Source organism: Trueperaceae bacterium, assembly GCA_036381035.1.
Lineage (GTDB): Bacteria > Deinococcota > Deinococci > Deinococcales > Trueperaceae > DASRWD01.
The window spans coordinates 1-56,506 of record DASVDQ010000050.1 but is presented as its reverse complement, the minus strand read 5'-3'; the positions used below and the strand labels follow the sequence as shown (position 1 = coordinate 56,506).

The window sequence follows — 56,506 nt, the reverse complement described above, 5'->3', positions numbered from 1 at the left end:
ACCACGACCACGGCGATCATCACGAATAGAATCGTGGCGGCAGTCGAAGCCTCGTCCCAGGCGAGACGATTGACCGCCAGATTGTAGACCTCCGGCGCCAGGAGACGCGTACGCGACCCGCCCAACATCGCCGACGTCGCGTAGGTGCTCGCGCTCATCGTGAAAACCAGCACGAAGCCGGCAAGTATGCCCGGCAGGCTGAGCGGCAGAATGATCTTCCAGAAGATGACCAGCTTGCTGGCGCCCAGATTGGCTGCCGCATAGAGCAGGTTGTCGTCGATCTTCAGGACCGAAGTCATCAGCGACAGGATCATGTAGCCGAAAAGCACGTGGACCAGGCCGATGACCACGCCGCTCTCATTGTAGATGAGTTGAACTGGCGGCAGACCGAGCTGGCCGAGAAACGTGTTGAGGACGCCTTTCGAGCCCAGCAGGTAAACCCATGCCAGCGTGCGCACCACAACGCTGGTGAGCAGCGGCGACAGCACCAGAAACGCCAAAAGGCCACGCGTGCGTGGCGGCAGCTGCCGCATGTAGAGCGCCACCGGAAATGCCAGCACGAGCGAAATGAACGTCGTGATGAAGCTGATCTTGCAAGTCACCCAGAGCTGCTTCAGCGTATACGGGTCGGTGAAGAAGACCACGTAGTTGTGCAGGGTGAAACGATAGCCGTCAGGGGTTTCGATGAACAGGCTCAGCACCATCAGGCGAAGCACCGGCAGCATGAAGAGCACCGCGAGCAAGATGAGCGCTGGCAGGCTCAACAGCCAAGGCGTGATTGCGCGTTTGTCGTTCAAGCCCCATCCTCCCTTGGCGGTCGTCGCTCAATGGTAAGCGCCTGCGTCCGCAAACTGCCGGCTGGTCACTGTTCCTCCGGCAGCGGCACGATCTCGTCGGCGTTCCAGCCGAGAAAGACTTCCGCTCCCTTTCCGAGCGCATGAACCGTCGGATTGACCGGCAGTTCCGCCTGTATGGTCTGTCCTCCGGCATCGACCGTGATCTGCATGCGGGCGCCGAGAAACATGATCTGCGAGATCGTTCCCTTCAGCGCGGTGTCTGTGTGCAACGGCGTTGTCGACACGTGAACCGACTGTGCTGGAACCGCAAAGCGCCCTGAACTTGGCGTAGCCTCGCCTTCGCCGATGCGGACCGCATCGGCGGCGTCTCCGAACGGACGGTTGCGTTCGAAGATGTTCGAATAGCCGATAAAATTCGCCACGAAAGTGGTCTTGGGGTGATGGTAGATATCGATCGGTGCACCGACCTGCTCGATCCTGCCGGCATTCATTACCGCAACCACGTCGGACAGAGAGAATGCCTCCTCCAGGTCGTGGGTTACGAAGATCGTGGTGATGTTGGCCAGGCGGTGGAGGTCCAGTATCTCCTTGCGCAGCTCCTTGCGCAGCTTTGCGTCGAGATTGCTCAGCGGTTCGTCCAGGAGGAGAACCTTGGGATTGAGCACAATCGCACGCGCCAGCGCCACACGCTGCTGCTGGCCGCCGGACAGCTCACGTGGATACCGTTCAGCCAGTTCGACCAGCCGCATAAGGCTCAGCGCGTCGGTAACCCGGCGCCTGATCTCGTCGCGTTCGACTTTGCGCATCCGCAGCCCGAACGCGACGTTGTCGAAAACGGTCATGTGGGGGAACAGCGCATAGTTCTGGAAGACCATCGCCGTCCCGCGCTGGTGGGTCGGTTTGGTGTCGATCCTGTCGCCGTCGAGCTCGATTCGACCCTCGTCCGGACGGATGAACCCGGCAATCATGCGCAGCGTCGTCGTCTTGCCGCAGCCGGAGGGCCCCAGCAGGGCGAAGAACTCGCCCTCGCCGACGTCGAGGCTGACGCCGTCGACGGCGCGGACGCGCTGGCCGGACCTGCGCTCCCCGAACTCCTTGACCAGCCCCTGGAGCCGCACGGCCGGCGCCCCCGTGGTGGCGGGAGCCGCCGGCCGCGTGGTGGCGCTCTCGGTCAAGGCCCTGCCCGGCCCCCTACTGGCCGACGAGGATGCGGATCTCGTCCCAGGCCTCGTTCAGCAGCGCCTCGCGCTCCTCGTCCTGCACGGCGAAGAAGAGCCGCTCCTGGGTCTCGGCGCTGGGGTAGATGCCCGGGTCGGCGACGAGCTCCTCGTCGATGAGCCCCTGGTCGAGGGCGGCCCGGTTCGGCGTGCCGTAGGCGGTGTAGTTCGAGATGTCGGCCCCGACCTGGGGGTCGAGGACGTAGTCGATGAACACCTCGGCGAGGGCCTTGTTCGGGGCGCCGCGCGGGATCGCCAGGTTGTCGACCCAGAAGTTCGTCCCCTCCGCGGGGATCACGTAGCCGTAGGTGTCGCACTCGCACTCGTCCATGACCTGGAAGACGTCGCCCGAGTACTCGACGACCATGTCGACCTCGCCGCGCGCCAGCATCTCCTGGCCGTCGTCGGCGGCTATGTAGACGACGTTGTCGCCGTTGTCGATGAGGAACCGCTTGGCCTCCTCGATCTCCTCGGGGTCGGAGCTGTTGGGGTCGTGCCCGGTCATGATCAGCGCCACGCCGAGCATCTGCGTGGTGTCGGCGAGCCAGGCCACGGGGCCGTCGTGGGAGAACATGTCCTCCCAGCTCGTGACCTCGCCCACGCGCTCGGCGTTGTAGCCGATGCCCGTCGTGCCCCACTGGTACGGGACCGTGTAGCGGTTGCCCGGGTCGAAGGGCAGGTCGAGGAACTTGGGGTCGACGTTCGCGAGGTTCGGGATGGCGTCGTGGTCGAGCTCCTCGAGCAGGCCCTCGGAGATCATCAGCGTGGCCACGACGTCGGACGGCACGACGACGTCGAAGCCGGGGTTGCCCTGGCGCAGGCGCACGAGCATGTCGTCGTCGGTGGGGTAGGTGTCGTAGATCACGGTCACGCCGCAGAGCTCCTCGAAGTTCGAGATCGTGTCCTCGGCGATGTACGTGCTCCAGTTGTAGACGGAGAGGGTCTGGCCCTCGAAGCCCTCCGGGCAGGTCCAGCCCGTCTGGGCGTACGCCGCGCCCAGGAGTGCGGCGGCCAGCGCGGTCAGCAGCAACGTCACGGTTCTCCGCATCGCTCCACCTCTTCGGCAAGTCACTCCGTGCGCGAGCGTGCTGTCTCGCCCACGTCGAACGCGTCCTGGAACGATATCACCCGCGCCGCGCGCGCCGCCGTCCGGGGGCGCCGCGGCCTTCATCCCCCCTTCAGCGCCGCGTGGCCCTGATGAGCCTGTCGAACATCGGGTCGGTGAGCACGCGCCTGAGGGCGTTGACGATGTGCGCGTCGAGGCCGACGAAGTAGCGCGTGCGCGGCCGGCGGTCCGTGAGGGCGCGGTAGACCGCGCGGGCGACCGCCGCGGCCGGCGTGCCGTTGACCTCGGCCTGCTTGGCCCCCTCCCTCACCTCGTCGATCATGCCCTCGTAGTACCGCAGGGCCTCGGGAGGCATGCGCTCGAGCCGCTCGAGGGCGTCGCCCACCGACTTCGACCAGATGGGCGTCGCGATGCGGCCGGGCTCGACCACCGAGACCGGTATGCCCCAGTCGGCGAGCTCGCGGCGGAGCGCGTCGGAGATGGCCTCGAGCGCGAACTTCGAGGCGGCGTAGGCGCCCAGCACGCGCGAGGAGACGAGGCCGGAGATCGAGCCGATCATGACCAGGCGTCCGCGCGACGCCCTCACCTGGGGCATCAGGGCCTGGATCGTGGCCACGGCGCCGACCACGTTGACCTCGAACTGGCGCCTGAGGTCCTCGAGGGGAACGAACTCCATGGGGGCGGCCACGGCGATGCCGGCGTTGCTCACGACCCCGGCGAGCGGCGTGCCGTGCTCCCCCACGGTCTCGGCGACGGCGCAGACCTGCTCCTCGACCGTGACGTCGAGGGTCACCGGCCTGACGAGCGCGCCGTCCGCGCCCGCCGCCGACGTGAGCGCCGCCTCGTCCTCCGGCCTGCGCACGCCGGCGAACACGAGGAAGCCTCGCTGGGCCAGGTGAAGGGCGATCGCCTTGCCGATGCCGCTCGATGCGCCGGTCACGACGACCGCGCGCTCGCCTCGGCGCCCCTCGCTCGACCGCACCCTTGAATCCTACAGAATCCTTGAACCGGCCGCCCGACGGGTCTCAGGCGGCGCGCGCGCCGCGGCGGCGGGCCCTCCGCGGGGCCGGCTGGCAGACGGGGCAGTGGACGGTCCCGCGTCCGCCGACGACGCTCCTGACCATCACGGCGCCGCAGCGCGGGCAGGGCTCGCCGGCCTTGCCGTACACCGCGAGCCGCTCGTAGAACGACCCGGCCTCGCCGCCCACGCGGCGGTAGTCGCGCAGGGTCGTGCCGTTCGCGGCGATGCTCTCCGCCAGCACGGCGCGCAGCGCGGCGAGCAGGTCCGCCGCCTGGTCGAGGCTCACCGCGTCCGCCGGCGTGAGCGGGTTGATCCGGGCGCGCCACAACGCCTCGTCGGCGTAGATGTTCCCCACGCCGGCCACGGGCCGCTGGCTCAGCAGGTAGGCCTTCACGGCCGTGGCGGAGCGCCGCAGGTTCGCGGCGAAGCCCTCGGCCGTCAGGGACGGGTCGAAGGGCTCGGGGCCGAGGTCGCGCAGCGTGGGCAGGGCGGCGTAGTCGCCGGCGGGCACGACTAGGAAGCGGCCGAAGCGGCGCGGGTCCCTGAAGTAGATCGTCGGCGGGCCGTCGCCCAGCAGGTGCAGCCGCACGCGCACGTGGTCGGCCGGCTCCTCGGGCCCCAGTGAGCCCGTCATGCCCAGGTGCATCACCAGCTCGTCGTTCCCCGAGAGCGGCGCGATGAGGAACTTGCCCCTTCGCCCCACCGCCAGCACGCGCTGACCGGACGCCCGCTCGAGCCCGGCGTACTTCGGCCCCGGCGGCGCCAGCAGCTCGGCCGCCGCGACCTCGCGCCCGATGAGCCAGGGCTCGAGCTCACGCCGCACGGTCTCCACCTCAGGCAGTTCTGGGATAGCTGACCTTCCCCTCGTAGAGGGCGCGACCCACGATCGCGCCGTCAAGGCCCAGGCGCTCGTAGAGGTCGAGGTCGGCGTCGGAGGCCACGCCGCCGCCGGCGTGCAGGGTCCCGCCGAAGGCCTCCCGCACCGCCGCCACGGGCGCGGGGTCGACGCCCCGCAGCGTGCCGTCGCGCGTCGTGTCGGTGAAGATCAGCCGCCTCACGCCCCTGGCCTCCATGTCGCGGGCCAGCGCGGCGGCGCTCACGCCGCCGCCGGTGGTCCAGCCGCGCACGACGACCTCGCCGCCGGCGGCGTCCACCGACACGATCACCCTCTCGGGGCCGAACCGCGCCAGCAGCGACTCCACGAGCTCGGGCTGCGTCACCGCGGCCGTGCCGACGACGACGGCGGACGCGAAGTCGAGCCGCCGCGCGGCGTCCTCCAGGCTCCTCACGCCGCCGGCGACCTGCACGCTCGAGGGCACGCCGCGGCACAGCCTCTCGATCGCGGACAGGTTCTCGCCGTCGCCGAGCGCGGCGTCGAGGTCCACCACGTGGAGGCGCGCGGCCCCGAGCGCGGCGAAGCGCGCGCCGGCCTCGAGCGGGTGAGCGTGGTAGACGGTCTCCCGCTCCGGGTCGCCCTCGTAGAGGCGCACGGCCCGGCCGCGCCTGACGTCGACGCAGGGCACGACCTCGAACATCGGCAAGGAGCCTACCCCGCGGCGCGCGCCTGGGCGGCCACGAAGGCGTCGTCGCCGCGACGCTCTATCAGCTCCCTCACTGGGCGCCCCAGCGCGAACAGCTCCGGCACCGTCACGAACCTGAGCTCGCCCTCCCGCTCGGCCAGCGCGCGGTCGAGGGCCGCGAGCAGCGCGGACCTGTCGCGCTCGTCGGCGGGCCCGTTGGTGTGGAGCGCCTCGTGCAGCAGCACGATCGCCCCCGGACGCAGCGCCGCCCGGAGGCGGCGGGCCAGCTCGTCCTCGCCCAGCGGCAGCCAGTCCTCGACGTGGGCGGTCCAGGCCACGCAGGTGAGGCCCGCTCGCCAGACGGCGCGGGCGACGTCGAGGTCGTAGTGCCCGTAAGGAGGACGGAAGAGCGGGGCGGCCAGGCCCCCCACCGCGGCGTGGCCCGCGGCGACCTCGCGCGCCGCCGCGGCGGGCGGCAGGCGCACGAGCGAGGGGTGAGAGTAGGTGTGCGAGCCGACGGCGTCGCCGGCGCCCACGACCGCCGCCGCGAGGTCGGGGTGCCGCTCCGCCGCCTCCCCGACGAAGAAGTGCGTGGCCCTCGCCCCGTGGCGCGCCAGCACCTCGAGGAGGGCGGGCGTCCAGCGCGGGTGCGGCCCGTCGTCGAAGGTGAGGGCGACGCAGGGCTCGTCGGTGGCGACGCCGACCACGGCGCCGAACAGGGGCGTCAACACCGCCGCGCGCGCCCGCCTCGCCGCCCGCGCGACCGGCGAGCGCCTCACACGCCCCACACCCCGTAGCGCAGGGAGCCCGCCAGGCGGCCGAGCCGGTGGCCGAGCGTCCGCAGGTACCGCGGCCTGGTCTCGCGGGAGAAGAGCTCGGGCAGCATGCGCACGAGGCCCCACAGGCGCGCCAGCGACTCGCTCGGGCGGATGCGCCGCATGCCGCGCGGCAGGTACTCCTTGTAGAGCCTGACGTTGTGGAAGCCGAAGCCGTAGGCCTGCTTGAAGCTGGCCAGGCCGGAGGAGCGGAAGCGGACGTGGACGACGGCGTCCGGCGCGAACCCCAGGTCGTGGCCGGCGAGCTGCAGCCGCCAGGTGAGGTCGGTGTCCTCGAGTAGGGCCCAGCTCTCGTCGAAGCCCCCAACGGCCTCGAACGCGGCGCGGCGCACCCCCAGGCCGCAGCCGCCGGCGTGGTCGAGGAACGGCGGCCGCTTGAAGCGCTGCGGACCGTTCACCTGCGCCGGCGCGCGCCCGGCCAGCACCTCGGGGGAGTTGAGGCGCTCGAACTCCCAGCGCGAGGCGACGACGGCGTGGCGGTCCAGGGCGTCCGCCATCGCCGCCACCCAGCCGGGGGCGGCGACGTCGTCGGCGTCGAGGAAGGCGAGCTTGTCGCCGGAGGCGGCGGACGCCCCCACGTTGCGGGCGTGCGCGGCCCCCTGCGCGCCGGCCGGCACGCGGCGCAGGCCGGGCAGCCTGCCCTCGAACCTCGCGACCACCTCCGCGACCCTGGCGTCCCCCGGGTCCGAGTCGTCGGCGACGACCACCTCCCAGGGCTCCTCGGAGGACTGTCCGGCCAGTGCCTCGAGCTGCTCGGCCAGCAGCTCCGGACCGCCCCTCACGGGGATGACGACGGTGAGCACCCTGCTGCCCTCTCCTTCCGGAGCGGCGCCCGCGGCCGCCGCGGCTCGCTCGACGCGATAGTACGCGCCCCCCGGGAGCGCGGCGGGGCGAGGCGCACGACCAGCCCGCACGGCATCGCGTCTTGTTGACTTGTATCCGACCCGACCTATACTCTAGCGAGATGCAGTCTCGCAGGGATGCGACACTAAACCTAGCCTCCCTGCTTCACCACGCTCCCGGAAGCGAACTAGAGGTAGAAGCCGAGGGCCTGCTCGAGCCCGCGCAGGAGCTGCTCGAGGCCGACGGCCTCAGGCTGGCCGGGCCCATCGCCTGGCAGGTGCGGGTGGTGAACACGGGCGGCGACGACGACTTCGTCGCCGACGGCGATGTCAGCGCGACGGCGGTGCTCGAGTGCCGGCGCTGCCTCACCGACGTGGCCGTGGAGGTCGAGGCGGAGTTCGTCTTCCCCATGTCCTACCGCCCCTCCGACCGGCCGCTGCGGCTCGAGGAGCTCGAGGAGGAAGAGGAGGAGCTGCTCGTCTTCGGGCGGCCCGAGGTCGACTTCGCCCCCCTGCTGACCGAGCTCATCGCGATCGAGGTCCCCCTCACGGCGCTGTGCCGCGAGGACTGCCGCGGCCTCAACCTCGACGGCGTGAACCTCAACGAGCATCCCGAGCTGGCCGACGACAGGCCGCCGGACGTGGAGGGCCTAAACGGCGCCGTGCGGATCAAGGGCCTGGCCGAGGCGCTGCGCGACCTCGAGCGAGAGTCGTAAGCTAACCGATGGGCCTCTCACGGGCCCCGCTTAGGAGAGTCAACAGAGATGGCGAAGCACCCAGTACCCAAGAAGCGCACGTCGCGCGCCAGCCGCGACGCCCGCCGCAGCCACCACGCGCTGAAGGAGCCGACGCTCGTCGCCTGCCCCCAGTGCAAGGAGCTGCGGCCGCCGCACGTCGTCTGCCCCGAGTGCGGCTACTACGACGGCCGTCAGGTCTTCGCGGAGGCCTAGCGTCATAGCCGTCCCAGGCGCCAACGGGCGCGAGGGTACGAGGGCCGGCATCACGCTCCTCGGCGCCTACGCCCCGCCGCACGTCCTCTCGAACCACGACCTCGAGCGGATGATGGACACGTCCGACGAGTGGATCACCTCGCGGACGGGCATCAAGCGCCGGCACGTGGCCGGCGAGGAGGAGTACACCAGCGACCTGGCCTTCAGGGCGGTCGAGGACCTGCTCGCCCGCCACGGCGACGACGCCCTCGCCGGCGTCGACATGGTCATCGTCGCCACGAACACGCCCGACGCGCTGTTCCCCGCCACGGCCGCGCTGGTCCAGGACCGCTTCAAGCTGGCGGCCGGCGCGTTCGACCTGCTGGCGGCCTGCCCCGGCTGGCTCTACGGCCTGGGCGTGGCCCGCGGCCTCGTCGAGTCCGGCCAGTGCCGGCGCGTGCTCACGATAGGCAGCGAGGCGCTGACGAAGATCGTCGACTGGAACGACCGCTCCACGGCCGTGCTCTTCGGCGACGGGGCGGGCGCCGCCGTCGTCGAGGCCGTGCCGGACGAGTACGGCATCAGGTCGATGGTCATGGGCGCGGACGGCTCGGGCAGCGTGCACCTGCACAAGCGGTCCGTCGGGCGCTGCCTGCCCGGCGGCGAGCCGCTGTCAGAGCACGTCTACATGAACGGCCGCGAGGTCTTCAAGTTCGCGGTCAGGGTCATGACGACGTCGACCTTCGAGGCGATCGAGAAGGCCGGACTGCAGCCCGCCGACATCAGCCTCTTCGTCCCGCACCAGGCGAACCTGCGCATCATCGACGCCGCGCGCGAGCGCCTCGGCCTCGATCGCGAGCGCGTGATCGTCACCGTCGACGAGTACGGCAACAACTCCACGGCCAGCATCCCGCTCGCCCTGCTCCACGCCCACGACGAGGGCCGCGTGGCGGCGGGGGACCACCTGCTACTCGTGTCGTTCGGCGCCGGCCTGACCTGGGCCTCCTCGGTCGTCACCTGGGCGCCCGCGGCGGCGTGAGCCCCGTCGTCGCGCTCTTCCCCGGCCAGGGGTCGCAGCGCGTCGGCATGGGTCGCGAGCTCTACGAGACGTCGCCGGCGGCGCGGGAGGTCCTCGACGCCGCCGACGCCGCGCTACCCGGCCTGCTCGACCTGATGTGGGAGGGGCCGGAGGACGACCTCAGGCTCACGGCCAACCAGCAGCCGGCCCTCGTGGCCGCCGGCGCGGCAGCCTACGCCGCCTACCTGGAGGCGGGCGGCGAGCGACCCGCCTACGCGGCCGGCCACAGCCTGGGCGAGTACACGGCGCTGGTGGCGGCGGGCAGCCTCGACCTCGCCGACGCCGTGAGGCTCGTGCGCGCCCGCGGGACCTACATGCAGGAGGCGGTGCCGCCGGGCGAGGGCGCCATGGCGGCCGTCCTCAAGGTCGAGGCCGGCGTCGTCGAGGAGGCGCTGCGCGAGGCGAGCGCCGCCGGGGTCGTGGAGGTCGCGAACTACAACTCTCCGGGCCAGACGGTGATCTCGGGCGAGGCCGCCGCCGTCGACGCCGCCGCGGCGCTCCTCAAGGGCAAGGGCGCCCGCGCCGTGCCCCTGCCGGTCTCGGCGCCGTTCCACTGCAGCCTGATGGCGCCGGCCGCCGAGCGGCTGGCGGCCGACCTGGCCGCGGTGGCGTTCCGCGAACCGGCCTTCCCGGTCGTCTGCAACGTCACGGCGCGGCCCCTCCCCTCGGCCGCCGAGGCGCCGCGTATGCTCACCGACCAGGTGACGCGCAGCGTGAGGTGGGTCGAGACGCTCAGGTGGCTTTCCGCCACGGCCGGCGAGGGCGCGAGGTTCGTGGAGTTCGGCTCCGGCGAGGTGCTCGCGGGCCTGGTGCGGCGCACGCTGCCCGGCGCCTGGGCCGCGTCGGTGACGGACCCCGCGGGCCTCGAGGAGGTGGTGGGCGCGCATGCAGGGTGACGGTCGCGTCGTTCTCGTCACGGGCTCGAGCCGCGGCATCGGCCGCGAGACCGCCGCCTACCTGGGCGAGCGCGGCTACCGCGTGGCCGTGCACTACGCCAGCTCGGCGGGGCCGGCCGAGGAGCTCGTCGCCCGGCTCCAGGCCGCGGGCGGCGAGGCCGCCGCCTTCGGGGCCGACGTCGCCGACCCCGATGCCTGCGCCGCGCTGGTGAGGGAGGTGTCCGAGCGCTTCGGCGGCCTCGACGTCCTCGTGAACAACGCCGGCATCACGCGCGACGGGCTGGCGCTGCGCATGAAGGACGACGACTGGCGCAGCGTCATCGACACCGACCTCTCGGCGGCCTTCTACCTCTCGCGCGCCGCGCTCAGGCACCTGCTGAGGAGCGAGGCGGGGCGCATCGTGAACGTCAGCTCGGTCGTCGCGCTGCGCGGCAACGTCGGACAGGCGAACTACGTCGCGGCGAAGGCGGGCCTCATCGGCCTGACTAAGGCGCTGGCCCGGGAGTACGGCGGACGCGGCGTGACCGTGAACGCCGTCGCGCCGGGCTTCATCGAGTCGGACATGACGGACGCGCTGCCCGAGGAGCTGAGGCAGCGCTACCTGCAGGAGATCCCCGCGGGGCGCTTCGGCTCGCCTCGCGACGTGGCGCACGCCGTGGCGTACCTCGTCAGCCGGGAGGCTGGCTACGTCAACGGCCAGACCCTGGCTGTTGACGGTGGCATGGTCATGCCGTAATGATTCGGGGGCCTTGAAAGGCCCCACGCGCATGCGGGCCGCCGCCCACCAGGTCGTCCGTGTGGCGGCGCCATGGGGAGAGTCCGTCAGGACCTGGCAGGCCTCCCGACGTGCGCCACTAGGATGGGCTCAGGAGGAAGGGCACAGTGGACGAGCAAGAGATCCTCGAGAAGATCCGAGACATCATCGCCGACAAGCTTGACGCCGACGCCAGCGAGGTCACGACGGAGTCCCGCTTCCAGGAGGACCTCGGCGCCGACTCGCTCGACGTCGTCGAGCTGATCATGGGCCTGGAGGACGAGTTCGGCGTGGAGATCTCGGACGAGGAAGCCGAGGGCATCCGCACCGTCGGAGACGCCGTCAAGTTCATCGCCGAGAAGCAGTAAGGTAGACGGCCCGGGTACAGCCCGGAGGGGTCCGGTCTAGTACCCTTACACCCGACATGAGACGTGTCGTCGTCACCGGGGTCGGCCCCGTAACACCGATAGGGGTCGGCGCCGCCGAGTTCCTCGCCGGCCAGCACGAGGCCAGGAACGGCATCCGCCGCATCACGCGCTTCGACGCCTCCGACCTGAGCGTCCAGATCGCCGGGGAGGTGGACGTCGACGTGTCGGCCTACATCGAGCGGCGCGAGGCCAGGAAGCTCGACCGCTTCGTGCAGCTCGCGCTCATCGGCGCCGCGCTGGCCCTCGAGGACGCCGGCCTCAGCGAGGACGACGTCGCGGGCGAGCACGCGGGCACCTGCATCGGGTCCGGCATCGGCGGGCTCGAGACCTGGGAGGCGCAGTCGGCGGTCGTGCACGAGCGCGGCGTCATGCGCATGAGCCCGTTCTTCATCCCCATGCTGATCGCGAACATGGCCAGCGGTCACGTGGCCATGCGCTACGGGCTGACCGGGCCCAGCTCCACGGTCGTCACGGCCTGCGCCACCGGCTCCGGCAACATCGGCGACGCGTACCGGATGATCCAGCGCGGCGACGCCGACATCGTGTTCGCCGGCGGCACCGAGGCCTGCGTCACGCCCATGGGCATCGGCGGCTTCGCGGTCATGAAGGCGCTCTCGACGCGCAACGACTCCCCCGAGACGGCGAGCCGGCCCTTCACCGCCTCGCGCGACGGCTTCGTCGCGGGCGAGGGGGCCGGCATCCTGATCCTCGAGGAGTACGAGCGGGCCGTGAGCCGCGGCGCGCGCATCTACGCCGAGATCGTCGGCTACGCCACCAGCGCCGACGCCCACCACATCACGGCGCCCGCCCCCGGCGGCACCGGCGCCGCCAGGGCCGTGCGCTGGGCGCTGCGCGACGCCGGCATCGGCCCGGAGGACGTGGGCTACATCAACGCGCACGGCACGAGCACCCCGGCCAACGACCTGGCCGAGACCCAGGCGTTCAAGGCCGTGTGGGAGGGCCATGGGCCGGTGCCGCCGGTGAGCAGCACGAAGTCGATGACGGGCCACATGCTCGGCGCCGCCGGCGGCGTCGAGGCCATCGCCACGGTGCAGGCGATCTACTGCGGGGTCCTGCCGCCGACCCGCAACTACATCGACCCCGACCCCGAGCTCGACCTCGACTACGTGCCGAACGTGGCCCGCCGGCAGCAGGTGGACGTCGCGATCTCGACGAACTTCGCCTTCGGCGGGCAGAACGCCTGCCTGGTGTTCAGGCGCGTGTGAGCCGCGGGCCGGGGCGGCGCGCCTCGCTCGTCGAGTACGCGTACGCCGCGGCCCTGGCCGTCCTGGCGGCGGCCGGCGCGCTGGCGCCGGCGCCCACGCCGCCGGAGGCCGCCCCCTGGAGGGGACCGTTCCCCGTCGTCAGGCTCGGCGAGGGCGCGCCGCCCGCGCCTCCCACCGTGCGCGTGAACGAGACCCTCGACCTCGAGGTCGCGGTGCCAGCGCCGCGCGGTGACCCGTACGACGCCGTGGCCGAGGCGACGTTCACGAACGACGCCACGGGGGACGCCTACCGGGTCCAGGCGTTCTACGCGGGCGGCGAGTCCGGCAGGGCCCTCTACCGCTTCCGCTTCACCCCGACCAGCGCCGGCGAGTGGCGCTTCGACACGGCCTCCGAGGTGCCCGGCTTGGACGGACGCTCCGGCGCGGTCACGGCCGCGCCCGCCGCGCTGGCCGGGCCGCTCGTCGCGGGCGGCGGGCGCTTCCTGCTCACCACCGCCGCGGGTGACCTGGCGCCGACGACCTACAACGTCCTCTCGGGACCGGGAGGGCCGCTCGAGGACCTCGGCGACCTGCCGCGCGACGAGGACCGCCTCGCCGCCGTCCTCGAGGAGCGCGTGGCCGCCGCCGCGCGCCTGGGCTTCGACGCCGTCCACGTCGTCGTGGCCCACGAGTGGTTCTCGCTGGGCACGCGGCGCTCGGACCTGCTCGGCTCGGTGCAGCCAGACCCGCGCACCTTCCGCGTCCTCGAGACGCTGGCCGCCGTCGCGCACCGTCACGGGCTCTTCCTGCACCTCTGGCAGTGGGGAGACGAGACGCGCCGGCTCTCGCCGCTCGGGATCCCCGCCGACCCCACGGTCCCAGGGGACCCCGGCGGCCAGGGCGGGGCGGCCTTCGACAGGCTGCAGCGCTACATCGCGGCCAGGCTGGGCCCGCTGCCGAACTGGACGATGTCGTACGGGGTCGACCTCGACGAGTGGTCCGACGAGGACGCCGTGCGCGCCTGGGCCGCGCGCTTGGGTGAGCTCCTGCCTCTTCCCCACCTCCTGGCGGCGGTCGAGGAGGGCAGCGGTCCGCGCGCCTTCGACCTCGGCGACGACAAGCTCGCCCTGGTGTCGCGCGACCTCGAAGGGGACGCCCTGGTCACCGACACGTTCGGCACCGCCCTGGCGGAGCTGGCGCGAGCCCGCGGCAGGCCGCTGCTCCTCGAGGCCGACCTGCTCGTCTCCTCCGACGGTCCGTGGGACGAGGACGGCCTGCGCCGCGGGCTGTGGCGGCTCGCGCTGGCCGGCGGGGTGGGCGCCGTCTGGGGGCTGAACGACGAGCCCGTCCCCGACCCCGAGCAGCTGAGGACGTTCGCCAGGTTCTGGGAGGGCCGCCTGCCCGCGGCGAGCGCGTCGTCGCGCCTGCCGGGCGGCGGGCTCGCCCTCGTGGCCGAGGACGGGCGCAGCGGCGTCGTCTACGTGGAGGACGCGGGCGCGGTGCCCCTGGACGCGCTGCCGGCAGGCGCCGGCGCCTTCGCCGTCGACGCGGCGGCGCCCTACGACGAGCTCCCCGTCGACACGTCGGCCGGCGCCTGGACGGCGCCCCGCCGCTCCGACTGGGCGGTGGCCTTCACGGCGCCGTGAGGGTACCGCGGCGCGTCCTCTGAGGGCCGCCGTGGGCCATGGGCGGCGGCGCGGGCGTCCCCGGCGAGCGATCCCGCCCGCCCGCCGTGCCGTCCCCGGACCCGGCCTCAGCGCCTGAGCAACCGCCTGACGGCGGCCAGCTCGGGGAGGCCGAGCAGCGCCGCGGCGCCGGCGTAGACGGCGACGAAGGCGAGCCCGCCGGCGACGAGCTCCAGCAGGCTGCCGGCCCAGGTGGGCGGCGCCGGCAGCGCCAGCACCGCCCCGTACGAGGCGGCGGCCGCCAGCGCCGCGGCGGCCAGGGCGCGCGCGGCGTGGCCCGCGAACGCGGCCAGCGAGAAGCCCTCGGCGCGGGACACCAACCCCGCCGTGAGCAGCAGCTGCACCCAGCCGGCCACGGCCACGGCGGCCGCCACGCCGCCGACCCCGAACGGCCCGGCCAGGACGTAGTAGAGGGTGCCCTGGAGGGTCAGCGACGCCAGCGCGATCGCCACGGGCGGACCCACGCGCCCCCGCACGTAGAACGTGCGGACCAGCAGCGCGTGGGCGGCGAGGGGGAACACGGCCAGGGCGAGGGGAGAGGTCGCCTGCACCGTGTAGGCGCGCAGGACGGCGTCCAGCGGCTGGCCCAGCAGCGAGCGCCAGCCGTAGACGACGTCGACGACCTGCGGCGCAAGCACCGCCAGCGCGGCGCCGGCCGGCGCGGCGAGGAAGGCGATCAGCCGCGCCCCCTCCGCCAGGGACGAGGCGAAGGACGCGTCGTCGCCCCGCGCGGCATGGGCGGAGAGCCGGGAGTAGTAGGCCAGGGCCGGCGAGGTCCCGAACAGGCCGAGGCAGAGGCTGAGGAACAGGTCGGCCAGGTAGAAGGCGCCCTGGGCGCCGGCGTCGATGCCGGTGACGACGTTCGAGGCCACGACGTTGACGACCTGCCTGCCGCTCGTCGTCACCGCGAAGGGGACCATCAGTACGGCGACGCCGGTGAGCGCCGGGTGCCAGGGCAGCCGCGGGCGGGGCAGCAGCCCGGCGCGCGCCAGCGCCGGCACCTGGACCGCCAGCTGCGCGGCGGCCCCCAGGACGTGGGCGAGCGCCAGCGTCACGGCCTGGCCCGGGAACGCGGCCATGAGCGCGGCCGTGACGAGGTTCAGCGCGACCGGCGCCCAGGCCGGCGCGGCGAACCGCTCCTCGGCGTTGAGCAGGCCCATCGCCAGGGCCGAGAGCGAGATGGCCGGCAGGAACGGGAAGACGACCCGGATCAGCCGCGTCGTCAGCTCGACGTCGACGTGGCCGCCGTCGGCGATCAGCAGCCGGGCCAGCAGGGGCGCCGCGAGGTACGCCGCCAGGAGCAGCGCGCCGTTGAGCAGGGCGAGGAGCGAGAGCAGGGCGCCGGAGAGCCGCCTGGCGTCCGCGGGCTCGAGCCGCTTGTACACCGGCACGAACGAGTTGATGAGGGCCCCTTCGGCGAGCAGCTCGCGGAAGAGGTTCGGCACCTTGAAGGCGGTGACGAACGCGTCGACCGCGGCGGTGGGGAAGAACTGGGCGAGGAGCGAGTTGCGGACCAGGCCGGTGACCCGGCTCGCCAGCGTGCCGCCCATCAGCGTCAGGGCGCCGCGACGCGACGACCGCTCGGCAGCGGCGACGCGCCCGTTCGCCTCCGCCGACGCGTCCACGCGGCCATAATCGCACGGTGGGGGAGTATCATCTGCCGCACAGGGGGAGGAGCCAGATGGAGACCACCGTCACCGCCAGCTTCGAGGACCCGGCCGCCGCCGAGGACGCGGCCGCGACGCTAGCGCAGGCCGGCGTGGGGGAGGACGACGTCCTCGTCTTCCCCGCCGACTCCGACGAGGTCATGAGGGCGCTGCGCATGGCCTCGCCGAACCAGGTGGAGCGCGCCCTCGTCGCGCCGGAGCTCGGCACGGCGCTGGGCTTCACGCTCGGCTTCCTCGGCGGCGGGTTCTTCGGCCTGCTGCTCGGCTCCGGCGTACTGCCGATCATGGGCCGCGAGCCCGCCATGGCGGCCGGACCGTTCTGGTCCGCCGCGGTGGGCGCGCTGGTGCTGGGTGCCGCCGGCGCCCTCTGCGGCTTCCTCTTCAACGCCCCCCTGCCGGCGCTCGACCCCGCCCCGGCCAGGGAGCCGGAGCCGCGGCTGACGGTCCTCTCCGTGAGCGTCCCGGACGACAGGGCCGCCGCCGTCGCCGAGGCGCTGCGGGCCAAGGGGCCCCGCCAGCTCGGCGTCTGGCGACGCACGCCGGCCGGCTGGCTCCCCGCTTGAGGCTCAGACCGCTCTCCGGCCTTCGCTCGCTCCTCGCCGGCACCAGCTCGCCGGCCACGCTCCCGCAGAGGCTCAGGGCCTGGCGCGCCGGCTTCAGCGGCACGACCTGGCTGCTCTTCGACCTCGACAACCGCTCCCCCGCCGACTACGTCTCCGACGCGAGGGCCGGGGCCATGGCGGCCATCGACGGGCCCGTGGCCCGCGCCGTGCTGCGGAACAAGCTGCTCTTCGAGCGCGTCGTGGGCGAGCTGGTGAGGGTGCCGCGGGTGCTGGCCGTGCACGAGCGCGGCGTCGTCACCGCCCTCCGGCCCGGCTGGGAGGCGAAGGACGCCCTCGGCCTCGTGGACAGGGTGCTGGCGTCGGGGCAGCCCGTCGTGATCAAGCCCCTGGACAGCAGCGAGGGGCGCGGCGTGCACACCCTCGAGCCGGAGGCGGGCCGCCTGCTGCTCGACAAGCGCGAGGCGAGCCGCGAGGAGGCCGCCCGGGCCGTGGCGGCCGGCGACGGTTCCCTGGTCACGGAGATGATCAGGCAAGGGGGCTTCTCCGGGCGCGTGTTCCCCGGCTCCGTCAACACGCTGCGCGTGATCACGATGGTCGACCCGGACGACGGCGAGCCCTTCGTGGTCTCGGCGCTGCACCGCTTCGGGACGAGTCGCTCGGCCCCCACCGACAACACCTCCCGCGGCGCCATCCGCTGCGTCGTCGACGTCGCGACCGGCCGCCTGTCGGCGGGCGGCTCCGCCTGGCTCTGGGACAAGGGCAGGCTCGCCGTCTTCCCCGCCCACCCCGACACGGGCGTGCAGCTCGAGGGCGCGGTGCTGGAGCGCTGGCCCGAGGTCGTCGCGACCCTCCTCGGCCTGGTGCGGCGCCTGCCGTTCCTGATCTACGTGGGCTGGGACGTGGCGATCGTCGAGGACGGCATCGTGGTCATCGAGGGCAACCACTCGCCGAACATCACGCAGCAGGTGGCCGGCCCCTACCTCGCCGACCCGCGCGTGAGGCGCGTGCTGCAGCGCCACGGCGTCGTCCCCTGACCGCGGCGGGGCGGCTGCCCCGGTCGCCGTGTCGGATATCCCACTCCTAGGGGTGTTCACATCTAGGACACAGGATTCTCACATCCGCCTTGTTAGCTTGCCTGTCGGCATGTGCCCGGGTTCACTAGCCCGGCGCCGCCGACAGCAACGACCTCGGCCCCGGCTGGGCCGAGGGGGAAGGACTGGGTAGAGGAAGGCGAGGACCGTGTGGCGCCCGCCACACGACGCGCGTGGTGCTCCCTCTCGTGCGCTTTCAGACGAACCGAGCGCGGTAAGCGGTCCTAGGATCACCGGTAACGAGGAGCCAGTTCTCCTCAGAGGCGAAGAAGCTCGTTCCCTTAACTGGGCGCCTGGGACGAGCCGAGCCAGTGGCGCAACCGGCTGAAGAGAGCGGCGCTCCCTGCGGAGCCCCTCTCGAAGACCTGGAAGCGGCGTGCCCGGCACGCCGGAACCGAGAGGGGCACCTTGATGCAACACCCCCGTCAGCGCTTCGCGCGCACGGGTCTAGCGCAGCCCCGGCTGCGCGCTCTCACGCTCACAGTCATCTCCGCGGCGGTCCTCCTGCTCCTGGGCGCCTGCGGCACCAACGTCGGCACCGCCGGCCTGAACGGGCCCTTGCGCCTGCAGGCCGTGGAGGCCGAGGACGCCGCCGTCGTCGGCGACGGCCTCGTCGTGCTCGAGGACGAGGCCGCCTCGGGCGGCCGGGCGCTCGCCGTGTCCGAGGAGATCTCTTCGGCCTCCACCGCGGAGGAGGACGCCACCGTCGCCTTCACGGTCCCCGCTGCCGGCAGGTACGTGCTCTGGGCCCGCGTCAAGGGCGCCTCCGACGGGGAGGGCGCCGTCTACCTCGGCATCGACGGCGCCCTCGAGCGCATCGAGGCCCCCGGCGCCGGCGAGTACGGCTGGGCGGCCGTCACCTCGACCGAGCTGAGCGCCGGCCAGCACGTCGTCTCCATCGGCGCCGCCGAGCCGGGGACCAGCGTCGACGCCGTGGTCGTGTCGAACCGGCGCGACCTGCGCGGCGCGGACCTCGAGGCGTTCGTGATGGACGGCGTCACGCCGCCCGCGACGCCGCGACCGGACAGCGGCGGACCGCGGACGGGCGGCAACGGCCCCGAGGACGTGCCGATCGCGGGTCCCGTGACGCCGCCCGGCGGAGAGCCCGGCGAGGAGCCCGGCGCGGGCCCCGACGAGGGGCCGAGCGAGGACCCCGTCCAGGACGAGCCGGCTCCCGTGACCGGCAGGCCTTTCGACCTCAGGGGCGACCCAGACTTCGACGTCTCCGACCTCCCCGCCGAGGCGCAGATCTGGTACCGCCGGCTGTGGCACTCCATCGAGGACTCGATCTACGACGTCTACGACTGGGCCAGGAGCGACAACCTCTACAAGTACGCCCGCGACCTCCACACCCACGTCGAGTTCCTGCTGCACGCCTTCCGCGCCACCGGCGACCTGAAGCTCCTGGACGAGATCGACTACATCGTCGAGATCATGCGCGACCAGCTGCACGACTCCTGGCGCGACGTGAAGGAGGGCTCAGCCGAGCCCGGCACCGACGGCTACCTGAACTGGGTGTGGCGCGCCGGCACCGCCGACCAGTACTACGGCAAGGACACCCACCAGCTCGACGAGATGAAGACGCACGCGCTCATCGCCAGCGTGGCGTGGGCCCTGGAGGTCAACCGCGACCTCGCGAGCCCCGGCGGGCACGACTACGCCGCCCACGCCGACTTCTGGAAGGACTACCTGGTCAACGACTTCGAGGCGAAGTGGCGCGAGCGCATGGGCAAGCCCACGGGCTTCCCGATCATGATCCGGCCGCACACGCACACGTACTACTCGTGGATGAAGTGGCACTACTACATGTCCAAGCTCACCGGCGACCAGGCCTACCTGAAGGAGGCCGAGCGCATGGCCGGCATGCTGCGGCAGGACATCGTGGAGGTGGACACCGGCTCGGGACCCGCCTACGTCTGGACCCGCTCGGTCCTCAGCGAGGGCGGTCACGAGGACTACCTCCACCCGACCGTGTACGCGCGGTACGTCTACCACGACGCCATCGAGTTCTACTTCGAGGGCTTCGGCTGGTGGGACGATGACGCGCTCGAGGCCATGGCGCGCACGTTCGCGACCTGGGTGATCGACCCCGAGCACGCCGAGGGCAGCCGCGACTGGTTCACGGGCGACATCGGCGGCGACCACGAGCGCGGCGGCATCCGCAGCGACGACTGGAACCGCATGGACTACTACCGCTACGAGGCCAGCGCCTACGCCGAGATCGCCGCCTGGGACCCCAGCGGCAAGATCGACGAGTGGACCGACATCGTGCTCGACAAGGTGACGGACCCGGCGGCGCCGCGCTACCTCGCGCTGCCGACGGCCAAGCTCGTCTCGGCGCTGGCCGACTGAGCGCGCGGGACAGCGCCGCGCGCGGCGCCGGCGGCGGGGAGCCCCGAGGGGCTCCCCGCTCGCTCTCCCGGTCCGCCGCGCGCCACGGGCGCGCGCCGCCTCACGGGGCCGGGCCGAGAGGACGGCGCACGAGCGCGGCTCGCGTGACGCGAGCGCCGCCGGCGCCTGTGACCTCGGGGCGGCCCGCGGACGAGCGGCCCGACTAGACTTGGCGCCGAGATGGGGCATGGGGGACAGGCCTGCTGACCATGACCCGACCCTCGTTCACGGTAGTGATACCCACCCACAGGCGCCCGGCGCTCCTGCGCCAGGCGCTGGCGAGCGTCGCGGCCCAGACGCTGCCGCCCGAGCAGGTCGTCGTCGTCGACGACGTGGGCGACGAGGAGACCCGCGCGGTCGTCATGGACTTCCCCGGCTGCGAGTACGCCGTCGGCGACAGGGGGCGCGGCGGCGCGGGCGCCCGCAACGCCGGCGCCGCGCTCGCCCGCGGCGAGTGGCTGGCGTTCCTCGACGACGACGACCTGTGGCTGCCGCACAAGCTCGAGGCGGTCGCCGCGGTCATCGCGGCCGGGCCGCCCGACCTCGGCCTCGTCTACAGCGCCGCCGAGCAGTTCGACGGCGCCACGGGCGCTACGCTGTCGCGCTCGCGCCCGACGGCGCGCGGACGCGTCCTCGACGAGGCCCTCTACCGCAACGTCGTGGGCGGGATGTCCGTGGCCGTGATCAGGCGGGACGTCTTCGAGGCCGCCGGCGGCTTCGACGAGGCCTTCCCCTCCCTGCAGGACATGGAGCTCTACGTCCGGCTGGCGGAGCGCTGCGCCTTCGACTTCGTCGACGACGTCCTCGTCCGCTTCCGCGTCGCGTCCCACGGGCGCATCACCTTCGACGCGCGCAAGAAGCTGGAGGGCGCCAAGCTGTTCGCGGCCAAGTACCGCCGCCTCATCGCGGCCAGCCCGCGGCAGCGCCACAGGGCGGCGGCGCGCGTCTTCCTCTTCGCCCTCTCGGCCGGCGCCCACGGCGAGGCGCTGAGGAGCCTCCCCTGGACCGCGGCCGGCCTCCTCGTGGACCCGGCCAACGTCGGCTACGTGGTGCGGGGCGTCGCCAGCCGCGCGAGGACGGCCGTCGCCGGGCGCGCGCCGAGGCCCGCCGCCAGCCCATGATCACGTTCCTGGGCGACGTCTTCCCGGCCCGTCCCGTCGAGGTCGCCGTCGACCTGCCGGGGACGCTGGTCCTCAACCTCGAGGCCCCGCTCACGGACGGCCAGCTCGCCTACCCCGGGAAGATCAACCTCAGGGGACGCGTCGACGCCTTCGCCGCGACCTTCGCGGGCCGCGGCGTCGTCGCCACCCTCGCGAACAACCACTGCATGGACTTCCAGGAGGCCGGGCTGCGCGACACGTTCGCGTCCCTCGAGGACCTCGGCGTGCCGTGCTGCGGGGCCGGCACGGCCGCGGACGGCTGGCGCAACCCGGCCGTCGTGACCGTGCAGGGCCTGAAGGTCGCCGTGCTCGCCTACGCCGACCCGAGCTGCTCGCCCGTCTACGCCGAGGGCGACCGCCCCGGCGCGGCGCCGCTCAGCCTGGAGCGCGCCCGCGCGGAGATCGCCGCCGCGCGCGAGGCCGGCGCCGACCGCGTGGTCGTGTCCGCGCACTGGGGCGAGGAGCAGGTCCACCTGCCCACGTCGCGCTGCGTGGCCCTGGCGCGGTCGTTCGTCGACCTCGGCGCCGACGTCGTGGTCGGGCACCACGCGCACTGCATCCAGTCGTACGAGACCTACCGCGGCCGGCCCATCATGTACGGGCTCGGCAACTGCGTCTTCCCCGCGCACGCCAGCCCCTCCTTCTACGACGCCGAGGGTCGCCCCACGCGGGTGCAGCACACGCGCCCCTCGGCGCGCAACCGCCGGTCGCTGGCGCTGGTCTGGGACCCCGTGACGCGCGCGTTCGAGGTCAGGCCGCTGTTCTTCGACGGCTCCCGGCTGCTGCCCGGCCGCTTCCCCCACCGGCGCTTCCGCCTGCGCTACCGCGGCGCCGAGCGGCACGACGCCGACTACCTCAGCGCCTACCGCTGGGGCAAGGTCGTGCACGCGCTCGAGAGCTTCGCCGCGCGGCCCAAGGTGCCGCGCCTCGCGCACCTGAAGAACGTCTCGCGGCTGCTGCGCGCCTCCCTCAGGCCATGAGGCCGCGCCGCGCGGCCGCGGCCCTCAGGCCGCTGCGCGCCGCCCTGTGGCGCGGGCGCCTGGCGGCCTCGGGAGCCCTGGCGCGCCTGGCCGAGGCCGAGGCCTGGCTGGCGGCGTCGCCGGAGGACGTCGAGCGCGAGCAGCGCTCCCGCCTCGCGGCGCTCCTGAGGCACGCCTGGGCCAAGGTGCCGTACTACCGCGAGGCGCTGGCTGACGCAGGGGTCGTGGTCGCGGGGCCGGGCGGAGCCCCTGAGGTGCGCCTCGAGCGCTTCACGGCGCTGCCGCCGCTCTCGAAGCGGGACCTGCGCGAGCGCTTCGCCGACCTGACCTCGGCGGACAGCGTCGAGCGCGGCGCCTACGCGACAGCCACCGGCGGCTCGACGGGCGAGCCGGTGCGCTTCCTCCACGACCGCGGTATGCAGGCCTGGAAGGTCGCGAACAAGGCCCTGTTCGACTCGTGGACGGGCTTCAGGCCCGGCGAGCCGTTCGCGCTGCTGTGGGGGGCCGTGGGCGACCTCGCCGACGCCGGCCTGCGGGCCCGCGTCGGCATGTGGCTGCGCGACGAGCTGAGGCTCGAGGCCTACCAGCTCACGCCCGCGCTCATGGACGACTACGTGGCGCGGCTCAACGCCTTCCGCCCGCGCCTGCTCCTCGCCTACGCGCAGAGCGCCTACCAGCTCGCGCGCCACGCGGAGGAGCGCGGCCTCGCCCTGGAGCCCATCCCCGCCGTCATGACGTCGGCGACGAACCTCGAGCCGGAGATGCGGTCTACGATCGAGCGCGTGTTCGGCGCCCGCGTCTACGACCGCTACGGCTCCCGCGAGGTCGGCGACGTCGCCTGCGAGAACGGCGACGGACGCGGGCTCGTCGTCAACCCCCTGACGCACGTCGTGGAGGCGGTGGACGAGGCGGGCAGGCCGGTGCCGCCCGGTCAGCAGGGGGAGCTGCTCGTGACGGCGCTGGCGAACCTGTCGATGCCGCTGATCCGCTACCGCATCGGCGACGCCGGGGCCCTGGGCGAGGCCGGCGCCGGCGGCGTCCCGTGGCCGCGCCTGGCCGCGATCGGCGGGCGCGTGACCGACGTCTTCCACACCCGAGACGGGCGCCAGGTCTACGGCGGCTACTTCACGCGCCAGTTCTACTCCCGCGACTGGGTGTCCCAGTTCCAGGTCGTCCAGGAGGACTACGACAGGCTGCGCGTGCGGCTGGTCCCGCGGCCGGGCACCGACGCGGCGCTGGTCGAGGTCGAGAAGCGCGCGCTCGCCGACTCGTTCCGCCGGGCCATGGGAGAGGGCTGCGCCGTCGAGTTCGAGGTCGTCGACGACATCCCGGTCGGCCCGACGGGCAAGCGGCGCTACACGGTGTCACGGGTGGGTCCCCCGGCATGACGACGGAGGCTCGCGCCGCCCTCCAGGGCCCCTACGCCGCGTCGTCGCGGGCGGAGCTCACGACGCGGCTCCTGGGCGGCACGGTGGCCGTCTACGTCGCCTGGACGATGGTCCTCGGCAACGTGCCGGGCCTGTCGCGCGTGCCGCACGCGGCGATACTCGTGGCCTTCGCCCTGCTGCTGGCGAAGAGCACGCAGACGCCGCTGCGCCTGCGCCTCGACGCGGCGCTGCCCCTCGGCGCCGTCTTCGTGGCCTACGCCTGCGCCAGCGTGCTGTGGTCCTTCGAGCAGAACGCCGCGCTCGTCTCCGCCGTGGGCCTGGCGTTCGACTTCTTCGGCGCCGTGGTCGTGTGGGCGGCCCTGCAGAACGGCGTGACCCTGCGCCTCGTCGCGCTGTCCTCGGCCGCGGCGGCCGCGGTGCAGGGGGGCATCGCGCTCTACCAGTACGCGACGCTGGGCGTGGAGCGGGCAGTGGGCCTCACCGGGAACGCCAACTCCCTGGCGATCCAGCTCTCGCTGGCCGCCTTCCTGCTGCTCCTGACCCTGCCGCGCGACCGCTGGGCCGGTCTCCTGGCCGCCGCGCTGGTGATCGTGGCCACGCTCACGACGGGCACGCGCAAGCTGGTGTTCGTCTGGTTCGCCTACTTCCTGGTGTTGGCGCGCGACCTCGTGCCGGCGTTCCGGCGGCCCTCGATAGGCACCGCCTTCGCCCTGCTCGTGGCCCCGCTGGCGGTCTGGGCGTCGCTGACCTACGGCGGCACGATCACGGGGCCCCTCGAGGACGTCGCCTTCGTCCAGCGCCTCGAGCTGACGCTCGAGGGCAGGGAGACGGCCAAGCGCAGCGCCCTCATCGAGGACGGCCTCGAGGTCTTCGAGCGCGCGCCCGTCTTCGGGCACGGCATCGACCAGTACCGCTACGTCGGCTCGTTCACGACCTACACGCACAACAACTACGTCGAGCTGCTGTCGAACCTGGGCGTGCTCGGCCTCGTCCTCTACTACGCGCTCTTCGTCCTGCTCGGCTACCGGTCCGTGGCCGGCGTGGTGGCGGGCCGGCGCTCGTCCTGGGTGGTGCTGGCGATCCTCGTCCTCTACCTGCTCATGGACGTGGCGCGCGTCTCCTACTCGGGCCGCATCACCTGGCTCTACCTGCTCGTCCTCGCGCTCGTCACCTCCGGCCACGTCGAGGAGCGCCGGGGCGCCGATGCCGCCTGAGGGGGCCGGGGTCGCGATGCCGCCCGACGACGGCCGTGGCGCCCTGGCGCCCGGAACGGGCCTCGGCGTCGGAGGGCCGCCGGCTCCCGAGGGTCCGCGGCGTACGCGCCTGACCGTCTTCCTCGCCGACCTGGGCGGCGGCGGCGCCGAGCGGATGACCGTGGCCGTCGCGAACGGCATGGCGGCGCGCGGCATGGCCGTGGACCTCGTGCTCGCGAGCGCGAGCGGGCCCTACCTCGCCGAGGTCGCGAGCGCCGTCAGCGTCGTCGACCTCGGCGCCGGCTCCGTGAGCCGCGCGGTCCTGCCCCTGGCGCGCTACCTGCGACGGGCGTCACCGGACGTGATGCTCACGACGCTCGCGCACACGAGCCTCGTGGCCGTCCTCGCGCGCGCCCTCTCCCTGACGCGGGTCCCCACGGTGGTGAGGGAGGCGAACACGCCGCGCCGCAGCTACCCGGGCTGGGTCGACGCCAGGTCGCGCCTGTCGCACCGCCTGGCGCCTCTCACCTACCGCGCCGCCGACGGCGTCATCGCCGTGTCTGACGGCGTCAAGGACGCCCTGGTCGAGGTCCTCGGCGTGCCCGAGGCGAAGGTCACGACGCTCTACAACCCCGTCGTCTCCCCCCAGCTGGGCGCGCTGGCCGCCGAGGACCCCTGCCACCCGTGGTTCGCGCCCGGCGAGCCGCCCGTCGTGCTCGGCGTCGGCAGCCTCACGCCGCGCAAGGACTTCGCGACCCTCCTGCGCTCGTTCGCGCGCCTGCGGCGGCGCGACGCCAGGCTCGTGGTCCTGGGCGAGGGCCCCGAGCGCCCCGCGCTCGAGGCGCTGGCCGCCGAGCTGGGCGTGGCGGGACGGGTCGACCTCCCCGGCTTCGTGGGCAACCCGTTCGCCTTCATGGCGCGGGCCGCCGTCTTCGTGCTCTCCTCCACCCTCGAGGGCCTGCCCGGGGCCCTGGTGCAGGCGCTGGCCTGCGGCTGCCCCGCCGTCGCCACCGACTGCCCCAGCGGACCCCGCGAGGTGCTGCAGGGCGGCGCGCTGGGACCGCTCGTGCCCGTCGGCGACGACGCGGCCATGGCGTCGGCGATCGAGGCCGTGCTGGCGGACCCTCCCGAACGGGAGGCACTGCGCCGCGCGGTGGCGCGCTACGACGCCGACGCGGTCCTCGACGCCACCCACGCCTACCTCACGGCGGTGGCTAGTCGCGGTCCGCGGCGACGGCCTCGCTACCCAGCGCCGCCCGCAGCAGCAGGCCGCTGGGGATGAAGACGTTCTTCTCGCGCTCGCCGCGGTGCTCGTGCACGGCCGCCGACACGTCGGCGACCTCCCCGCTGTCGTCCCACGCCGCCAGCAGGGCGAAGGCGCTGATGTTGTAGACCGAGGGCGAGATCCGGCTCCAGTTGCCCTCGCCAGAGGGCTCCAGGCCGGCGCGCTCGACGCCGCCCCCGACGTCGCGGGCGAAGCCGTCGCCCTCGCCGTCGAGGATGAACTCGCTCAGGGTCCTGGCCAGCATCGCCATGACCTCGTCGTCCGACCACGGCTCCACGCCCTCGAGGCGCAGGTCGACGACGGTGGCGACGACGTGCCTGAAGTAGATCGAGGGCAGCAGGTAGTCGAGGCTGCCGCCCATGGAGAGCACGCTGCGCGGCGTGACGAGCGCGGGGCCGCTCTCCGTGTCGGCCTCCCTGAAGTTCTCGAACGTCACGCGGCTCAGCCGCTCGGCCTCAGCGGCGTAGGGCTCCTCGCCGGTGAGCAGGTACATGTAGTGGTGGTAGCGCACGAACTCCAGCGTCTCGTGCAGGTGCGGCCGCTCCAGGAACGGGAACTCGGGCCACGGCACGCGGTGGCGCTCGCGCCACTTGGCCTCGAAGTGGTTCCGTAGGTAGTCGGTCCAGAACGCCGCCCGCTCGGCGTAGTCCACGCCGTTGGGGCTCTCCAGGTCGGCGTTCGCGGCGTAGGCGTAGGCGAGCTGCGCGATCATCGAGTGCGTGCGCATCTCGTCGATCTCGTGCAGGTCGCGCCCCTTGTGCTCGTCGCTCTCGTCCTGGTCCCACACCCAGTTCAGGTAGCCGTCGACGGCGCCCCGCTCCAGGCTGGCCACGCCGTGCCAGGCGTCCTCGAGCTCGGCCCGCATGTGCTGGGCCAGCCTGTCGATCTCGTCGAGCAGGGCCAGGTCGCCCGTGACGCGGAACGCCGTGAAGAGCGCGACGAGGTGGTTGTTCACCTCGCGCGAGTACGTGTAGAGGTCGTCGCGCTCGGCGCGCCGCGTGAAGTACGCGGCGCGGTCGGGGTCGTCGACCACGCCCCACAGGGCCTCGTACCAGCACAGCACGTCGGGCGGCAGGGACGCGGGGTCGAACGAGGGGTCGCCGCGCAGGTCGAGGTCGGGGCTCCAGGCCCCGCCGCCGCTCGGCACGTCGCCCTCCAGCTCGCAGCCGTCGTCGGTGACGCGCGCCGCGGCGAGCTGCTCGCGCGGGTAGGGCTCGGCGCGCGGGGGCTGGTCCAGCACGGGCCTGGACGCCCGCGCGACGCCGGGAGGGGCGCAGGCGCACGCGAGGAGCGCGAGCAGGGACGCGGCCGCCAGGAGCCGCCAGTCGCGGGGCGTGGGCATGGCGGGAGTATAGTCAGGCCTCTCCCGGGCCCCCGTAGACGGCTCACTTCGGCGGCTTCCGCCTCCCCTCATCGCGCTCATGACCCGGGCGTAGAGAGTGCTGGCGGAAGGGGCCACAGGTGGAGCCAGTCACCATCCCACGCCGCGTCAGAGCGACGGCCAGGACGACGCCCGTCAAGGAGCGTGTCGCCGTGCTGGGCCAGGGCTACGTCGGCCTGCCCGTGACCCTCGCCTTCGCCCGCGAGTTCCCCGGCACCGTGGGCTTCGACGTCGACCGCGCCAAGGTCGCCAGGCTCTCCGCCGGCCTCGACACGACCGGGGAGACCTCGCCGCAGGAGCTGGCGTCGACGCGCGTGCGCTTCACCGCCGACGAGACCGACCTGCGCGGCGCCACGTTCTTCGTCGTGGCCGTCCCCACGCCGATAACCCCCGACAGGCGGCCCGACCTCTCGCACCTGCGCGCCGCCTCCGAGACCGTGGGGCGCGCCCTCGCGCCGGGCGCCGTCGTCGTCTACGAGTCCACCGTCTACCCCGGCGTGACCGAGGAGGTGTGCGGCCCGATCCTGGAGCGCGCCTCGGGCCTGCGCCGCGGGGTCGACTTCAAGCTCGGCTACTCGCCGGAGCGCATCAACCCCGGCGACGGCGAGCACACCCTGGACAAGGTCGTGAAGGTCGTGGCGGCCGAGGACGAGGCGGCCCTCGAGCGCGTCGCCGCGGCCTACGAGCGCATCGTCCCGGCCGGCGTCTACAGGGCGAAGAGCATCAAGGTCGCCGAGGCGGCCAAGGTCATCGAGAACACCCAGCGCGACCTCAACATCGCGCTGATGAACGAGCTGGCCATGATCTTCGACAGGCTGGGCATCGACACCCACGACGTCCTGGAGGCCGCCGGCACCAAGTGGAACTTCCTGCCGTTCCGGCCCGGCCTGGTGGGCGGACACTGCATCGGCGTCGACCCCTACTACCTCACGGCCAAGGCCGAGGAGGTGGGCTACGCCCCGCGCGTGATCCTCGCGGGACGGCGCATCAACGACGGCATGGGCGCCTTCGTGGCGCAGAAGCTGGTGCGTCTGCTGGCCGCGGGCGACAAGCCCCTCAAGCAGAACCGCGTGGGCGTGCTGGGGCTGACGTTCAAGGAGAACGTGCCCGACCTGCGCAACAGCCGCGTGCCAGACATCGTCGCGGAGCTGGCGTCCTACGGGATCCGCGCGCTGGTCCACGACCCGCTGGCCAGCGCCGAGGACGCCAGGTGCGTCTACGGCATCGAGCTGCAGCCGCTGTCCGCGCTCGCCGACCTCGACGCCCTCGTGCTGGCCGTGCCCCACCGCGAGCTGGTGGCGGAGGCCGCCCGGCCGGCCCGCTTCCTGCGGCCGGGCGGAGCGCTCATCGACGTCAAGGGGGCCCTGCGCGGCGCCGACCTCGGCGACGTGCTGTACTGGAGCCTATGAGCGAACGCGGGCTCGAGGGCGCCCCGCCCGCCGCGGGGGCGCCCGGTGCGCGCACCGTGCTCGTCACCGGGGCCGCGGGGTTCATTGGCTTCCACCTCGCCCAGCGCCTGCTGGAGCGGGGCGACGTGGTCGTGGGCGTCGACAACCTCAACGACTACTACGACGTCTCGCTCAAGGAGGCGCGTCTGGGGCTCCTGCTGCGCCACCCCGCCTTCTCGTTCCACCGCGTCGACCTGGCGGACGAGGCCGCGCTGACGAGCGTGTTCGCCGCGGCGCGGCCCGCCGTCGTCGTGAACCTGGCGGCCCAGGCGGGCGTGCGCTACTCGCTGGTGAACCCGCGCGCCTACGTGAGCAGCAACCTGGTCGGGTTCGCGAACGTGCTCGAGGGCTGCCGTCACCACGGCGTGGGGCACCTCGTCTACGCCTCGACCTCGTCCGTCTACGGGGCGAACACCAGGGTGCCGTTCTCGGTGCACGACAACGTCGACCACCCCCTGAGCCTCTACGCCGCCACCAAGAAGGCCAACGAGCTCATGGCGCACACCTACGCCCACCTCTACGGCCTGCCGTGCACCGGCCTGCGCTTCTTCACCGTCTACGGTCCGTGGGGCCGGCCCGACATGGCGCTGTTCCTGTTCACGAAGGCGATCCTCGAGGGACGACCCATAGACGTCTTCAACCACGGGCGCATGAGCCGCGACCTCACCTACGTCGACGACATCGTCGAGGGCGTCGTGCGCGTCATGGCCTGCCCGCCCTCGCCCGATCCCACCTGGAGCGGGGAGCGGCCCGATCCGGGCACGAGCCGGGCGCCCTACCGCGTCTACAACATCGGCAACTCCGAGCCCGTGGAGCTGCCGCGGCTCATCGCCACGCTCGAGCGCGAGCTCGGGCGCGAGGCCGAGAAGAACTACCTGCCCATGCAGCCGGGCGACGTGCCGGCGACCTACGCCGACGTCTCCGACCTCGAGCGGGACTTCGGCTTCCGCCCCTCCACGCCCCTGGAGGAAGGGGTGAGGCGCTTCGTGCGCTGGTACCGGGAGTTCTACGGCAGCGGGCCCGCCCAGGGCGCGTGATGGTCAGGTCGGCTGACGGCCGCCTGGCCGTCGACAGGAGCCAGGTCGTGGAGGTCACGGCCCAGTCGCGGTCGCGCGTGCTGCTGGCCGGCGACCTCGCCGCGGCCGGCCTCGGCAGGCCGACCCTCCTCGAGCGCCTGGCCGGACGCCTGCGGCGCTCCGGCGACGTCGTCGTGACGACCTCCTCGCGCCCCGGACGCCTCTGGCGCGTCGCCGACATGCTGATCACGGCGTGGAGCGCGCGCTGGCGCGTGGACGTGGCCGTGGTCGAGGTCCACGGGCAGGGCGGTCTGCGGCGCGCCGAGGTCCTGACGGGCATGCTCGCCCGCGCCGGCGTGCCCGTCGTCCACCTGCTGCGCGGCGCGGGGCTCGCCGACGTCGCCGCCGAGGAGCCCGCCAGGCTGCGGCGCCTCCTGTCCTCGGGGTCCGCCTCGGTCGCCCTGACCGGCCACCTCTACGAGGCGCTGGCCCACCTGGGCGGCGTCACCGAGGTCATCGCCGACCCCGTCGAGGCCGGCGCCTACCAGTTCCGCGCGCGGCGCGCCCTGCGCCCGCGGGTGCTGTGGGTGTGCGGCGACGGCCCGCTGGGCGAGCCGGCCGACGCGGCCGCGGCCCTGCAGGCCCTGTGCGAGGCGCGCGCCGACGCGACCATGACGCTGGTGACGCCGCCCGGCGCGCTGGCCGCCGGCGGCGCCCGCGAGGCCGCGCGCCGCCGCGGCGTGGAGGGCGGTCTGCACGTCGCCGACCCGCTGCGCCCTCCGCCCACCAGCGAGCTGCTGGCGGCGCACGACGTGCTGGTCAACGCCGTCGACGTCGACGACGCGCCCATCGGCCTGGGCGAGGCGATGGCCGCGGGCCTCTGCGTCGTCAGCGTCGACTGGGGCGGGGCCCAGTACCTGGTGGCGGACGGCGTGGACGGCCTGCTGGTGCGCCCGCGCGACCCCGCCGGCGCGGCGGGCGCCGTGGCGCGGCTGCTCTCCGACCCCGACCTCGCCGAGGGCCTCTCCCGCGCCGCCCGCAGCAAGGCCGAGACGCTCGATTGGTCGCGGGCGCTGCCGCGCTGGCGCGGGCTCCTCGCTAGGGTCGTGACCCGAGGGGGCGAGGCCCGATGAACCTGAAGACGCTGCTCATGCCGGTGTACCGACGCGCCCCCGCCCGCCTGCGGGAGCTGGCCGGCACCGTCTACGGACGCTACCTCTCCTCCTGGCGCTACGGCCCGGAGACCGAGGAGCTGGTGGCCGAGGCGCACGCCAGGGAGGGTTGGGACGCCGAGCGCTGGCGCGCCTACGCCGCCGAGCGGCTGGCCTCCCAGCTGAGGAACGCCGCCGCGAACGTGCCCTACTACCGCGAGGCCTGGCGCCTCAGGCGCGCCGCGGGCGACGACTCGCCCGTCGAGGACCTCGCGAGCTGGCCCGTGCTGAAGAAGGAGGAGGTGAGGAGGCGCCCCGAGGCCTTCCTGCGCGACGGCGCCAGGCCGTCCGCCCTCTTCCGCCTCGCCACCAGCGGCACGACGGGCACGCCGGTGACGACGTGGCGGGACCGCGGCGCGATGCGCGCCTGGTACGCGCTCACCGAGGCCAGGTGGCGGCGCTGGTACGGGGTCACGCGCCACGACCACTGGGCGATGCTGGGCGGGCAGGAGGTCGTGCCCGTGGAGCAGGACCGGCCGCCCTACTGGGTGTGGAACGCGGCCGGCGGGCAGCTCTACATGTCGAACCTGCACGTCAAGAGAGCAAACGCACCGGCCTACCTGGAGGCGATGCGCCATCATGCCGTCGTGTACGCCTACGCCTACTCGTCCTCCGCGGCGGAGCTGGCACGCTACGCCCTCGAGGACGGGTTGGAGGCGCCGCGGCTGCGCGTCGTCGTGACGAACGCCGAGCCGCTCCTACCCTGGCAGCGCGAGGTCATCGCCGGCGCGTTCGGCTGCCCCGCGCGCGAGAGCTACGGCATGTCGGAGGCGGTGGCGGGCGCCAGCGAGTGCGAGCACGGCGTGCTGCACCTGTGGCCGGAGGCCGGCCACGTCGAGGTGCTCGCCGACGACGCCGACGAGCCGGTCGCGCCGGGAACCACCGGGCGGCTCGTGTGCACCGGCCTCCTCAACGAGGTCATGCCGCTGGTCCGCTACGAGGTCGGCGACCGCGGCGCCGTCGTCGACGACGCCGGGCGCTGCGCCTGCGGGCGCGACATGCCCCGCCTCGTGGCCCTCGAGGGGCGCAGCACCGACAACCTCGTCACGGCCGACGGGCGCCGCGTCTTCTGGGTCAACCCCGTCTTCTACGACATGCCGGTCCACGAGGCGCAGGTGGTGCAGGAGGAGCTCTCTCGCGTCGTCGTGAACGTGGTGCCGGCCGCGGGCTTCGGCCCCGAGCACGAGCGGGAGATCGCCGCGGGCCTCAGGCGCCGCCTCGGCGACGTCGCCGTGGAGGTGAGGCGCCTGGACGCGGTGCCGCGCGGACCGAACGGCAAGTTCAAGGCGGTCGTGAGCCGCGTCGATGCCCGGGGACGCGACGAGGGGGCCCCTTGGAACGCCGCGTGACGGTGGTGATGCCGGTGCGCAACGAGGCCGCCTACGTCGAGAGGGCCATCAGGTCCGTGGCGCGCGCCGGCAGCGCCCTCGACGCCCTCGAGGTCATCGTCGTGGACGGCATGAGCAGCGACGGCACGCGCGAGGTCGTGGAGCGACTGGCCGCGGAGGTGCCGGGGCTCAGGCTCGTCGACAACCCCGAGCGCACCGTGCCCTACGCGATGAACCGCGGGGTGATGGCCGCCAGCCACGACGTCGTCGTGCGCGTCGACGGCCACGCCGAGGTGCACCCAGACTTCCTCGAGGAGTGCCTCGCGGCGCTCGAGGCTCACCCCGAGTGCGCCTGCGTGGGCGGCCGGATCGAGAACGTCGACCTGGGGCCGGTGTCCGCGGCCATCTCCCTGGCCATGGGCTCGCCGTTCGGCGTGGGCAACGCCCGCTTCCGCACCGGCGGCGACGACGGCTACGTCGACACCCTGGCGTTCGGGGCCTACCGCAAGGCCGACCTGCTGAGGGTCGGCCTCTTCGACGAGGAGCTGGCCCGCAACCAGGACGACGAGCTGAACTTCAGGCTCCTCAAGGCCGGCCGCCTGATCTGGTTCACGAACCGCATACGGTCGCGCTACTTCGTGAGGGCCAGCTACGCCAAGCTGTGGCGGCAGTACTTCCAGTACGGCTACTGGAAGGTGTACGTGAACCGCAAGCACGGCACCGTGACGAACCTCCGGCAGTTGGCGCCGCCGGCGCTCATAGTGTGGCTGGTGGCGACCCTGGCGGCGGGAGCCTTCTGGGCGCCGGCGCGCTGGGCGCTGGTGGCCACGCTGGTCGCCTACGGCGCGGCCGCCCTCGTCGCCGCCCTGGCCCGCACCCGCGAGCCCGCGGCCCTGCTCAGGACCGTGGCGGCGTTCGGGGTGCTGCACGCCGCGTACGGCCTCGGCTACCTGGCCGGGCTGCGCGACTTCGTGATGCTGGGACGCAGGCCCTCGGCGCGCAGCGCCGAGCTGAGCCGGTAGAGGAGAGCCATGGCACGCGACACGTTCCTGCCGTTCTCGCCCCCTGCGATAGGGCAAGAGGAGATCGACGAGGTCGTCGCCGCGCTGCGGTCCGACTGGATCACCACGGGCCCGCGCACGAAGGAGTTCGAGCGCGCCTTCGGCGCGTACGTCGGGGCGCCGGGCGGCACGTCGCTGATGCTCAACTCGTGCACCGCCGGCCTGCACGTCGCGCTCGTCACCCTCGGCATCGGGCCGGGCGACGAGGTGATCGTGCCCACCCTCACCTTCGCCGCGACGGCGAACGTCGTGGAGCACGTGGGCGCCAAGCCCGTGCTCGTAGACGTGCTGCCCGACACGCTCTGCATCGACCCGTCCGCCGTGGAGGCCGCCGTCACGCCCCGCACGCGGGCCGTGATGCCCGTGCACTACGCCGGTCAAGCCGCCGACCTCGACCCGATCTTCCGGGTCGCCGAGAGGCACGGCCTGCACGTCGTCGAGGACGCCGCCCACGCCGTGCCGACCCGGTACCGCGGGCGCCTCGTCGGCAGCCGCGAGAACCTCGCGTCCTTCTCCTTCTACGCGACGAAGAACCTGACGACGGCCGAGGGCGGGGCGCTGACGGGCAGCCCCGAGCTGCTCGAGAGGGCGCGCGTCATCGGGCTGCACGGCATGTCGGCCGACGGCTGGAAGCGCTTCGACAGGTCGGGCTCGTGGCAGTACGACATCGTGATGCCGGGCTTCAAGTACAACATGACCGACGTCCAGGCCGCCCTGGGCCTGCGGCAGCTCGAGAGGCTGGCGTCGTTCCACGCGCGCCGCCGCGAGGTCGCGCGGCGCTACACGGAGGCGTTCGGCTCCGACGAGCGGTTCCAGGCGCCGGTCGAGGCCGACTACGGCGAGAGCGCGTGGCACCTCTACGTGCTGCGCCTGGCGCGCCTGCCCGGGCTCGACCGCGACTCGTTCGTCGAGGAGCTCAAGCGGCGCAACATCGGCTTCAGCGTCCACTACCGCCCGCTGCACATGATGAGCTACTACCGCGACAAGTACGGCTACGACGAGGACGCCTTCCCCGTCGCCAAGGACGCGTTCGAGCGCATGCTGTCGCTGCCGCTGCACCCTCGCCTCACCGACGAGGACGTCGAGGACGTGATCCGCGAGGTCAAGGACGTCGCTGCGGCGCAGCTGGAGGCCGCGTCGCGGTGGCTGGCGGTGCCCTGAGCGCCGCGCGCCCCGCCGCGCTGGGCGGGACGGTCAAGCGGGCGCTCGACGTCGTGCTCTCGGCGGCGGCGCTCCTCGTCCTGTCGCCGCTCCTCGCGCTCGTGGCCGTGGCGGTGCCGCTGGCGAGCCCCGGGCCCGCCCTCTACAGGGCGCGCCGCGTCGGCGTGGGCGGCAGGCCCTTCACCATGTACAAGTTCCGCACCATGCACTTGGGCGGCGGCGGGGCGCCCATCACCGCGGGCGACGACCCGCGCGTGTTCCCGCTGGGCCGCCTCCTGCGGCGGCTGAAGGTCGACGAGCTGCCCCAGCTCTTCAACGTGCTCAGGGGCGACATGTCGCTGGTCGGCCCGCGCCCGGAGGACCCGGACATCGTCGCGCGGCACTACTCCCCGGCGCACATGGAGACGCTGGAGGTGCGCCCGGGGATCACCAGCCCCGGCAGCGTCTACTACTACGCCGTGGGCGAGGAGACGCTCCAGCACGGCGACGCCGTCGACGCCTACGTCGAGCGCCTCCTGCCCGTGAAGCTCGCCCTCGACATCGTCTACGTGCGGGAGGCGTCCCTGGCCTACGACCTCTCCCTGGTCATCAGGACCGCGTCCGTGATCCTCGCCAGGGCGGCCGGCCGCAGGCGCTTCCCCGACCCGCCGGAGCTGCGCCGGGCGCGGGACGTGTACGGCCTCCTATGACCCGCGTCGGGGGGGACGTCCGGGGCGTGGCCGGACCCTGGCCGCAGGAGGGCGCGCCGGCGGCCCTACCCGAGCGCCCCCTCGACGTCGTCGTCGTGACGACGCGGTTCCCCGCGCCGGCCGAGACCTTCGCCTCGTCCCGCGTCAGGTCGCTCCTGGAGGCCGGCCACCGGGTGAGGGTCATGTCGTACAAGCCGCCCGACCCCGGCTGGGAGGGCCTCGTCGCCGAGCGGAGGCTGGAGGCGGCCGAGCTCCTCGCGAACGGGCCGGGCGAGACGGTCTCGGGCCTGGCCGCCTCCCTGTTCCGGCCGGCGGTCCTCGCCCGGTCCCTGGCCTGGCTCGCGCGCACCTGCGCCAAGGAGCCCGTCCACCTCGCGCGGGCCCTGGCCGCGCTGCCCTTCGCCTTCAGGGCCCTCGAGCTGCTGGAGCTGGACACCCCCGACGTCGTGCACCTCGAGTGGGGCCACTACCCCGCCGTGCTGGTCCCGCTGCTGCGCTGGCGCGGTCTGCCGTGCGTCGTCTCGCTGAGCCTCGTGGCCTACGACATCTACCGCGGCTTCCCCGGCACGAGGACCGCCGCCGCGCTGGCCGACGTCGTGCGGACGCAGGCCCGCTGCAACGTGCCGGAGATCGTCGCCGCCACGGGACTCGAGCCCTCGCGCGTCGAGCTGGTGCCCGACGGCGTAGACACGGCCCGCATCGCGGCGGTCGCCCGCCGGACGGCCAAGGTGCCCGGACGCGTCGCCGTCGTCTCGCGCCTGGTGCCGGCGAAGGGCGTCGACGACGCCCTGCGGGCGTTCGCCGCGGCCAGGAGGACGAACCCGCACGCGACGCTGCGCGTGATGGGCACCGGCCCCGCCGAGGACGCGCTGCGACGCCTCGCGGCGGAGCTCGGCGTGGACGACGCCGTGGCGTTCCTCGGCCACGTCGCACACGACCGGGTGCTCGAGGAGCTGGCCGCGTCCGAGGCCCTGCTCCACCTCTCGCACATGGAGCGCCTGCCCAACGCCGTCAAGGAGGCGATGGCCTGCGGCTGCGTCGCGATCACGACGCGGACCTTCGGCATCGAGGAGCTCGTGCGGGACCGCGAGACCGGCTACCTCGTGGAGGTCCACGACCACGCCGCCGCGGGCGCGTCGCTGGCGCGGGTGCTGGCCCGGCCGGAGGCGCACGCGGCCATGCGCGCGGCGGCGGCGGCACTGGTGGGGGAGACGATGGACCACGCCGCCTCCGTGCGCAGGCTCGTGGACCTGTGGCGCCGCGCCCTCGACGCTCGGGGGGCAGGCGGGCGCGGCGACAGGCGCCATGCCTCTCATGGCGCCGTCACGAGATGAGACGGGGCAGGGGCCTATCATGCGACGGCCCATGACCAGACGAGAGCCGAAGCTACCGCCCGTGGCGGGGACCGCGCACGAGTCCAAGGGGGTGGTCGAGGCCGCCGCCAAGCTGCTCGCGCTCATGGACGCGCGCGAGCGCCGGCGCTTCCTCCTGCTGCTGCCGGCCGTGACGGCCATGGCCCTGCTGCAGGTCGTCGGCATCGCCTCGGTGCTGCCGTTCCTCGCCATCGTCACGGACCCCACCGTGGTGGAGAGCAACCGCCTCCTGGCCAGGGCGTACGACCTCCTCGGGTTCACGAGCCTGAACTCGTTCCTCGTCTTCGCCGGCGCGGCGGCGCTGGTCCTCCTGGTCGTGGGCAACGGCTTCACGGCGTTCGTCGAGTGGCTGCTGCTGCGCTACTCGTGGAACCTCAACCACAACCTGTCGGTGAAGCTGCTGCGCGAGTACCTCGCCAAGCCGTACGTGTTCTTCCTCGACCGCAACACGGCGGGTCTGGCGACGAACATCCTCTCGGAGGTCAAGCAGGCCGTGCGCGGGTTCGTGCTGGCGGCCCTGCAGCTCATCACCAGGAGCATCGTCACGCTCTTCGTCCTCGGCCTGCTCCTGGCCCTCTACCCCCTGCTGGCCCTCATGACGTTCGGGTTCCTCGGCGCCGCCTACGGCGTGACGTTCCTGTTCGTGCGGCGCGGCATGGCCGAGTCCGGCCGCCTGCGCTCGCAGGCAGACAGGGCGCGCTTCCAGGCGGCGTCCGAGGCGCTCTCCGGCATCAAGGACATCAGGATCCTCGGCCGCGAGGAGCCGTTCCTGCGCCGCTTCGCGCGCCACTCGCGCGTCTACGAGAAGCAGATGGCGCGCCAGCAGGTCATCGCCTCCGTGCCCCGCTACGCCTTCGAGACGATCGCGTTCGGCGGCATGCTGATCATCGTCCTCGTCCTGCTGCTGCGCGGCCACGGCGTGGCGGACATCGTGCCCACCCTGGGCGTCTTCGCCTTCGCCACGATGCGCCTGCTGCCCGCGCTGCAGAGCCTGTTCGCCTCGCTCACGGCGCTGCGGTTCAGCACCCCGTCGATCGACGTCCTGCACCGCGACCTCGAGGCGCTGGGCCGGCACCCGGCGCCGACCCGACCGGTGGAGCCGCTGCCCTTCGGCAGGTCGATCGAGCTGCGCGGCGTGAGGTTCACCTACCCCGGCGCGCTCCGGCCGGTGCTCGACGGCTTCGACCTGCGCATCGAGGCCAACACCACGGTCGGCCTGGTGGGCGCCACCGGCTCGGGCAAGACGACGACCGTCGACATCCTCCTCGGCCTGCTCGAGCCCGAGGAGGGCCAGCTCCTCATCGACGGTGTGCCCGTCACGGACGAGAACCGACGCGCCTGGCAGGCGAACCTCGGCTACGTGCCGCAGCAGATCTACCTCGCCGACGACACGATCGCCGGCAACATCGCCTTCGGGGTCAGGCGCGAGGACATCGACATGGCGGCCGTCGAGCGGGCCGCGCGCCTGGCCAACGTGCACGACTTCATCGAGAGCGAGCTGCCGGCCGGCTACCAGACGATGATCGGCGAGCGCGGCGTGCGCCTCTCGGGCGGTCAGCGCCAGCGCCTCGGCATCGCGCGCGCCCTCTACCACGACCCCAAGGTGCTGGTCTTCGACGAGGCCACGAGCGCCCTCGACAACGTCACCGAGGAGAGCATCTTCAGGGCGGTCAGCGAGCTGGGCAGGAGCAAGACGATCGTGATGATCGCTCACCGCATGTCGACGGTGCGAGGCTGCGACGTGATCTACGTCCTTGACCGCGGGACGGTTCAGGCGCAGGGTACGTACGACGATCTCCTCGCGACGAGCCCCCTGTTCAGGGCGATGGTCAACGCGGGGGCTATCGAGAGCGTCGACAGGGAGCACGCGGCGGCTTCATGAGGGGCCCGAAGCGCGCTCATCACGAGGTTAACACGCGTCGGGAACACAATGGCGCGTCCTGGAGGCAGGCGTTGTCCGACCGAACTACTTCCCCGACTCAGACCTTCGTGTCGACCGAGAGCCTGTCCCGCGGCGGTGGGGTCCCGATGAGCGAGGGCGACGGGGGCGAAGCCGGTGCGGCCGGACGGACGGCCGCCGGTCCCGCGAGGAGCCGGCGCTCGCGCCGCCTATCGCGGCGCATGGCCGGCAGGCTGGCCTTCGACGCCGTGGCGGTCATGGCGGGCACCCTCCTGGCCTTCGTGCTGCGGCTCGAGCGCCTGCCCGACGCCCAGCCCTTCCTCATCGCCCTCGCGGTGTCGCTGGCCCTCAAGGCCGTGGCGTACTTCTCCTTCGACCTGCACCGGCGCTCGTGGAGCAACGTGTCGTTCAGGGACCTGGGCGCGCTCGCCCTGCTGGGCGGGTTCGTCGTGGTCGTGGGCTCCGCGGCGCTCGTCGCCGGCGGGCCCGCGGTGGGCATCCCGCGCTCCGTCGCCGTGCTCGACGGCACCGTCACGTTCCTGCTCATGGCCGCCGTGCGGGCCGCCGCCCGCTACCGGCACGAGCAGCACCAGGCCACGGTCGTGGGGCCCGACTTCCGCAAGCGCGTGCTCGTCGTGGGCGCCGGCGAGGCCGGCGCGCTGGTGGCGCGCGAGCTGCTGCGCCACCCCGAGACCGGCATGAAGCCCGTCGCCTTCCTCGACGACGACCCCTCGAAGGTCGGCCAGCGCGTCGCCAGCGTGCCCGTACTGGGGCGGGTGGCCGACGCCGCGCGCGTGATCCTCGAGCGCGAGATCGACGAGGTCCTCATCGCCATCCCCTCGCACGGCGGCAACGAGGTGCGCAACGTCATCGAGCAGGTCAGGCGCGCCCGGCCGAACCTCACCTACAAGATCGTCCCCGGCATGTACGAGGTCCTCGCCGGCAAGGTCGACCTGAAGCGCATACGCGAGGTCGACATCGAGGACCTGCTCGGCCGGCCGCCGGTGCAGCTCGACGTGGGCAGCATCCTCGGCTACCTGCGCGGCAAGCGCGTGATGATCACCGGCGCCGGCGGCTCGATAGGCTCCGAGCTCGTGCGCCAGATCTGCCGCTTCGAGCCGGCGGAGCTGATCCTCTTCGGGCACGGCGAGAACAGCATCTACACGCTCGAGCGCGAGCTCGACCGCGACTGGCCCGAGGTGCGCTACCACGGCGTGATCGGAGCGATCCAGAACGGCGCCCGCCTCGACTACGTCTTCAGCCGCTACCGCCCCGAGGTCGTCTTCCACGCCGCGGCCCACAAGCACGTGCCGCTCATGGAGGAGAACCCGGAGGAGGCGATCTTCAACAACGTCGTCGGCAGCCGGAACCTCGTCCAGATGGCGCTGAAGTACGGCGTCTCGCACTTCGTGAACATCTCGACGGACAAGGCCGTGAACCCCACGTCGGTGATGGGCGCGACCAAGCGGCTCGTCGAGTACCTGGTGCAGGACGCCGCCAGGCGCGCCGGACCGGATCAGCGGTTCGTGTCGGTGCGCTTCGGCAACGTGCTCGGCAGCCGCGGCAGCGTCATCCCCATCTTCAAGGCCCAGATCGCCGCCGGCGGGCCCGTCACGGTCACGCACCCCGACATGGTGCGCTACTTCATGACGATCCCCGAGGCGGCGCAGCTCGTCCTGCAGGCCTCGAGCCTCGGGCGGAACGGCGAGGTCTACATCCTCGACATGGGCGAGCCCGTCAAGATCCTCGACCTCGCCCGCGACCTCATCCGCCTCTCGGGCCTGCGGCCCGACATCGACGTCCCGATCCGCTTCACCGGCATGCGCCCGGGCGAGCGCCTGGTCGAGGAGCTGATGACCGAGAAGGAGCAGGGTTCGCGCACCCGGCACGAGAAGATCTTCGTGGCCCGCGCCGAGCCGATGGACCCCCAGACGCTCTACGCCGCCGTCGACGCGCTGCAGGACGCGGCGCAGCGGGGCGACCACCAGCGCATCAGGGCGCTGCTCGAGGCCTACCTCGAGGGCTGCAGCTTCAGGGGCGCGCAGGAGTCCGCGGCGCCGGGCGCGGGCCTGGCTCCGGCCGCGGCCGGCTGAAGCCGGGTGGCCGCCGGGACGGCGCCGCCCGAGATGAGCCTGCCGTGGCCCACGCTGCGGCGCTTCCTGGTTACGGTGGCGACGTGGTCCCTCCTGCTCGGAGTCCCCGCCGCCTACCTCGCCTACGCGTCGAGCCAGCGCGCCGCCCCCGTCTTCCTCGCCGAGGCCACGCTGCTCGCCCCGCTGCGCACGGTCGAGCTCGCCACGGGCGAAGAGCCGCCCGTGGCGCCGCCCCTGACGCCCCGCGCCTACCAGGCGGCGCTGCGCAGCGCCGCCCTGCTCGCGGACGCCGCCTCGCGCCTCACGGGCACCCCCGGCGACGCGCCCGACCCCGCGCTCGTGGAGGACCTGCGCGACGGCATGACGCTCCGCTGGGACGAGAGCACGCGCTCGATCACGCTCGTCGTCGGCGCCAGGGCCCACGACAGGGAGACCGCCATGGCGCGGGCGAACGCCGTCGCCGACGCGCTCGTGGCCTGGGACGATGCCAGGGCGCGCTCCGCGGCCGCGCGGGTCACGCTCTCCCTCGAGGAGCAGCTCGCCACGCTCGGGGACCAGCTCGCCGACCTGCGCGCCAGTGGCAGCCGCGCTGACCTGCCGCAGGTGGCGGCCGTCTCGCTCCTCACAGTCAGCGTGCGCGACGCGATCGCGGTGGCGCGGTCCCAGGCGGTGGTGGCGCGCGGCAACCTCGAGTTCCTGCAGCCGGCGACGCGCGCGTCGCAGGTGGCGCCCAGCCCCCTCGTGAACGCCGTGACGGTGTTCGCCCTCACGGCGATGGTCGTGCTGGCCGTCGCGCTCGTGCGCGCCGGCGCGGACAGGCGCGTGCACGCCGCCTCCGGGCTCGCCGACGTGGCCGGCGTGCCCGTGCTCGCCGACCTCACCAGGCGGACCGCCATCGCGCGCGGCAGCGGCCTGGGCGAGCTCCGCTTCCTCAAGGCGCACCTCGACCGCACCGTCCGGCCCGGCGGCGAGGTCCTGGTGGCCGGCGTCGCCGGCCAGGCCGTGCAGCAGGTGGCGACGGCGCTCGACAGGCTCTACGCGGAGTCGGGCGCGTCGCGGGCGGTGCGGGTGGTGGCCGCTGTCCTGGCCTCCGGAGAGGCGCTGGAGCGGGCCGCCGGCGCCGACGCCGTCGTGCTCGTCGCCGAGCCGCGCGCCGTCGACCGCATCGAGCTGCGCCAGTTGATGGCGTGGCTCGGCCGCGTGCGCGCGAACGTCGTCGGGCTCGTCGCCGCCAGGCCGGCGGGACGTCCGCGGGGGCGCCGCGCGCCGGGGAGGCCGGCGTGAGGGTGCTCGTGACGGGGGGCGCGGGCTTCATCGGCTCGCACCTCGTCGAGCGCCTGCGTTCGGCCGGCCACGACGTGCGCGTGCTCGACGACCTCTCCAGCGGACGCCACGGTGACCTGCTGGAGCGGCTCGGGGTCGAGCTGCTCGTGGGCGACGCGGCCGACGCAGCGGCCGCGGACGAGGCGGTGAGGGGCTGCGACGCCGTGTGCCACCTGGCCGCCGTCGCCTCGGTGGCGGAGTCGATCGAGCGTCCGCTGCGGACCCTGCGCGCGAACCTCGTCGGCACCGTCACGGTCCTCGAGGCCGCCGCCGCGGCCGGCGTGGGGCGGTTCGTCTACGCCAGCTCGGCCGCCGTCTACGGCGACGCGCGGGACCTGCCCCTGCGCGAGGACGCCAGGCCGCTGCCTCTCTCGCCCTACGCCGCCGACAAGCTCGCCGGCGAGCACTACCTCGGCCACTACCACCGCTCCGGCCTGCTGCGGGGGCACGCCTTCCGCTTCTTCAACGTCTACGGGCCGCGGCAGGACCCGAGGAGCCCCTACTCGGGCGTGATCAGCGTGTTCCTGGACCGCGCCGCGGCGGGCCTGCCGCTCGTCGTCGACGGCGACGGGCTCCAGACCCGCGACTTCGTCTACGTGAGCGACGTCGTCGACGTGCTGGCCCGCGCGCTGGCCGGGGCGGGCGACGACGAGGGCGACCTGCCCGTGACGAACGTCGGCCGGGGCGTGAGCGTGAGCGTGCTCGAGCTGGCCGAGGCCGTCGGGGAGGCGCTGGGAACGCGGCCCGACGTCGAGTTCGGCCCGCCGCGAGCGGGCGACGTGCGGCACTCGCGCGCCGACGTCACGCTCCTGACGCGCCGCTTCGGCTCGCCGCCCGCGACGTCCCTGGCCGAGGGCCTGAGGGCCACGGCGCGGGTGGCGGCCAGGCTCAGTAGCTGACGCCGGTGCTCGACCAGGCGCAGCCGGTCCACACGAACGTCGCCGACGCCTCGCCCGACGCCGAGAGCCGCTTGCCGGTGGCGATCTCGGTGACGCTGCCGGAGTACTCGACGACCACGGTCGCGGAGTCGCCGTCGATCGTCGTGCTCTTGACGTCGTAGCTGTAGGAGAGGTTCCGGTAGACGCTGCCGTAGGTGGCGCGGGCGCTGCGGATGAACTCGCGCACGGTGCTGGCCAGGGCGCCCTCCAGCGCGCTCTCGTCGGGCTCCGTGGGCTCGGCGCAGCCGGGCGCCAGCGCCCCGACGCCGCCCTCTATGCCCTCCCCGGCGCCCGTCTCCACGGGGAACGCGTAGCTGAGCCCCGCGGCGAGGTGGGGCGCCCAGCCGCGCCCGCCCAGCAGGGGCACCGAGGCGATGCCGCCCTCGATGTCGAAGCGGGCGTTGAGCCCCAGGGGCACGTGGGCGCCGAGCGCGGCGTGGTAGCTGATGTCGCGTCCGTAGAAGCCGGCGCCCACGCCCACGAACACGGGCACGGGGATCGGCAGCGGCGGGTAGGCGCGGACCTGCAGCCCGACGTAGGGGCCCACCGGCGTCCAGCTCGCCTTGGCCTGGAAGCCGAAGTGCCCCGACTGGAGCGACAGCGTGGGGGCGATCGTCTGGTAGCTGGGGAAGCCGGCGGATATGCCTATGGCGGCGAGGGCGGGCGTCCCCTCCTCGTCGGACCCCGCCGCGTCGGGCTGCTCCTCGGGCCCCGCCTCGGCGGGCTGAGCGGCGGGCGGCCGCTCCTCCGGCTCCGCCGGTGCGGGCTGCGCCGCGACCGACGCCAGCAGGAGCGCCGCGATCAGGACGGCCCAGTTCCGGGTAGCGAACATCCGAGAAGGTTACCAGCCGCCTCTTTGGGAATTGGGAGACGGTGTTAACCTTCGCGAATACGACGCGGCCGCAGCCGCGCGAGCGTCATGGGGGTCATGGGAGACGCGGCGCTGGGGTGGAAGGAAGTGGACGAACAACAGGAACCGACGCTACGTGACCTCTTCATGCTGCTGCGGCGCGGGCTGCCGTTCGCGCTGGCGGTGGCCGTGGGGTCGGCGGCGCTCACCTACCTGCTGAGCGCCAGGATGGCGCCGGACTACAAGGCCTCCGCCACCCTCCTGGCGAGCCGGCCGAACAGCTCGCTGCAGGGGTCCTTCGGCGTCTCCCTGGTGACCGCTCCCGTCATCGACGTGACCGCCTACCAGGCGGCCGCGACCAGCTCGCCGGTGCTCGCCGACGCCCTGGCGACCCTCGGCGTCGAGCAGCCGACCACCGCCGAGCTCGAGCGCTTCGAGCGCACCGTCGACGTGCGGGTGGAGAACGCCCAGCAGTCGAGCCTCATACGCATCTCCGTCCGCGACGGCGACCGCGAGGCGGCCGCCGCGAGCGCCAACGCCCTCGCCATGGCCCTGCTGCGCTGGGACGAGGACCGGGCGACGCAGAACCTGCAGAACGTCGTCAAGACGCTCGAGAGCCAGCTCCAGGCCATCACCGAGGAGATCGCCGCGGCGGCGGGAGAGGGCGAGGAGAGCCCGGAGCAGCTCGAGGGCCTGCGCTCCCTCCGCGCCGAGCGCACGAACCAGCTCAACGCCGCGCGCGCCCTGCTGACGTCGGCGGTCGGGCTGCTCGAGGTCCTCGAGCCGGCGGCGCCCCCGCTCGAGCCCGTGGCGCCGCGCCCCGTGCGCAACGCCGCGCTGGCGTTCGTCCTCGGCACGTTCCTCGTCTACGGGCTGGTGCTGCTCCGCGACGCCCTCGACACCCGCTTCCGCGGCGGGGAGGACCTGGTGCGCTCGACCGACCTGCCCCTGCTGGCCGAGTTCCCGCGCCTGGCGCCGGGCACCCGGCTGCTGCCGCGCGAGGCCTCGAGCTACCTGCGCACGAACCTCACCTTCGCGACCAGCGCCGCGCACCCCAAGGTCCTCCTCGTCACCAGCGCCGGCGCCGGCCAGGGCAAGACCTCCGTCTCCTGCAGCCTGGCCGAGAGCTTCGCCCGCAACGACTACCGCACGCTGCTCATCGACGGCGACCTGCGCAAGCCGATGGTCGCCCAGGTCTTCGGGATCGAGCCGAGCGGGAGGCGTCAGGGCGACCGCACGCCCACCGTGGAGAAGCTGCTCGCCGACCCGGACGTCGACGGCGGGCCCACGGACGTGGACCTCGGCGCCGGGACCCTCCGCGTCCTGCCCCAGTTCGAGGCGGCCCCCTCGCCCACCGAGCTGCTCTCGCGCGGCTTCTCCGCGCTGCTGGGCCGGTTCAAGGAGGACTACGACGTCATCATCATCGACAGCCCTCCCATACTGCCCGTCGCCGACGCCCTGACGATGGCGCCCCACACGACGGGCGTCGTGCTGGCCGTCAGCCTGCCCGACACCGACAGGCGGTCGGTGGGGGCCTCGATCGAGCTGCTCGAGCGCGTCGGCGTGAGGACCCTGGGCCTCGTCGCGACGAACATGGAGAAGGCCTCTGGCCGCGCCGGTGACTACGGCTACGGCTACGGGTACGGGTACGGCTACTCCTGAGGCGCGGCGGGCGGCGCGGCGCCGCGTCCTCCCGCTGGCCTGCCTCGCCTGCCTCGCCCTGGCCGCCTCCTGCGCCCCCGCCGAGCGCCCGGCCCGCGCCGGCGACCCGCTCGCCGCGGCGATGCTCGCGGAGGTGAACGCCGCCCGCGCCCAGCCGCGGTCGTGCGGCGACGCGTCGTTCCCGGCGGCGGGCCCGCTGCGGCTGAACGCGCGCCTCTCGGCGGCGGCGCAGGCGCACAGCGAGGACATGCTCCGGACGGGCACGCTCACCCACGTCGGGTCGGACGGCGGGACCGTCGTCGAGCGCGCGGAGCGCCAGGGCTACGTCTGGTCGCGGCTGGCCGAGAACGTCGCCTGGGGCTACGAGGACGTGAGCTCGGTCGTCGCCGGCTGGCTGGCGAGCCCCTCGCACTGCCGCAACATCATGGACGCCGGCTACGCCGAGCTGGGCGTGGGCCGCGCCGGGACGTTCTGGACGCAGGTGTTCGGCACGCCGCGCTAGCGGCGGCCGGGCGCCGCCACGAAGCGCAGCCCGTCGCCGGGCCTGAGCTGGGCCAGGCGGTGCAGGTCACCGGGGTGCACGACGGCCGGCTTGGCGTAGCCGCCCAGCGTGCCGCGGTCGGCCAGGAGCACGATCGGGCGGCCGCCGGGCGGGACCTGCACGGCGCCGATGGGCACGCCCTCCGAGGTGACCTCGCCGCCGGGCACCGCCGCGCCGGCCAGCCTCACGCCCACGCGGTCGGCCGCCGCGACCTCGAACTCGCCCGCCAGCAGCGCCGCCCAGGCCTCGGGGTCGCGCTGCGGACCCGGCAGCAGCCGCACCACGGCCACGCGCCCGAACGGTCCGCCGCTCCTCGGCCGCGCACCGTGGGGCTCGAAGCGCCTGCCCGTGGGCGGCGCGGACGCGGCCGACCGGCCGAGCACGTCGCCGGCGCGCAGGGGGCGTCCGACGAGCCCCCGCAGGTCCACGCTGGCGCTGCCGAGGAACCGCCGCGCGTCGAAGCCGCCCGCCACGGCCAGGTAGGAGCGGACGCCCGCGCCCGTGGGGACGAAGCGCAGCTCGTCTCCCCTCCGGACGGCGAAGGCCTGGTACGTGGGCGCCGGCGCCCCGTTCAGGCGCGGCTCCAGCGCCGGGCCCGTCACCGCCACCACGCACCCGGCCAGGGCGCGCAGGACCGGACCGGTCAGCGTGAGCTCGAGCACGGGCGCGGCGGGGTCGTTGCCCACGAGCTGGTTCGCCAGGCGGGCGGCCGGCGCGTCGAGCGGCCCGCCGCGTGCCAGGCCGAAGCGGCCCACCCCGAAGCGGCCGGCGTCGACGACGAGGTCGAGGAGGCCGGGAGAGGCGACCTCGAGCACCGGCAGCGCCGGCTCGGACGGCAGCAGCTCGAGCGGCTCCGGGTCGGGCGGCGGCGAGCCGCGCCCCGGCGGGACCGGCACGAAGCGCACGCGGTCGCCCACGCCGAGGAGGAACGGCTCCTCGCGCCGCGGGTCGTAGACGGACGCGAGGGCGCGGCCGACGAGGTTCCAGCCCCCCGGGCTCGGGACGGGGTAGACGCCCGACTGGTGGTTCGCGATCCCCACGGAGTGCGCCGGCACCCTGGCGCGCGGCTCGGGGCGGCGCGGCGCGGCGAGGTCGGGGGGCAGGCCGCTCAGGAACGGGAAGCCGGGCGAGAAGCCCACGGCGCGCACGACGTACTCGGCGCCGGCGTGCCTGGCCGCGGCCTCCTCCGGCGACAGGCCGGCGCGCGCCGCGACCTCGGCCAGGTCGGGGCCGTGCTCGCCGCCGTAGACGACGGGCACCTCGACGAGCCGGCCCTGGCCCACGGCGGCCTCTCCGGCGGCGTCCGCGGCGCGGAGGAGGTCGTCCCCGCCGGGGCGTCCCGGCAGGTGCTCGACGAGCGTCGAGTCGTAGGCGGGCAGCACGTCGCGCACGCCGGGCAGAGTCAGCAGGGCCTCGACCACCGGCGGCGCCACGTAGGGCTCGCCGCGCAGGTAGGTCCAGGCGGCGCCCGCCGGCACCGGCCGCGCTCGGCTCAGAAGGGCCGCACCGCCACGCCGGCCGCCTCGAGGGCCGACCTCACCGCCGCCGCGACGGCCGGGGCGCCCGGACCGTCGCCGTGGACGCACAGCGTCTGGGCCGTCACCAGCACCTCGCCGCCGTCCAGGGCCGCCACGGGCTCGCCGGTCGCGAAAGCCACCGCGCGCGCCGCGACCGCCTCGGGGTCGGAGATCGTGGCCCCGGCCATCGAGCGCGGGGCCAGCTCGCCGCTGGAGAGGTAGGCCCTGTCGGGGAAGGCCTCGGTCACGACGCGCACGCCCACCCTCTCGACCGCGGACCTGGCCATCTCCCCGCCGGGTCCGGCGAGCATCACCACGGGCAGCCGCTGGTCGAAGGCCGCCACGGCGCGGGCGAAGGCGTCGGCGAGGCGCTCGTTGCCGTGGAGGTCGGTGTGGAGGGCGCCGTGCGCCTTCACGTGGCTGAGCCGGGCCCCGGCCACGGCGACGAGCGCGGACAGGGCGCCGAGCTGGTAGACGACGTCGGCGAACAGCTCGTCGGTGGAGACGCTCATGTGCCGGCGGCCGAAGCCGACGAGGTCGCGGTAGCCGGGGTGGGCGCCGAGCGCCAGGCCGGACTCGAGGGCCGTGGCGATCGAGCGCCGCAGGCCCGCGGGGTCACCGGCGTGGAAGCCGCAGGCCAGGTGGACCGAGGTGAGGTGGGGGAACAGCGCCGCCTCGTCCACCACCGCGTACCGGCCGAACGACTCGCCGGCGTCGGCGGCGATGTCGACAGCTGGTGACCGGCTGGGGTCCATGCCGGATGGTAGCAGCGCGCCGGTCTTCGTTCACGGGGCGTCCGCGAGGGCGTTCGCCGAGAGGACCGCGTACCGTCACGCGACGGCCCCGTGGGAACTCGCTCCCACGGGGCCGCAGGTCACTCGGCGTGGGGCCGCCCGGGGGCCGCCCCGGCTCGGCTCCGACCGCCTGGCTAGGCCCTGCCGAAGCCCGCCTCGCGCCCGTGGGCGTCGAGCCACTCGTCGAGGCGGCGCTGCGCCTCGTCGCGGCTGTAGCCGTAGCGCTCCTGGATGCGGCCGACGAGCTGGTCGTAGTTGCCCTCGGCCATCGTGAGGTCGTCGTCGGTGAGCTTGCCCCACTGCTCCTTGATGGAGCCCCTGAGCTGCTTCCAGTTGCCCTGCAGCACGTCCCTGTTCATGAGCGAACCTCCCTCGTCGCTGCCAGACCGTGGCGCGCCGAACCCGGCTGCGCCTCTCTCGCGGTCACGAGCCCAACCTAGGACGGTGCCGTGTTAAGCGCGTGGCAGCCACATGTGCGAGGCCCACGAGAACGGCCGGGCGACATCGCGCCCGGCCGCTGCCGATGGGGCTTCGTGCGCCCGGCTACGCTCTGCGGAACAGCCGGGCTATGGCGATGATGATGATCGCGCCCACTATGGCGACCAGCAGGCTGGGCAGGTTGAACCCCGTCACGCCCTGGGCGCCGAACCGGTTGAAGACCCACCCGCCGACGATCGCCCCGATGATGCCGAGGATGATGTCGACCACCACGCTCTGGCCGCGGGTCCCCATGATGACGCTGGCGATCCAGCCCGCGAGCGCTCCGAAGATGATCCACAGCAGGATGTTCACGCGCTTCCTCCCTCACTCGCCGCTCCAACGCGGCCCCTCAGCGCAGCGACAAGGAACCTGCTCCCGTCATCGACCGACGAGCTCGGAGTCAGGCGCTCTGCCGGTGACACATGTATAGGGGCAGGGAGGCACCGGGTCAGTGCCGCCGGGCACACGGCGGTGACGGACGTCACGCCCCTGGCGAGGCCTCGGCGGGCGGGAGCAGCACGACCCTGAGGTCGTTGAGGTTGTGCCCGGTGGGCCCCGTCACGAGCTGGTCGCCCAGGCGCGAGAAGAAGCCGGCGGAGTCGTTGTCGCGCAGCATCGCGGCGGCGTCGAGGCCCAGCGCGGCCGCGCGCGACAGCGTGTCGGGCGTGACGAACGCGCCCGCCGCCTCGCTGGCGCCGTCGATGCCGTCCGACCCCGCCGACAGCGCCCAGACGTTCGCGTCCGGCGCTCGCTCGCGGAGCGCCAGGGCGAACGCGAGGGCGAACTCCTGGTTGCGTCCGCCGCGGCCGGAGCCGCGGACCGTCACCGTGGCCTCGCCGGCGCTCAGGAGCGCCGCCGGGCGCGAGCGCTCCAGGCGCCCGAGACGCCAGGCGACGTAGGGCGGGTCGGCGGCGAGGAGCGGCAGCAGCGGCCTGGTTTCGGCGCCGTGGAGCACGGCCGCCACGAGCTGCGCGTGGCGGTCGGCCAGCTCGCCGGCCTCGCCTCCCAGGTCGTGGTGGAGCTGGATCACCTGCACGTCGAGGCTCCGCTCGAGGTAGGCGGCGGCTTCCTCGAGCAGCGTCCGCGAGGTCCCGGCCACCGTGGCGGCGGACCTGGCGTCGGCCGCGGAGCCCGGCTTGACGGTCTCGGGCAGCTCGCCGCGCGCGCCGCGCCGGAAGCAGTCCGCCGCCGCCAGCGTCGCCTCGCCCGGGTAGCGGGCCAGCACGGCGAGGGCGTCGTCGAAGGTGGTGGGGTCGGCGACGCCGGGCCCCGAGGCGATGTCCCACGGGGCGTCGCCCGGCACGTCGGAGAGGAGCAGCGACAGGACGCGCGCCCGCGTGGCGGCCAGCAGGCCGCCCCCCTTGATCCGCGACAGGTGGCGCCTGACCGCGTTCAGCTCGCCTATGTCGGCGCCGGCCCGCTGCAGGTGCGCGGTCAGCCGCCGCTTCTCCTCGAGGTCCACGTGCTCGGGCGCGCTCCACAGGGAGCTGCCGCCGCCGGAGACGAGCAGCAGGAGCAGGTCGTCGGTGGAGAGGCGCGCCGCCGACGCGAGCGCGCGGTCGGCCGCGGCGACGCTCCTCGCGTCGGGCAGCGGGTGGGACCCGGGCAGCAGCTCGCCGCCCGCCGGGAGCGGCTCCTCGCCCGCTCCGCGTCCGGCGGCCCGCGCCGCCGGCGGGGTCGCGAGCCAGGGCACGCCGGGGAAGCGCGACAGAGCGGCCCTCAGCATCGGCAGCGAGGCCTTGCCGACGGCGAGTACGAGTGCGGGGCGCTCGTCGGGCAGGGCCCGCAGCGTCAGCACGCGCGGGTCGGCGCCCTCCAGGGCACGGCGGAACGTGGACTCGAGGATCTCCCGCACTGGCAGCACCTTAGCCGCCGGTGCGGCGGGGCGCGGTGTGTCGCTCGGCCACTCGGAGCCCGACGGCTCGGCGCCCCTGGTCTGGACGGCTCGGCGCGCCGCTCGGCGCCTCTGGTCTTGACGGCTCGGCGACTCGCCTCCCCACGGCGGGGCCCGGCCGGCCGGCGTCCGGGCCGGACGCGCGCGGCCGTCCTAGGGCAGCAGCACGGTGGAGCCGGTGGTCCGGCGGGACTCCAGCGCCCTGTGGGCCTCGGCGGCGTCGGCCAGCGCGAAGCGCTGGTTCACCTTCACCTCGAGCACGCCCCGCGCCACGGCGTCGAACACGGCCGCGGCCGCGGTGCGGAGCTGCTCGGTCGTGGCCATGTAGGTGGCCGTGGTCGGCCGCGTGACGTAGAGAGAGCCCTTCTCGGCGAGGACCACGAGGCTCGGGATCGACACGGGACCCGACGCGTTGCCGTAGGAGACGAGCAGCCCGCGCGGGCGCAGGCTGTCGAGCGAGCCCTCGAACGTGGCGCGTCCCACGCCGTCGTAGACGACGTCGACGCCGCGCCCGCCGGTGAGCTCGCGCACCCGCTGCGCGAAGTCCTCGGACGAGTAGTCGATGACGTGGTCGGCGCCGAGGGCCTTGGCGCGCTCGACCTTCTCGCGCGTGCCGGCGGTGCCGATCACGACGGCGCCGAGGTGCTTCGCCCACGGCACCAGCAGCGACCCGACACCGCCCGCGGCCGCGTGCACGAGCACGGTCTCGCCCGGCTTCACCCTCCAGGTCTCGTGCAGCAGGTAGTAGGCCGTGACGCCCTTGAGGGTCACCGCCGCGGCGGTCTCGTAGTCGACCCCGTCGGGGATGGGCACGAGCCGAGCGGCCGGGATGTTGCGCTCCTCGGCGTAGGCGCCCACCGGCCCCTGGTAGCTGACGCGGTCGCCGACCTTCACGTCGGTCACGCCCTCGCCCACGGCGACGACGTCGCCGGCCGCCTCGTTCCCGGCCACGAACGGCAGGGTCATCCTGTAGAGGCCGGAGCGCTGGTAGGTGTCGATGAAGTTGAGGCCGATGGCGCGGTGCCTGAGGCGCACCTCGCCGGGCCCGGGCGGCGGGAGCTCCCGGTCCTCCAGGCGCAGGACCTCGGGGCCGCCGTGCTCGCGGACGAAGACAGCTCTGCTCACCAACTCACCCCATCCCCGGCCGCCCGGCCGACGCCGCGGCGGCTCGGCGCCTCCCATCGTACCGACAGCAGCGTTTACCCTTGGCCATGGCGCAGCGCATCCGCTTGAACGACGGCCGCACGATGCCCACGCTGGGGCTGGGGACCTGGCCCATGGACGACGCCGAGGCCGAGCGCGTCGTCGCGAGGGCGCTGGAGCTCGGCTACCGCCACGTCGACACGGCGGTCCGCTACGGCAACGAGCGCGGCGTGGGCCGCGGGATCGCCGCCAGCGGCCTGCCCCGCGAGGAGGTCTTCGTCACGACGAAGGTCGACGGGGAGCACATGGGCGTCGGCAAGGCCGAGATCGGCCTGCGCGGTTCGCTGGTCCGGCTGGGGCTCGAGTACGTGGACCTGCTGCTGATACACTGGCCGCTGCCCGCGCGCGACCTCTACGTGGACACCTGGCGCACGTTCGAGCGCCTGCGGGACGCCGGGCTGGTCCGCTCGATCGGCGTGTCGAACTTCAAGCCCGCGCACCTCGAGAGGCTCGCGAGGGAGACCGCGACGGTCCCGGCCGTGAACCAGGTCCAGCTCAACCCCTACGTCACGCGCGAGGACCACCGTCGCTACCACGACGAGCACGGCATCGTGACGGTCTCGTACAGCCCCCTGGGCAAGGGGGGCGAGCTGCTCTCCGACCCCGTGGTGGCGCGCGTCGCGGCGGCCCACGGACGGACGCCGGCGCAGGTCGTTCTGCGCTGGCACCTGCAGCTCGGCCTCGTGCCCATACCCAAGACCTCGCACGAGGACAGGCTGCGCGAGAACCTAGACGTCTACTCCTTCGACCTCACGCCCGACGAGATGACGGCCTTGAGCGCCCTCGACAGGGGCCGCGGCGTGGACTCCGACGCCGTGGGCCACTGACGGTCGGGCAGCTCCACGACCGTGTAGGGCAGGAACGCCTGCACGAGCGGCCCGATGCTCAGCGCGAACGCCAACGTGGCCCAGCCGACGACGCCGCCGAGCAGGAAGCCGGCGGCCACGACGACGACCTCGATGCCCGTGCGCACCAGGCGGATCGAGCGGCCCGTGACGCGGGCCAGGCCGGTCATGAGGCCGTCGCGCGGGCCGCGCCCGAACTGGCTGCCCATGTAGAGCGCCGTGGCGTAGCCGTTCACGACGATGCCGGCGGCGGCGTACGCCACGCGCCAGGCCAGCCCTCCGGGCAGAGCGGCGGGGTCGGGCAGCACGCGCAGCCACAGGTCGGTGAACAGGCCGATGAGGACGGCGTTGGCGACGGTGCCGACGCCCGGCGTCTCGCGCAGGGGCACCCACAGGAGCAGCACGGCGAGGCCGGTGAGGATCATCACGGTGCCTATCGAGAGGGGCAGGCGCCCGGCCAGGCCCTGGTGCAGCACGTCCCAGGGCATGGCGCCGAGGTTCGCGGCCAGGAGCAGCGCGATGGAGAGGCCGAAGACGAAGAGGCCGAAGACGAGCTGGGCGAACCGCCGCGGCAGCCGGCCGGCCCTGAGCTGGTCCACGGGGCCTAGGTCGCGGAGCTTGAGCACCAGCAGACGGTATCACCAGACGCCGGACGGCCTGTGCTAAGGGTTAGTCGGGCGTCGCCCATGGCCAGGGACGGTTGGAACCTAGACCCGGACAGGTGCTTCTCGCCCGACCCCGGCGTGCGCGCCAGGGCGCGGGAGCTGCACGACGCGGTGAAGGGGCTGCCCATCGTCTCCCCCCACGGCCACGTCGACGCGCGGCACCTGGCCGACGAGGGCGCCCGACCCGCCGACCCGGCGACGCTGTTCGTCACCTCGGACCACTACGTCTTCGGGCGCCTGTACGCGCACGGCGTGGCGCACGAGGACCTCGGCCTGGTGCCCGCCGGCGGCGGCGGCGAGGCGGAGCGCGACCCCCGGGCGGTGTGGCGCCGCTTCTGCGAGCGCTTCGACCTCTTCGACGGCACGCCCGCGGGCCTCTGGCTGAAGACCGCCCTCGTGCACGTCTTCGGCGTGCGGGAGCGTCCCTCCGCGGAGAACGCCGACAGGCTCTTCGACGCGCTCGCCGAGGCCCTGTCCTCGCCCGAGCTGGCGCCGCGGGAGCTGATGAAGCGGTTCGGCGTCGAGTTCCTGGCGACGACCGACCCGGCCGACGCGACGCTGGAGGAGCACCGCGACGCGCAGGACGCGGGCCTGCGCGTGGTGCCGACGTTCAGGCCGGACGCGCTGATGCAGGTCGCCGACCCGGGCTGGCGCGACAGGCTCGACCGGCTCGCCGCGCTGGTGGGCTTCGAGGTCGACTCCCTCGAGGCCTTCGTGGAGGCGATCGCGGCGCGGCGGCGCGCCTTCAGGGAGGCCGGCGCGGCGGCCAGCGACCACGCCACGACGAGCTCGTCGCTGGAGGCGATGGACAACGACAGCGCCGCCGAGCTCTTCGCCAGGGCGCTGCAGGGTCAGGCCGACGGCGCGGACGCCGAGCGCTTCCACGCTCACATGCTCTTCGAGATGGCGCGCATGGCCACGGAGGACGGGCTCGTCATGCAGCTCCACCTCGGCAGCCTGAGGAACCACGACCTGCGCCTCCTCGACCGCTTCGGCCCCGAGATGGGCGCCGACGTCCCCGTGGCGATGGACCTCACCCGCGGCCTGCAGTCGCTCCTCAACGCCTTCGGCGGCGACGAGCGCTTCCGCCTGGTGGTCTACACGCTCGACGAGGCCACCTACTCGCGTGAGCTCGCGCCCCTCGCCGGCCACTACCCGGCCGTCAGGCTCGGCAGCCCCTGGTGGTTCCACGACTCGGTGCACGGCATCGAGCGCTACCTGGGCGCCGTGGTCGAGATCGCCGGCTTCGCCAAGCTGGCCGGCTTCGTCGACGACGCCAGGTCGCTGCCGATGCTCTACGCCAGGCACGACGTCTGGCGGCGCACGACCTGCGACTGGCTCGCCCGCCTCGAGGTCCGGGGGCTCCTCGACGCCGACGCGTCCGAGCGGTGGGCGCGGTGGCTCGCCCACGGCGCGGCCGTCGACGCGTTCAGGCTGGCCGACTGACGCTGGGCCGCCGGCGGGCTAGCGGTCCTCGGCGTCCGGGTCGCTCCCCGTGCCGAGCGGGTCGGCCTGGGACGCGAGCGCCCCGAGCGCGTTGGCGTCGGCCGCCACGTCGTCCTGCGCCTCGAACGCGCCCAGGTCCGCCGCGGCGCCGAGGAACGGCAGGCCCACGTCGAGGCCCGCGTCGATGGCGGGGCTGTCGGGCCGCAGCCTGAGGAAGTCGGGGGAGGCAGGGTCGGTGGAGACGAACAGCGGGTCGGAGATGCCCAGGTCCCAGGTGTTGTTGCGGCTTGTCGGCCTCGTGCCGCCGGCCGCCTCGACGTCGATGAGGACGCCCTGCGCGTCGCGGAAGCTGATGTTGTTGGCCACCAGCGAGCGCTCGATCCCCGGCCGCCCGCGGACGGCGAAGCCGAAGCCGCCGGCGTCGAACGACGTGTTGTTGTAGATCTCCAGGCCCCCCGCGCCGTTGTCGGTGAAGTTGTGGGCCCGGTTCGAGAAGGCGACGTTGAAGCGCACCACGTTGCCCGACGAGATGCCGTTGCGCCCGAGCTTGAAGCCCATCCCGTTGCCGACCGTGCCCCGGCCGTTGCGGAACGAGGCGCTGCGCTCGACCAGGGTGTCGGTCGAGGCCCAGATGTCGATGCCGTCGTCGGAGTTCTCGTAGGCCAGCACGCGCCTCAGCACGTTCCCGCTGCCGTGGTCGACGTTGAAGCCGTCGGCGCTCTCGCCGCCGTTCGAGCGCGAGAAGTTGTCGTAGCTCACCGTGTCCTCGACGAGGTTCTCGTCGCCGGCGATGTAGATGCCGTCGCCGTGGTTCGAGTGCGAGACGACGTTCCTCACCACGTGGTGGCTGCCCTCCAGCGCCAGGCCGCGTCCGGCGCTGTTGCGGAAGGTGATGCCGTCGAACACGTACCAGTCGAGGCCGACGATCCTGACGAGCTCCGGCGCGCTGGGGTTCTTCGACCAGGCGGGGCGCTCCACGTGGCTCCCGTCGACGATCGCCCTCTCGCCCGGGTAGCTGCCGAAGGTGATGGGAGCCCCCTCCTCCCCGCTGCGCCTCCACGAGTCGGCGGTGTTGTACTCGTAGTAGACGCCGCCCCGCAGCAGCACGACGTCGCCGGGCCGCACCACCGCAGCGGCCTTCTCGATCGTGCGGAAAGGCGTGGAGATGGTGCGCCCGTCGTTGCGGTCGTCGCCGTCGGGGGAGACGTAGTAGTCCGCCTCGGCGACGACGACGCTCACCGTCACCTCGCGCGACGCCGTGCGGCCCGCGGCCTCCGCCCTGACCAGCAGCCTGTAGGTGCCGGGCTCGGCGAAGGTCGCCGTGACGTCGAAGCCCTCCCCCTCGAAGGCGACCTCGCCGGGGCCCGACAGCACCTCCCACGAGACCGCCTCCGCCTCGACCTCCCGACCGCCGAGCCGCGCGCTGCCGCCCAGCTCCAGCGCGTGAGGGTAGAGGTGCACCCACTCGTCCTCGACCTCGAGCGTGAGGTCGGCTCCTGGACCGGGCTGCGAGGTGCCCAGCATCGCGGAGAAGGCCGCGAGGAGGGCGATCGCGACGTAGAGACCGGCCCTCCTTCTCGTTCCCTGTGTGTGTTGGGGCATCGTCCTTCCCGCTCGCCTCAGAGGAACCGATCATATCGCCCAGGCGACGGCGCGACCGTGGGCACGCCACGCCCGACCCGCCCGGGGGGCGGG

The 56,506-nt window shown here is 73.8% G+C and carries 51 protein-coding genes and 1 riboswitch; of the genes, 32 read left to right on the top strand and 19 right to left on the bottom strand.

Annotated features, from left to right (window positions below; all coding sequences use genetic code 11):
- From VF202_07060 to VF202_07025, 8 genes are all read right to left on the bottom strand, one after another.
- A partial coding sequence (locus VF202_07060) for an ABC transporter permease (protein ID HEX7039849.1) occupies positions 1–797 on the bottom strand: 797 nt, incomplete at its 3' end.
- A 65-nt stretch (positions 798–862) separates the two neighbouring features.
- Complete coding sequence (locus VF202_07055; protein HEX7039848.1) at positions 863–1,972, bottom strand: ABC transporter ATP-binding protein; 1,110 nt, start codon at positions 1,970–1,972, stop codon at positions 863–865.
- Between the two features lie 16 nt (positions 1,973–1,988).
- Complete coding sequence (locus tag VF202_07050) at positions 1,989–3,062, bottom strand: spermidine/putrescine ABC transporter substrate-binding protein (GenBank protein ID HEX7039847.1); 1,074 nt, start codon at positions 3,060–3,062, stop codon at positions 1,989–1,991.
- Positions 3,063–3,192: 130 nt separating this feature from the next.
- Positions 3,193–4,062 (bottom strand): SDR family NAD(P)-dependent oxidoreductase, encoded by an 870-nt coding sequence (locus tag VF202_07045; GenBank protein HEX7039846.1) that lies wholly within the window; start codon positions 4,060–4,062, stop codon positions 3,193–3,195.
- Positions 4,063–4,105: 43 nt separating this feature from the next.
- Positions 4,106–4,924 carry a bifunctional DNA-formamidopyrimidine glycosylase/DNA-(apurinic or apyrimidinic site) lyase gene (gene mutM / locus VF202_07040; protein HEX7039845.1) on the bottom strand — a complete coding sequence of 273 codons (819 nt, stop codon included), beginning with the start codon at positions 4,922–4,924 and terminating at the stop codon, positions 4,106–4,108.
- Between the two features lie 10 nt (positions 4,925–4,934).
- Positions 4,935–5,636, bottom strand: coding sequence for a 1-(5-phosphoribosyl)-5-[(5-phosphoribosylamino)methylideneamino] imidazole-4-carboxamide isomerase (locus VF202_07035; protein ID HEX7039844.1), 702 nt, complete (start codon positions 5,634–5,636; stop codon positions 4,935–4,937).
- An 11-nt stretch (positions 5,637–5,647) separates the two neighbouring features.
- A complete protein-coding gene (locus VF202_07030) occupies positions 5,648–6,352 on the bottom strand; it encodes a polysaccharide deacetylase family protein (protein ID HEX7039843.1) in 705 nt (234 codons plus the stop codon).
- 44 nt (positions 6,353–6,396) lie between these two features.
- Complete coding sequence (locus VF202_07025; protein HEX7039842.1) at positions 6,397–7,260, bottom strand: glycosyltransferase family A protein; 864 nt, start codon at positions 7,258–7,260, stop codon at positions 6,397–6,399.
- A 161-nt stretch (positions 7,261–7,421) separates the two neighbouring features.
- Between VF202_07025 and VF202_07020 the strand changes: the two genes are divergently transcribed.
- The 8 genes from VF202_07020 (at position 7,422) to VF202_06985 (ending at position 14,235) form a co-directional block, all read left to right on the top strand.
- Complete coding sequence (locus tag VF202_07020) at positions 7,422–8,015, top strand: DUF177 domain-containing protein (protein HEX7039841.1); 594 nt, start codon at positions 7,422–7,424, stop codon at positions 8,013–8,015.
- A 48-nt stretch (positions 8,016–8,063) separates the two neighbouring features.
- Positions 8,064–8,249 (top strand): 50S ribosomal protein L32, encoded by a 186-nt coding sequence (rpmF, locus tag VF202_07015; GenBank protein HEX7039840.1) that lies wholly within the window; start codon positions 8,064–8,066, stop codon positions 8,247–8,249.
- 4 nt (positions 8,250–8,253) lie between these two features.
- Complete coding sequence (locus VF202_07010) at positions 8,254–9,267, top strand: beta-ketoacyl-ACP synthase III (protein HEX7039839.1); 1,014 nt, start codon at positions 8,254–8,256, stop codon at positions 9,265–9,267.
- Positions 9,264–10,202: an ACP S-malonyltransferase gene (gene fabD, locus VF202_07005; protein HEX7039838.1), complete on the top strand. Its 939-nt coding sequence runs from the start codon at positions 9,264–9,266 to the stop codon at positions 10,200–10,202. Before VF202_07010 ends, fabD begins: the two co-directional genes overlap by 4 nt.
- Positions 10,192–10,938, top strand: coding sequence for a 3-oxoacyl-[acyl-carrier-protein] reductase (gene fabG / locus VF202_07000; GenBank protein ID HEX7039837.1), 747 nt, complete (start codon positions 10,192–10,194; stop codon positions 10,936–10,938). The genes fabD and fabG overlap by 11 nt, the downstream gene beginning before the upstream one ends.
- 146 nt (positions 10,939–11,084) lie before the next feature.
- The gene (gene acpP, locus VF202_06995; GenBank protein ID HEX7039836.1) at positions 11,085–11,324 is read left to right on the top strand and encodes an acyl carrier protein; all 240 of its coding nucleotides are present in this window, start codon (positions 11,085–11,087) and stop codon (positions 11,322–11,324) included.
- A gap of 56 nt (positions 11,325–11,380) precedes the next feature.
- A complete protein-coding gene (gene fabF, locus VF202_06990; protein ID HEX7039835.1) occupies positions 11,381–12,610 on the top strand; it encodes a beta-ketoacyl-ACP synthase II in 1,230 nt (409 codons plus the stop codon).
- Positions 12,607–14,235: a DUF5060 domain-containing protein gene (locus VF202_06985; GenBank protein ID HEX7039834.1), complete on the top strand. Its 1,629-nt coding sequence runs from the start codon at positions 12,607–12,609 to the stop codon at positions 14,233–14,235. The genes fabF and VF202_06985 overlap by 4 nt, the downstream gene beginning before the upstream one ends.
- A gap of 107 nt (positions 14,236–14,342) precedes the next feature.
- Here VF202_06985 and murJ read toward each other — a convergent pair whose 3' ends face one another.
- The gene (murJ, locus tag VF202_06980) at positions 14,343–15,899 is read right to left on the bottom strand and encodes a murein biosynthesis integral membrane protein MurJ (protein ID HEX7039833.1); all 1,557 of its coding nucleotides are present in this window, start codon (positions 15,897–15,899) and stop codon (positions 14,343–14,345) included.
- A gap of 56 nt (positions 15,900–15,955) precedes the next feature.
- On the opposite strand from murJ, the gene VF202_06975 reads away from it, so the two are divergent.
- From VF202_06975 to VF202_06940, 8 genes are all read left to right on the top strand, one after another.
- Positions 15,956–16,504 carry a hypothetical protein gene (locus tag VF202_06975; protein ID HEX7039832.1) on the top strand — a complete coding sequence of 183 codons (549 nt, stop codon included), beginning with the start codon at positions 15,956–15,958 and terminating at the stop codon, positions 16,502–16,504.
- Positions 16,501–17,538 (top strand): sugar-transfer associated ATP-grasp domain-containing protein, encoded by a 1,038-nt coding sequence (locus VF202_06970; GenBank protein ID HEX7039831.1) that lies wholly within the window; start codon positions 16,501–16,503, stop codon positions 17,536–17,538. The genes VF202_06975 and VF202_06970 overlap by 4 nt, the downstream gene beginning before the upstream one ends.
- A gap of 307 nt (positions 17,539–17,845) precedes the next feature.
- Positions 17,846–17,930: riboswitch (cyclic di-GMP riboswitch) on the top strand.
- Positions 17,931–18,006: 76 nt separating this feature from the next.
- A complete protein-coding gene (locus VF202_06965; protein ID HEX7039830.1) occupies positions 18,007–19,947 on the top strand; it encodes a hypothetical protein in 1,941 nt (646 codons plus the stop codon).
- A gap of 248 nt (positions 19,948–20,195) precedes the next feature.
- Complete coding sequence (locus VF202_06960; protein ID HEX7039829.1) at positions 20,196–21,107, top strand: glycosyltransferase; 912 nt, start codon at positions 20,196–20,198, stop codon at positions 21,105–21,107.
- On the top strand, positions 21,104–22,126 hold the full coding sequence (locus VF202_06955; protein HEX7039828.1) for a CapA family protein: 1,023 nt from the start codon (positions 21,104–21,106) through the stop codon (positions 22,124–22,126). The genes VF202_06960 and VF202_06955 overlap by 4 nt, the downstream gene beginning before the upstream one ends.
- Positions 22,123–23,514, top strand: a complete 1,392-nt coding sequence (locus VF202_06950) for an AMP-binding protein (protein ID HEX7039827.1) — start codon at positions 22,123–22,125, stop codon at positions 23,512–23,514. The genes VF202_06955 and VF202_06950 overlap by 4 nt, the downstream gene beginning before the upstream one ends.
- Positions 23,511–24,728, top strand: coding sequence for an O-antigen ligase family protein (locus VF202_06945; protein ID HEX7039826.1), 1,218 nt, complete (start codon positions 23,511–23,513; stop codon positions 24,726–24,728). The genes VF202_06950 and VF202_06945 overlap by 4 nt, the downstream gene beginning before the upstream one ends.
- The gene (locus tag VF202_06940; protein HEX7039825.1) at positions 24,718–25,989 is read left to right on the top strand and encodes a glycosyltransferase; all 1,272 of its coding nucleotides are present in this window, start codon (positions 24,718–24,720) and stop codon (positions 25,987–25,989) included. Before VF202_06945 ends, VF202_06940 begins: the two co-directional genes overlap by 11 nt.
- Here the strand turns inward: VF202_06940 and VF202_06935 are convergent.
- On the bottom strand, positions 25,922–27,334 hold the full coding sequence (locus VF202_06935) for a hypothetical protein (protein HEX7039824.1): 1,413 nt from the start codon (positions 27,332–27,334) through the stop codon (positions 25,922–25,924). The genes VF202_06940 and VF202_06935 overlap by 68 nt on opposite strands.
- Positions 27,335–27,453: 119 nt before the next feature.
- Here VF202_06935 and VF202_06930 point away from each other — a divergent pair, with 119 nt between their 5' ends.
- The 12 genes from VF202_06930 to VF202_06875 all read left to right on the top strand — a co-directional run bounded on the left by VF202_06930 (position 27,454) and on the right by VF202_06875 (position 42,875).
- Positions 27,454–28,782 carry a nucleotide sugar dehydrogenase gene (locus VF202_06930; GenBank protein ID HEX7039823.1) on the top strand — a complete coding sequence of 443 codons (1,329 nt, stop codon included), beginning with the start codon at positions 27,454–27,456 and terminating at the stop codon, positions 28,780–28,782.
- Complete coding sequence (locus VF202_06925; GenBank protein ID HEX7039822.1) at positions 28,779–29,858, top strand: NAD-dependent epimerase; 1,080 nt, start codon at positions 28,779–28,781, stop codon at positions 29,856–29,858. Before VF202_06930 ends, VF202_06925 begins: the two co-directional genes overlap by 4 nt.
- The gene (locus tag VF202_06920) at positions 29,858–30,970 is read left to right on the top strand and encodes a glycosyltransferase (protein HEX7039821.1); all 1,113 of its coding nucleotides are present in this window, start codon (positions 29,858–29,860) and stop codon (positions 30,968–30,970) included. Before VF202_06925 ends, VF202_06920 begins: the two co-directional genes overlap by 1 nt.
- Positions 30,967–32,397, top strand: a complete 1,431-nt coding sequence (locus VF202_06915) for a hypothetical protein (GenBank protein HEX7039820.1) — start codon at positions 30,967–30,969, stop codon at positions 32,395–32,397. The genes VF202_06920 and VF202_06915 overlap by 4 nt, the downstream gene beginning before the upstream one ends.
- Positions 32,382–33,398, top strand: coding sequence for a glycosyltransferase family 2 protein (locus tag VF202_06910; protein HEX7039819.1), 1,017 nt, complete (start codon positions 32,382–32,384; stop codon positions 33,396–33,398). The genes VF202_06915 and VF202_06910 overlap by 16 nt, the downstream gene beginning before the upstream one ends.
- Before the next feature lie 9 nt (positions 33,399–33,407).
- On the top strand, positions 33,408–34,598 hold the full coding sequence (locus tag VF202_06905; protein HEX7039818.1) for a DegT/DnrJ/EryC1/StrS family aminotransferase: 1,191 nt from the start codon (positions 33,408–33,410) through the stop codon (positions 34,596–34,598).
- Positions 34,580–35,287, top strand: a complete 708-nt coding sequence (locus VF202_06900) for a sugar transferase (GenBank protein HEX7039817.1) — start codon at positions 34,580–34,582, stop codon at positions 35,285–35,287. The genes VF202_06905 and VF202_06900 overlap by 19 nt, the downstream gene beginning before the upstream one ends.
- Positions 35,284–36,621 (top strand): glycosyltransferase, encoded by a 1,338-nt coding sequence (locus VF202_06895; GenBank protein HEX7039816.1) that lies wholly within the window; start codon positions 35,284–35,286, stop codon positions 36,619–36,621. The genes VF202_06900 and VF202_06895 overlap by 4 nt, the downstream gene beginning before the upstream one ends.
- 31 nt (positions 36,622–36,652) lie before the next feature.
- Positions 36,653–38,542, top strand: a complete 1,890-nt coding sequence (locus VF202_06890) for an ABC transporter ATP-binding protein (GenBank protein HEX7039815.1) — start codon at positions 36,653–36,655, stop codon at positions 38,540–38,542.
- Between the two features lie 239 nt (positions 38,543–38,781).
- Entirely contained in the window at positions 38,782–40,653 is a 1,872-nt protein-coding gene (locus VF202_06885) for a nucleoside-diphosphate sugar epimerase/dehydratase (protein HEX7039814.1), read from the top strand.
- Between the two features lie 6 nt (positions 40,654–40,659).
- Positions 40,660–41,937, top strand: coding sequence for a hypothetical protein (locus VF202_06880; GenBank protein HEX7039813.1), 1,278 nt, complete (start codon positions 40,660–40,662; stop codon positions 41,935–41,937).
- A complete protein-coding gene (locus VF202_06875; GenBank protein ID HEX7039812.1) occupies positions 41,934–42,875 on the top strand; it encodes an NAD-dependent epimerase/dehydratase family protein in 942 nt (313 codons plus the stop codon). Before VF202_06880 ends, VF202_06875 begins: the two co-directional genes overlap by 4 nt.
- On the opposite strand, the gene VF202_06870 is transcribed toward VF202_06875, so the two are convergent.
- Complete coding sequence (locus tag VF202_06870) at positions 42,865–43,746, bottom strand: hypothetical protein (protein ID HEX7039811.1); 882 nt, start codon at positions 43,744–43,746, stop codon at positions 42,865–42,867. The genes VF202_06875 and VF202_06870 overlap by 11 nt on opposite strands.
- Positions 43,747–43,872: 126 nt before the next feature.
- Between VF202_06870 and VF202_06865 the strand changes: the two genes are divergently transcribed.
- Together VF202_06865 and VF202_06860 are read left to right on the top strand one after the other, a co-directional pair.
- Positions 43,873–45,426 carry a polysaccharide biosynthesis tyrosine autokinase gene (locus VF202_06865; GenBank protein HEX7039810.1) on the top strand — a complete coding sequence of 518 codons (1,554 nt, stop codon included), beginning with the start codon at positions 43,873–43,875 and terminating at the stop codon, positions 45,424–45,426.
- Between the two features lie 133 nt (positions 45,427–45,559).
- Positions 45,560–45,928, top strand: a complete 369-nt coding sequence (locus VF202_06860; protein HEX7039809.1) for a CAP domain-containing protein — start codon at positions 45,560–45,562, stop codon at positions 45,926–45,928.
- On the opposite strand, the gene pxpB is transcribed toward VF202_06860, so the two are convergent.
- The 6 genes from pxpB to VF202_06830 all read right to left on the bottom strand — a co-directional run bounded on the left by pxpB (position 45,925) and on the right by VF202_06830 (position 51,777).
- Positions 45,925–47,445 (bottom strand): 5-oxoprolinase subunit PxpB, encoded by a 1,521-nt coding sequence (gene pxpB, locus VF202_06855; GenBank protein HEX7039808.1) that lies wholly within the window; start codon positions 47,443–47,445, stop codon positions 45,925–45,927. The genes VF202_06860 and pxpB overlap by 4 nt on opposite strands.
- Positions 47,446–47,459: 14 nt before the next feature.
- A complete protein-coding gene (locus VF202_06850) occupies positions 47,460–48,239 on the bottom strand; it encodes a 5-oxoprolinase subunit PxpA (GenBank protein ID HEX7039807.1) in 780 nt (259 codons plus the stop codon).
- 173 nt (positions 48,240–48,412) lie between these two features.
- The gene (locus VF202_06845) at positions 48,413–48,637 is read right to left on the bottom strand and encodes a CsbD family protein (GenBank protein ID HEX7039806.1); all 225 of its coding nucleotides are present in this window, start codon (positions 48,635–48,637) and stop codon (positions 48,413–48,415) included.
- A gap of 184 nt (positions 48,638–48,821) precedes the next feature.
- Positions 48,822–49,070, bottom strand: coding sequence for a GlsB/YeaQ/YmgE family stress response membrane protein (locus VF202_06840; GenBank protein HEX7039805.1), 249 nt, complete (start codon positions 49,068–49,070; stop codon positions 48,822–48,824).
- 169 nt (positions 49,071–49,239) lie between these two features.
- Entirely contained in the window at positions 49,240–50,613 is a 1,374-nt protein-coding gene (locus VF202_06835) for a DUF4147 domain-containing protein (protein ID HEX7039804.1), read from the bottom strand.
- Positions 50,614–50,805: 192 nt separating this feature from the next.
- Positions 50,806–51,777, bottom strand: coding sequence for a quinone oxidoreductase (locus tag VF202_06830; GenBank protein ID HEX7039803.1), 972 nt, complete (start codon positions 51,775–51,777; stop codon positions 50,806–50,808).
- Between the two features lie 86 nt (positions 51,778–51,863).
- Here VF202_06830 and VF202_06825 point away from each other — a divergent pair, with 86 nt between their 5' ends.
- Positions 51,864–52,682, top strand: a complete 819-nt coding sequence (locus VF202_06825) for an aldo/keto reductase (GenBank protein HEX7039802.1) — start codon at positions 51,864–51,866, stop codon at positions 52,680–52,682.
- Here VF202_06825 and VF202_06820 read toward each other — a convergent pair.
- Positions 52,592–53,326 (bottom strand): hypothetical protein, encoded by a 735-nt coding sequence (locus VF202_06820; protein ID HEX7039801.1) that lies wholly within the window; start codon positions 53,324–53,326, stop codon positions 52,592–52,594. The genes VF202_06825 and VF202_06820 overlap by 91 nt on opposite strands.
- A gap of 60 nt (positions 53,327–53,386) precedes the next feature.
- Between VF202_06820 and uxaC the strand changes: the two genes are divergently transcribed.
- A complete protein-coding gene (gene uxaC, locus VF202_06815; GenBank protein ID HEX7039800.1) occupies positions 53,387–54,811 on the top strand; it encodes a glucuronate isomerase in 1,425 nt (474 codons plus the stop codon).
- An 18-nt stretch (positions 54,812–54,829) separates the two neighbouring features.
- Here uxaC and VF202_06810 read toward each other — a convergent pair whose 3' ends face one another.
- Positions 54,830–56,413, bottom strand: a complete 1,584-nt coding sequence (locus VF202_06810) for a right-handed parallel beta-helix repeat-containing protein (protein HEX7039799.1) — start codon at positions 56,411–56,413, stop codon at positions 54,830–54,832.
- Positions 56,414–56,506 lie beyond the last annotated feature (93 nt).

Bases quoted from the DNA above. Each gene is read 5' to 3' on its own strand.
- VF202_07050 (HEX7039847.1), bottom strand. From the start codon at position 3,062: ATGCGGAGAACCGTGACGTTGCTGCTGACCGCGCTGGCCGCCGCACTC.
- VF202_07035 (HEX7039844.1), bottom strand. From the start codon at position 5,636: ATGTTCGAGGTCGTGCCCTGCGTCGACGTCAGGCGCGGCCGGGCCGTG.
- VF202_07020 (HEX7039841.1), top strand. From the start codon at position 7,422: ATGCAGTCTCGCAGGGATGCGACACTAAACCTAGCCTCCCTGCTTCAC.
- rpmF (HEX7039840.1), top strand. From the start codon at position 8,064: ATGGCGAAGCACCCAGTACCCAAGAAGCGCACGTCGCGCGCCAGCCGC.
- fabG (HEX7039837.1), top strand. From the start codon at position 10,192: ATGCAGGGTGACGGTCGCGTCGTTCTCGTCACGGGCTCGAGCCGCGGC.
- fabF (HEX7039835.1), top strand. From the start codon at position 11,381: ATGAGACGTGTCGTCGTCACCGGGGTCGGCCCCGTAACACCGATAGGG.
- VF202_06975 (HEX7039832.1), top strand. From the start codon at position 15,956: ATGGAGACCACCGTCACCGCCAGCTTCGAGGACCCGGCCGCCGCCGAG.
- VF202_06965 (HEX7039830.1), top strand. From the start codon at position 18,007: ATGCAACACCCCCGTCAGCGCTTCGCGCGCACGGGTCTAGCGCAGCCC.
- VF202_06960 (HEX7039829.1), top strand. From the start codon at position 20,196: ATGACCCGACCCTCGTTCACGGTAGTGATACCCACCCACAGGCGCCCG.
- VF202_06955 (HEX7039828.1), top strand. From the start codon at position 21,104: ATGATCACGTTCCTGGGCGACGTCTTCCCGGCCCGTCCCGTCGAGGTC.
- VF202_06950 (HEX7039827.1), top strand. From the start codon at position 22,123: ATGAGGCCGCGCCGCGCGGCCGCGGCCCTCAGGCCGCTGCGCGCCGCC.
- VF202_06945 (HEX7039826.1), top strand. From the start codon at position 23,511: ATGACGACGGAGGCTCGCGCCGCCCTCCAGGGCCCCTACGCCGCGTCG.
- VF202_06940 (HEX7039825.1), top strand. From the start codon at position 24,718: ATGCCGCCTGAGGGGGCCGGGGTCGCGATGCCGCCCGACGACGGCCGT.
- VF202_06935 (HEX7039824.1), bottom strand. From the start codon at position 27,334: ATGCCCACGCCCCGCGACTGGCGGCTCCTGGCGGCCGCGTCCCTGCTC.
- VF202_06925 (HEX7039822.1), top strand. From the start codon at position 28,779: ATGAGCGAACGCGGGCTCGAGGGCGCCCCGCCCGCCGCGGGGGCGCCC.
- VF202_06920 (HEX7039821.1), top strand. From the start codon at position 29,858: ATGGTCAGGTCGGCTGACGGCCGCCTGGCCGTCGACAGGAGCCAGGTC.
- VF202_06915 (HEX7039820.1), top strand. From the start codon at position 30,967: ATGAACCTGAAGACGCTGCTCATGCCGGTGTACCGACGCGCCCCCGCC.
- VF202_06905 (HEX7039818.1), top strand. From the start codon at position 33,408: ATGGCACGCGACACGTTCCTGCCGTTCTCGCCCCCTGCGATAGGGCAA.
- VF202_06895 (HEX7039816.1), top strand. From the start codon at position 35,284: ATGACCCGCGTCGGGGGGGACGTCCGGGGCGTGGCCGGACCCTGGCCG.
- VF202_06890 (HEX7039815.1), top strand. From the start codon at position 36,653: ATGACCAGACGAGAGCCGAAGCTACCGCCCGTGGCGGGGACCGCGCAC.
- VF202_06885 (HEX7039814.1), top strand. From the start codon at position 38,782: ATGGCCGGCAGGCTGGCCTTCGACGCCGTGGCGGTCATGGCGGGCACC.
- VF202_06870 (HEX7039811.1), bottom strand. From the start codon at position 43,746: ATGTTCGCTACCCGGAACTGGGCCGTCCTGATCGCGGCGCTCCTGCTG.
- VF202_06850 (HEX7039807.1), bottom strand. From the start codon at position 48,239: ATGGACCCCAGCCGGTCACCAGCTGTCGACATCGCCGCCGACGCCGGC.
- VF202_06845 (HEX7039806.1), bottom strand. From the start codon at position 48,637: ATGAACAGGGACGTGCTGCAGGGCAACTGGAAGCAGCTCAGGGGCTCC.
- VF202_06825 (HEX7039802.1), top strand. From the start codon at position 51,864: ATGGCGCAGCGCATCCGCTTGAACGACGGCCGCACGATGCCCACGCTG.
- uxaC (HEX7039800.1), top strand. From the start codon at position 53,387: ATGGCCAGGGACGGTTGGAACCTAGACCCGGACAGGTGCTTCTCGCCC.
- VF202_06810 (HEX7039799.1), bottom strand. From the start codon at position 56,413: ATGCCCCAACACACACAGGGAACGAGAAGGAGGGCCGGTCTCTACGTC.